At 64.4% G+C, this 57,671-nt stretch carries 40 protein-coding genes and 2 pseudogenes (1 of these 42 running past the window's edge); 15 read left to right on the forward strand and 27 right to left on the reverse strand.

The genetic code is table 11. The features are described from left to right. Positions 1-10: 10 nt before the first annotated feature. Positions 11-211, forward strand: a complete 201-nt coding sequence (locus GEV06_13175; GenBank protein ID MPZ18849.1) for a hypothetical protein — start codon at positions 11-13, stop codon at positions 209-211. A 6-nt stretch (positions 212-217) separates the two neighbouring features. Further along, positions 218-409, forward strand: coding sequence for a hypothetical protein (locus GEV06_13180; protein ID MPZ18850.1), 192 nt, complete (start codon positions 218-220; stop codon positions 407-409). Here GEV06_13180 and GEV06_13185 read toward each other — a convergent pair. From GEV06_13185 to GEV06_13220, 8 genes and pseudogenes are all read right to left on the reverse strand, one after another. Continuing rightward, on the reverse strand, positions 338-1,012 hold the full coding sequence (locus tag GEV06_13185) for a hypothetical protein (protein ID MPZ18851.1): 675 nt from the start codon (positions 1,010-1,012) through the stop codon (positions 338-340). The genes GEV06_13180 and GEV06_13185 overlap by 72 nt on opposite strands. Positions 1,013-1,142: 130 nt before the next feature. Then, positions 1,143-1,238 (reverse strand): annotated as a pseudogene (locus GEV06_13190) (glycoside hydrolase family 16 protein). Between the two features lie 384 nt (positions 1,239-1,622). Then, entirely contained in the window at positions 1,623-3,845 is a 2,223-nt protein-coding gene (locus tag GEV06_13195; GenBank protein ID MPZ18852.1) for a TonB-dependent receptor, read from the reverse strand. Positions 3,846-3,967: 122 nt separating this feature from the next. Beyond that, positions 3,968-4,633: a gluconate 2-dehydrogenase subunit 3 family protein gene (locus GEV06_13200; GenBank protein ID MPZ18853.1), complete on the reverse strand. Its 666-nt coding sequence runs from the start codon at positions 4,631-4,633 to the stop codon at positions 3,968-3,970. A 72-nt stretch (positions 4,634-4,705) separates the two neighbouring features. Then, positions 4,706-6,418, reverse strand: a complete 1,713-nt coding sequence (locus tag GEV06_13205) for a GMC family oxidoreductase (protein ID MPZ18854.1) — start codon at positions 6,416-6,418, stop codon at positions 4,706-4,708. 149 nt (positions 6,419-6,567) lie between these two features. Further along, a complete protein-coding gene (locus tag GEV06_13210; protein ID MPZ18855.1) occupies positions 6,568-7,647 on the reverse strand; it encodes an agmatine deiminase family protein in 1,080 nt (359 codons plus the stop codon). After that, positions 7,647-8,552 (reverse strand): acyltransferase, encoded by a 906-nt coding sequence (locus GEV06_13215; protein MPZ18856.1) that lies wholly within the window; start codon positions 8,550-8,552, stop codon positions 7,647-7,649. Before GEV06_13215 ends, GEV06_13210 begins: the two co-directional genes overlap by 1 nt. Before the next feature lie 228 nt (positions 8,553-8,780). Continuing rightward, positions 8,781-10,955, reverse strand: a complete 2,175-nt coding sequence (locus GEV06_13220; protein ID MPZ18857.1) for a PQQ-binding-like beta-propeller repeat protein — start codon at positions 10,953-10,955, stop codon at positions 8,781-8,783. Here GEV06_13220 and GEV06_13225 point away from each other — a divergent pair. After that, the gene (locus tag GEV06_13225; GenBank protein MPZ18858.1) at positions 10,894-12,138 is read left to right on the forward strand and encodes a M24 family metallopeptidase; all 1,245 of its coding nucleotides are present in this window, start codon (positions 10,894-10,896) and stop codon (positions 12,136-12,138) included. The genes GEV06_13220 and GEV06_13225 overlap by 62 nt on opposite strands. Before the next feature lie 139 nt (positions 12,139-12,277). Here the strand turns inward: GEV06_13225 and GEV06_13230 are convergent, their stop codons facing one another. From GEV06_13230 to GEV06_13270, 9 genes are all read right to left on the reverse strand, one after another. Then, positions 12,278-15,022, reverse strand: a complete 2,745-nt coding sequence (locus GEV06_13230) for a hypothetical protein (GenBank protein MPZ18859.1) — start codon at positions 15,020-15,022, stop codon at positions 12,278-12,280. Positions 15,023-15,033: 11 nt separating this feature from the next. Further along, positions 15,034-17,145 carry a hypothetical protein gene (locus GEV06_13235; GenBank protein MPZ18860.1) on the reverse strand — a complete coding sequence of 704 codons (2,112 nt, stop codon included), beginning with the start codon at positions 17,143-17,145 and terminating at the stop codon, positions 15,034-15,036. Continuing rightward, a complete protein-coding gene (locus GEV06_13240; protein MPZ18861.1) occupies positions 17,142-18,662 on the reverse strand; it encodes a radical SAM protein in 1,521 nt (506 codons plus the stop codon). Before GEV06_13240 ends, GEV06_13235 begins: the two co-directional genes overlap by 4 nt. A 106-nt stretch (positions 18,663-18,768) precedes the next feature. Next, positions 18,769-21,042, reverse strand: a complete 2,274-nt coding sequence (locus GEV06_13245) for a TonB-dependent receptor (GenBank protein MPZ18862.1) — start codon at positions 21,040-21,042, stop codon at positions 18,769-18,771. A 202-nt stretch (positions 21,043-21,244) separates the two neighbouring features. Beyond that, positions 21,245-23,821 (reverse strand): hypothetical protein, encoded by a 2,577-nt coding sequence (locus GEV06_13250; GenBank protein MPZ18863.1) that lies wholly within the window; start codon positions 23,819-23,821, stop codon positions 21,245-21,247. After that, entirely contained in the window at positions 23,818-24,906 is a 1,089-nt protein-coding gene (locus tag GEV06_13255; GenBank protein MPZ18864.1) for a hypothetical protein, read from the reverse strand. The genes GEV06_13250 and GEV06_13255 overlap by 4 nt, the downstream gene beginning before the upstream one ends. A gap of 22 nt (positions 24,907-24,928) precedes the next feature. Then, positions 24,929-25,522 (reverse strand): sigma-70 family RNA polymerase sigma factor, encoded by a 594-nt coding sequence (locus GEV06_13260; GenBank protein MPZ18865.1) that lies wholly within the window; start codon positions 25,520-25,522, stop codon positions 24,929-24,931. Positions 25,523-25,636: 114 nt separating this feature from the next. Then, on the reverse strand, positions 25,637-27,754 hold the full coding sequence (locus GEV06_13265) for a spermidine synthase (protein ID MPZ18866.1): 2,118 nt from the start codon (positions 27,752-27,754) through the stop codon (positions 25,637-25,639). Positions 27,755-27,842: 88 nt separating this feature from the next. Next, complete coding sequence (locus GEV06_13270; protein ID MPZ18867.1) at positions 27,843-28,820, reverse strand: deoxyhypusine synthase; 978 nt, start codon at positions 28,818-28,820, stop codon at positions 27,843-27,845. A 35-nt stretch (positions 28,821-28,855) separates the two neighbouring features. Between GEV06_13270 and GEV06_13275 the strand changes: the two genes are divergently transcribed. Next, the gene (locus tag GEV06_13275; protein ID MPZ18868.1) at positions 28,856-30,190 is read left to right on the forward strand and encodes an MFS transporter; all 1,335 of its coding nucleotides are present in this window, start codon (positions 28,856-28,858) and stop codon (positions 30,188-30,190) included. A gap of 364 nt (positions 30,191-30,554) precedes the next feature. Beyond that, entirely contained in the window at positions 30,555-32,678 is a 2,124-nt protein-coding gene (locus GEV06_13280) for a hypothetical protein (GenBank protein MPZ18869.1), read from the forward strand. A 566-nt stretch (positions 32,679-33,244) separates the two neighbouring features. Here GEV06_13280 and GEV06_13285 read toward each other — a convergent pair. From GEV06_13285 to GEV06_13305, 5 genes and pseudogenes are all read right to left on the reverse strand, one after another. Continuing rightward, positions 33,245-33,343 (reverse strand): annotated as a pseudogene (locus GEV06_13285) (DUF2497 domain-containing protein). A gap of 961 nt (positions 33,344-34,304) precedes the next feature. Further along, positions 34,305-34,922 carry a Uma2 family endonuclease gene (locus GEV06_13290; protein MPZ18870.1) on the reverse strand — a complete coding sequence of 206 codons (618 nt, stop codon included), beginning with the start codon at positions 34,920-34,922 and terminating at the stop codon, positions 34,305-34,307. A 9-nt stretch (positions 34,923-34,931) separates the two neighbouring features. Beyond that, positions 34,932-36,329 (reverse strand): hypothetical protein, encoded by a 1,398-nt coding sequence (locus GEV06_13295; protein ID MPZ18871.1) that lies wholly within the window; start codon positions 36,327-36,329, stop codon positions 34,932-34,934. 4 nt (positions 36,330-36,333) lie between these two features. Then, a complete protein-coding gene (locus GEV06_13300; protein ID MPZ18872.1) occupies positions 36,334-37,776 on the reverse strand; it encodes an MBOAT family protein in 1,443 nt (480 codons plus the stop codon). 88 nt (positions 37,777-37,864) lie between these two features. After that, entirely contained in the window at positions 37,865-39,343 is a 1,479-nt protein-coding gene (locus GEV06_13305; protein ID MPZ18873.1) for a hypothetical protein, read from the reverse strand. 177 nt (positions 39,344-39,520) lie between these two features. Between GEV06_13305 and GEV06_13310 the strand changes: the two genes are divergently transcribed. From GEV06_13310 to GEV06_13335, 6 genes are all read left to right on the forward strand, one after another. Beyond that, on the forward strand, positions 39,521-40,213 hold the full coding sequence (locus tag GEV06_13310; protein MPZ18874.1) for a response regulator: 693 nt from the start codon (positions 39,521-39,523) through the stop codon (positions 40,211-40,213). A gap of 118 nt (positions 40,214-40,331) precedes the next feature. After that, positions 40,332-41,699 (forward strand): PAS domain-containing protein, encoded by a 1,368-nt coding sequence (locus tag GEV06_13315; GenBank protein MPZ18875.1) that lies wholly within the window; start codon positions 40,332-40,334, stop codon positions 41,697-41,699. A gap of 167 nt (positions 41,700-41,866) precedes the next feature. Continuing rightward, entirely contained in the window at positions 41,867-44,659 is a 2,793-nt protein-coding gene (locus tag GEV06_13320; GenBank protein ID MPZ18876.1) for an outer membrane beta-barrel protein, read from the forward strand. Between the two features lie 213 nt (positions 44,660-44,872). Further along, the gene (locus GEV06_13325; protein ID MPZ18877.1) at positions 44,873-46,183 is read left to right on the forward strand and encodes a hypothetical protein; all 1,311 of its coding nucleotides are present in this window, start codon (positions 44,873-44,875) and stop codon (positions 46,181-46,183) included. Next, positions 46,180-46,710: a hypothetical protein gene (locus GEV06_13330; protein MPZ18878.1), complete on the forward strand. Its 531-nt coding sequence runs from the start codon at positions 46,180-46,182 to the stop codon at positions 46,708-46,710. Before GEV06_13325 ends, GEV06_13330 begins: the two co-directional genes overlap by 4 nt. A 176-nt stretch (positions 46,711-46,886) precedes the next feature. Further along, a complete protein-coding gene (locus GEV06_13335) occupies positions 46,887-47,576 on the forward strand; it encodes a Uma2 family endonuclease (protein ID MPZ18879.1) in 690 nt (229 codons plus the stop codon). Between the two features lie 8 nt (positions 47,577-47,584). Here the strand turns inward: GEV06_13335 and GEV06_13340 are convergent, their stop codons facing one another. After that, positions 47,585-49,225 carry a hypothetical protein gene (locus GEV06_13340; GenBank protein ID MPZ18880.1) on the reverse strand — a complete coding sequence of 547 codons (1,641 nt, stop codon included), beginning with the start codon at positions 49,223-49,225 and terminating at the stop codon, positions 47,585-47,587. Between the two features lie 55 nt (positions 49,226-49,280). Continuing rightward, positions 49,281-49,712: a metalloregulator ArsR/SmtB family transcription factor gene (locus tag GEV06_13345; GenBank protein ID MPZ18881.1), complete on the reverse strand. Its 432-nt coding sequence runs from the start codon at positions 49,710-49,712 to the stop codon at positions 49,281-49,283. Between the two features lie 157 nt (positions 49,713-49,869). Here GEV06_13345 and GEV06_13350 point away from each other — a divergent pair, with 157 nt between their 5' ends. The 4 genes from GEV06_13350 (at position 49,870) to ppk1 (ending at position 54,564) form a co-directional block, all read left to right on the forward strand. After that, complete coding sequence (locus GEV06_13350) at positions 49,870-50,271, forward strand: arsenate reductase ArsC (GenBank protein MPZ18882.1); 402 nt, start codon at positions 49,870-49,872, stop codon at positions 50,269-50,271. Between the two features lie 108 nt (positions 50,272-50,379). After that, positions 50,380-51,234, forward strand: coding sequence for an alpha/beta fold hydrolase (locus tag GEV06_13355; GenBank protein ID MPZ18883.1), 855 nt, complete (start codon positions 50,380-50,382; stop codon positions 51,232-51,234). A gap of 152 nt (positions 51,235-51,386) precedes the next feature. After that, entirely contained in the window at positions 51,387-52,115 is a 729-nt protein-coding gene (locus tag GEV06_13360; protein ID MPZ18884.1) for a response regulator, read from the forward strand. Positions 52,116-52,320: 205 nt separating this feature from the next. Continuing rightward, positions 52,321-54,564: a polyphosphate kinase 1 gene (gene ppk1 / locus GEV06_13365; GenBank protein ID MPZ18885.1), complete on the forward strand. Its 2,244-nt coding sequence runs from the start codon at positions 52,321-52,323 to the stop codon at positions 54,562-54,564. Between the two features lie 17 nt (positions 54,565-54,581). Here ppk1 and GEV06_13370 read toward each other — a convergent pair whose 3' ends face one another. From GEV06_13370 to GEV06_13380, 3 genes are all read right to left on the reverse strand, one after another. Beyond that, positions 54,582-54,809 carry a hypothetical protein gene (locus GEV06_13370; GenBank protein ID MPZ18886.1) on the reverse strand — a complete coding sequence of 76 codons (228 nt, stop codon included), beginning with the start codon at positions 54,807-54,809 and terminating at the stop codon, positions 54,582-54,584. A 175-nt stretch (positions 54,810-54,984) separates the two neighbouring features. After that, on the reverse strand, positions 54,985-56,232 hold the full coding sequence (locus GEV06_13375) for an MFS transporter (GenBank protein MPZ18887.1): 1,248 nt from the start codon (positions 56,230-56,232) through the stop codon (positions 54,985-54,987). 93 nt (positions 56,233-56,325) lie between these two features. After that, positions 56,326-57,671 carry the 3' portion of a TonB-dependent receptor gene (locus GEV06_13380; GenBank protein ID MPZ18888.1) on the reverse strand. 304 nt of this gene lie beyond the right edge of the window, so only the last 1,346 of its 1,650 coding nucleotides appear in the window; its start codon lies beyond the right edge, outside the window; its stop codon occupies positions 56,326-56,328.

Below are 57,671 nucleotides of genomic sequence, written 5' to 3' on the forward strand. Positions count from 1 at the left end.
GCACGAGCTGATGGACATAAACTCGAGCCCTCAGTCGGCAGGAACGTTGGAGCTGCAGGGTGTCCCGAACGGCACGTGGATAGCGGAATGGATGAACACGCTGGATGGGACCTCAATCAGGACGGAGCTGGTCGAGAGTGCGGATCACCAGCTCGTCTTGAGCACGCCGGCCGTTGAGAAGAGTGTCGCGGTTCGCTTGCAGCGGGTCTAGGGGGACTTGGTCCTTGGTCCTTGGTCCTTGGTCCTTGGTCCTTGGTCCTTGGTTCTTGGTTCTTGGTTGCCTATTGCCCCGAGGTTAAAGCGCACCAAGGACCAAGAACGAAGAACCAAGAACCCGTTATGGCTCGAGCCTGATCGTCCCAAACGACTCAGGCACGTGATTGCTCCGATTGAAGGTCGGCCGCCATGAAAGGACGAGCCTCCCATTCGATCCCTCCCCCTTTGGTGGCCCCTGGATGCGGTACAGGTTGATTCGCATCTCGTTTCCGGGCACTGGCGGTCGGCTATCGATGGACTTGATGGGGATTCGCATCTCGCCGTACCAGGTCTTCTTGTCTCGATCGAGGCGAGCCTTCACCTCGAACTCCGAATTCCACCGCCATCCACCTTCCGGCTTCGGCTCATCACGATCGATGTCGAGGTCCACCCACTCCCCTTGGGGAGACACCTGGAATTCCCTGTAGCGGCGGATATTCTCGAAATCGGCGCCAATGAAGACCTCCGCGACGTCCCACTCCCAAAGCTCGTTGGTCTCCGTGGTCGTCGATGGATTGGGACGCAGGTACAACTCTTCGTACGGGCACACGAAGAGGAGATAAAGATTCTGATCCGTCCACCGCGATCGAATCTCCGTGCGGTGACTGGGGATAGGACGCTCCCAGCGGTCATTCTCCATGATGGCCAGCGGAGCCTCTTGCCAGAACGGGGTGGCTGGGTCGGCGGTCACCTCCACGTCGGCCGCGGCGCGTCGGCTGATCAGCGGATCCCCAGCGCCACCGGTCACGACGGCCATCGACACGAACAGGATCGTTAGGAGCAACATCGTCTTCATCTGACACTCACCGTTCTGTCTTCATCCGCGCAACGTTCGCGAGCCTCATCGGGACTCACCGCTCGTAATCTTCTCGTACACGCGCACGTAAGTACTGGAGCTCGTTGTGCCTGACGTACCCTTCCTCGTATCCCCACTTGGTTGGATCGGGATGCCCCTCATAGTCGAACTCATCCGACCACACCAGATTCCAGCCCTGTTTTTCCGGCGCTTGGGCGAAGGCGCCGGTCACGGGGAGTGACAAGATGACTGCGAGGACTAGTGCCTGACGCATGAGCCCCTCCCGCCTTGCGTACGATGTCCACCTATTTTGTATACGTGGCGAATCTAGTTGTTTTGGTTATGTTTGTCAATTGAACCACGAGGTCTCGCGACAGGAGAGTCAGAAGCGGCAAGAGCTACTGGCCCTTCAGAAAGAAAACGCAAACACGGCGGTCCGGAAACGGCCGTCTCGGCGAGGGAACGGTCGGGCGCGTTCGCCGACTCGTCCGCCCGTTTCGACTTCGCCAAGGCTACGTCGAACCCGCCGACGCTTTAGCGAAGGCGGGAGCGCGGAGGCGTGAACGCGCCGTCAGAAGCTCGTGCGAAGCTCCGCGACAATCTGCCGCTTGATGATGTCGCCGAAGACGTGCTGCTGGATTTCGTTGTTCAGCAGGTTCGTCACCTTGACGGAGGTGATGTACTCGCCACGCCCGCCCCATTTCACGCCGAAGGCACCATTCACGAGGGTGAAGGCATCTGTCGGGCCATCAAATCGGCTGTCGAGCACGTCCCGCCAAAACGCGTCGTCAGTATAGCTGACCGTAAAATTGCCGAGGAAACGCGGGCCGTCGTAGCCAACACCCACGTTCATCCGGTGGCTGGGGGGCAGGTTGAGCTCCGAGATATCGAAGTCCTTGGGATCCGGCTCGTCCTGATAGGAGTAGTTGAGAAAGCCATTCCACGTCCGCGTGACCGCGCCCTCGATACCGAGCTCGACGCCACGGTAGCGCACCTCGCCAAGATTCAGATAGCTGAAGGCCGCCGGGAGGCCGTTCCCAGGCCCAAACTGGCCGGACGCGACAATCAGCTCGAGCACATCAGGCGGCAGCGGCCAGCCGGGCGGCGGGTTCGACGCGCGGTAGGAGTCGACTTGCGTGAAGAAGATGTCGTTCTTCACGTTGTTGACGTAAAACGCCGCCGAGAGCGTCGCACGATCCCAGAGGACACCGGTGTAGCCAACCTCGTACGCGTCCAGCGACTGCTCTTCCAGGTCGGTGTTTCCAGTCGCGGTCACGGGGAAGTTGAAGACTTGACCTCCAAGGCGCGGATCGAGGGAACCGAGGGGTAACTGGTCGAGTAGCGTGAGATCGATGAAGTTGTTGATGAGCGACGGCGCCCGATAGGCACGATTGTACGACACTCGAACGGTCTGTTCGGGCGTTGGTTTGTACATGAACGTCGTTCGGGGGGAGAAGACCGGGTCGTCGAGCACGTCGAACATGTCGAGGCGCGCACCGACGACCCACCAGAAGTGTCTCGAGAGGAGGATCTCGTCCTGCACATAGATGCCGCCTTCCGTGCGCGAGTCCTCCCCAGGCGCAATCGAGAGCTGGAACTGATTTCGCCGGAAGTTTCCACCGTAACTGAGGACGTGCCGGGCGGCGAGTGTCTGGACGTTGCCCACCTCGACGTCGTAGGTTTCGGTCTTGAAGTCGAACTCGATTGGACGGGCATCGGGCCCGACGCTCAAGAGGTTCGTTGCACCCCCGTCGAGCAGGTTCACGAACCCGCTGACCTTCAGGCCGCCGCGAGTGAAACCGACCTTGCCATAGCCGAGCGTCCCCCCGCGAACGACGTCGAACGGCCCTATGCCCGTATGGATAATGCCGTCCGATGACGCAACGCCACCTTGAAAGACCAGGCTTCGCTCATCGTCCGGGAAGTCGTAGTCGGCACGGACGTCCAGCTTCGGCTGCGTGGTTCCGCTGTTCGGAAAGCTCGGGTATGGTGTGTTCGTCTCGTTGGGCATCAGGCCGGTGGGGCGCGCGAACGCTTCTTGCGCGTACCCGCCGGCCGAGATCTTGTAGGCCCAGCGGTCGTTCACCGCCTGCGCGTGCGAGCCGTTCACATAGAAAAGACTGCCGGCATCTTGGTCGACAAGATCGGTGCTCCGACCGAACGTCCCCACGCCAATCGTGGCCCTCGTCCCCTGCATCTCCCGTGGTGACTTCGTGATGACATTCACCACACCGGTCATGGCGTTGGCGCCCCAGACCGCCGATGCCGGCCCGCGAATCACTTCGATCTGCTTGATGTCGGATGGCTCCACGGGCAGGCTGTCCCACATGATGAAGCCGAAGAAATCGAGGTAGATGCTCCGCCCATCGACCAGCGCAAGCTGTGAGGCCGAGAGTGTGCCGCTCGCGGCGCGACTCGTGAGATTGATGTCGCGCGCCGACGTTTGGGTGACGTTGAGGCCAGGCACCGTCCGGAACAGATCGCCGTAGTTGAGTGCCGGCGATTGCTCGATGGTCTGGCTCGTGATGACGCTGACCGTCGCAGGCGCATTGAGCAGCGACTGCTCGGTGCGAGAGGCAGTGACAACCACCTGCTCTTCGTTGATGGGCAGCTTCTCCGACGCCTCTTGCGAGGCCTCATCGGGCGCTTGCTGCGACGGCGGCTCAGCGGGCTTCTCTTGTGCAGACGGCGGGGCGTCGCGCGACGGGCCTTGGTTCGCGCCACCCACGGCGGCCCAACCGGACCCTGCCGACATCACGCCACACACCAAGACGAGGGATACGAGCCTGAGCACCGCCAGCTCCTTGTGATGGAGAGACTGACTCTCGCACAGTCGCCCTCATCTTACAGGATTTCGCTGCTAATCAGTGCTCCTGCAGAGTAGCTAAACGCTTGGGTGTGACGACCTGACCTTGGCTATGCGCCAGCATCGGTGGGGCGGTACCACTTCTCCAGCCCGTCGTAGCTCACACCGAGCTTTTGCAGGACCTCATCCGGGGCCCCGGTCCATTTCGGCGCCGGGACGTTGCCAAGGTAGCCGATGTCTTCGACGCCCACCTTGCTCGACCAGAATCCTGTGGCCGTGAGATCACGCACCAAGCTGAAGAAGCGTGCACCGTGTGAGAGCCCCTTTGCCTCCGCCTTCTCGGGCCACGCGATGTCGTCGAGGATGGCGGTCTGCTCCGCTGCAGCACAAGCCGCGAACGCCTTGCCAAATCTCGTGTCACATTCACGGTCGAGCCAGCGAAGACCGCCACGCAGTGCCGTCTGCCTGGTGGGTTGGTCGACCAACATGAAGTCGATGAACTCTGGGACGCCTGCGTCGGTGGCGCTGCCGGATCGCTCGTCGGCCGGAAGGATGAGATCGACCAAGATGCCGAGCGTCGCGTATTCCGCCTTGGTGAAGAACTTCGGCTCGTACGCGGTCTTCTCGTCGGCCGCCGCCTGACGCGCCTGCTCGGCGTGCTGGTGGGCTTGCGCCGCCTCGGCGCCGGTCCAACTGATCCCTGCCGCGGCCGGCACGGTCCCGAGCACCTGCAACGCTTTCCGTCGACTGATTTCGCTCATGGCTGTCTCGCTCATCCGTAGCGCAGGGCTTCAGCCCTGCCAGGCAGGCCTAAAGGCCTGCGCTACGGCAACCTCTTTCCCTCATCGTCAGATACTACGCTTCTTCCACTGCTCAGCGATGTACTCGCTCGTGCGCCAAGCGAAGGCGAGAATGGTCCACGTCAGGTTCTTGTCCGCCTGCGAGACAAACGGTGCGCCGTCGCAGACGAACAGGTTCGGCACCTCGTGCGCCTGACAGTATTTGTTCAGGACGGACGCCTTGGGCTCGTTGCCCATGCGAATCGTGCCAGATTCATGGATGATGCGCCCGCCTGGCTCGAGGCCGTAGTCCTGGTCGTGGTCGCGCCACGGTGTCGTCACGGTCCCACCCATGGTCTGGATGATTTCGCGGAACGTTTCTTGACCGTGCTTCGCCTGCTTCCGCTCATGGTCGCTCCACTTGAAGTGGAAGCGCAGGACCGGGATGCCCCACTGGTCCACGACTTCGGGATCGATCTCGCAGTAGCTGTCCTTGTTGGGGATCATCTCGCCCCGCAAGGCAAAGCCGACACCCGTGCCGTAGAGCCGCCGATACTCCTCCTTCAACGCCTTGCCGTAGCCACCGCCGGAGCCGCCTGGATGCTCCTCGATCCCGCCCATGAAGCCGTATCCCGGCATGCGACGGCCACCGCCAATCTCGATGTGATATCCGCGCGGAAAATCGAGCTTTCGATTGTCCACCCACCACGGTGTGTAGAGATGCATCCCGCCGACCCCATCCTCATTGACCGAGGGAAGGTCCACGAGCTTCGGGATGAAGCCGCTCACGCTCATACCAGTCGAGTCGATCAGATACTTTCCCACCACGCCACTATTGTTGGCGAGCCCCTTCGGGAAGCGCGGGGACGTCGAGTTGAGCAGGAGCCGCGCCGACTCGCAGGCACTCGCCGCCAGCACGACGATCTTGCCGCGGAGCGTCGTTTCCTGGCCGTTCGTCGTGTTGACGTACGACACGCCTGTCGCACGTCCCTCATCGTCGCTCAAGACCTCGCGCGCCATGGCGTGCGGAACAACGGTGAGCTTCCCGGTCTTCTCCGCGGGCGGGAGTAACACCGTGGGGCTGGAGAAATTGGAGTGCGTTCCACAACCACGACCGCATTGCCCGCAGTAATGGCAAGCAGCACGGCCATTGAGCGGTTGCGTGAGAATCGACATGCGCGCCGGCACACAGGGAATCTTCAGCTTGTCGCACGCGTCCTTGATGAGCAGCTCGTACCCGCGCGGCTTCGGCGGCGGCTGGAAGATGCCGTCCGGCTCGTTGTGAAGGCCCGTCTCGCTGGCGTGGTTGTTGCCAAAGATGCCGATGAAGCGATCGCAGTTGTCGTAGTACGGCTTGATGTCGTCGTACGTGATCGGCCAGTCGTCGCCCAGGCCGTCGATGCCCTTGCGGCGAAAGTCGTCCGGTCCCCACCTGAGGGAGATACGCCCCCAATGGTTCGTCCGGCCGCCGAGCATGCGTGCCCGGAACCAGTCCCAGCGCTCGCCTGGCGCCATCGTGTACGGCTCCCCATCCATCTCCCAACCGCCGATGCACCCATCGAACTCGCCAAATGGCTTTTCCTTGCCGCCGAAGCCACGGCGCGGTGAGTCGTACGACCACTTGAACATCGCGCCGTCCTTCGCGACGTCCCAAAGAGCTCCCGCTTCCAACAGCGCGACGTTGGCGCCAGCCTTCGTCAAGACATACGCCGCCATGCCGCCGCCAGCACCCGACCCGACGATGATGACGTCATACTCCTTGGAACTCTCGATAACCTGCATGCTTCAACCTCATTAAGACGAGTGCGAGGAGCAACCTCCGCCAATCTCGAGTTTCTGGAAGAGCTCTCAACCTCACAATCTTAACGTGGAACAGATTCCGCGCGAAATACGCCCGACCTTTAGGTCGGGCGCGCGCGTGAGCCGTCACATCAGGCTGTCACCCCTGCCGCTGGCTGCTGTTGCGTGACGCAATGAATCGCCCCAAGGCCCCAGACGAGAGGCTCACACGGAATCGACACCACGCGCCGATCAGCAAACAGCGCTTGCAGGGTGCCGGCTGCCCGCTTGTCATTCGTCGCGTGACCAAACACCGGCAACAAGACAACGCCGTTGGCAATGTAGAAATTCGCATAGCTGGCCGGCAGCCGGTCCCCAGACGCCCCTCCTATCACACCGGGCATGGGAAGCGTGACGATGCGATAGGGGTGCCCGGCCGGATCGCGCGCCAGCTCGAGCCGCCGGAGGTTGTCCGCCAGCAGTGCGTAGTTCGCATCCCCGGAATCCTCCTCGTTCACGCAGACGATCGTATCGGCCGACACGAACCGCGCCACGTCGTCGACGTGGCCGTCGGTATCGTCTCCGATCAGCCCCTCACCGAGCCACAGCACCTGCTCCACGCCCAGGAACTCACGAAGGTGATGTTCAATCGCTGCCCGATCGAGATGTGGATTCCGATTCTGGTTCAGTAGGCACTGCTCCGTCGTCATCACGACACGGGTGCCGTTGACGTCGATGGCTCCCCCCTCGAGGATCATGCCGGGCGTGAACCGCTCGGCACCCAGAATCGGGAACAGCGCGTCCGGCACACGCGCGTCTGCTCTGAGCGGCGGATACTTGTCGCCCCAGGCATTGAAGCTCCAATGATTGAACGCCAACTGTCCGTCGGGTCCCAGCAGGAAGTTCGGCCCGTAATCGCGGATCCAAGCGTCCACGGTTGGGATCCTGTGGATGCGCAGGTTATGCGCTTGTGGCCACCGACACGCCGCCTTTATCTGCGCTTCCGTCTCCTGGTCGTCTACGAGCAGGTCCACGTGCTCGTGCTGGGTGAGCACCTCGATCATGCGGAGGAAGAGCGCCTGCACCTGCGGGACGCGATTCGGCCAGGTTTCGGGATCCTTCGGCCATGCGAGCCAAGTCGACTCGTGCCGGTGCCACTCGGCAGGCATTCGGTAACCACGCGCCGCGGGCGTCACGACGCTTCTTTCCTGCCCCAACCGCGTCGGCTGCATCATCGCCTGCTCGTGCCTTCCTCGATGAGCCGTTCGCTCAGCGGCGCGTAGGCGTCGATGCGCCGGTCACGCAAGAACGGCCAGTGCTGCCGCGTCTCTTCGATAAGGGACAAATCACACTCGACGATCAGCGTGTCCTCACGCCGGCTCGACGCGCGCGCGAGCACGCGACCGAAGGGATCGGCCACAAACGACTGGCCCCAGAACGCCAAGTCTCCTTCCTTCCCGACACGATTCACCACGACCACGTACACGCCATTGGCAATCGCATGCGCGCGCTGGATAGTCTCCCACGCTTCGTGCTGTGCCCGGTTCACCTCCTCTGCCTCACCGGGTAACCATCCAATCGCTGTGGGATAGAAGAGGATCTGCGCGCCCGAGAGCGCCGTGAGGCGTGCCGCCTCTGGAAACCACTGGTCCCAACAGACCAGCACGCCGCAGCGCCCGTGCCGCGTCGTGTGAGCCCGAAACCCGAGATCGCCCGGCGTGAAGTAGAACTTCTCGTAATAGAGCGGGTCGTCCGGGATGTGCATCTTGCGATACATCCCAGCCATGGCTCCGTCTGCGTCGAAGACGACGGCCGTGTTGTGATAGACGCCAGCGGCGCGTCGCTCGAACAGCGAGGCCACGACGACCACCTTGTGCTGTCGAGCGACCTTACCGATCGCGCGGGTGGAGGGACCAGGAATCGGCTCGGCGAGCTTGAACCACTCGACGTCCTCGCGCTGGCAGAAGTACTGCGATCGAAACAGCTCCTGCAAGCACACGATGGTCGCGCCATCACGGGCAGCGCGCGAAATGCGATCGAGTGCCTTCTCGAGGTTCGACTTCGGGTCGGGAATCGCAGACATCTGTACGAGGCCAACGACGGGATTCTTCCTCGTCGTGCGTGACGTCTTCCGCATAATGAAAGGAGTGTACCAGACGTAAGGGGTGACGGGGTGACAGGGTGACAGGGTGACAGGGTGACAGGGTGATCGGTGGTTCCGAGCAATTTAACCGCACATCGAGCGACGAGGAAGCGTCGCCGTCACGTGACGTCAACCTCGTGCGGTCGAACAGCCTCCTCACCTTGTCACCCCCTCACCTTGTCACCCCCTCACCTTGTCACCCCCTCACCTTGTCACCCTGCCTCATGGCAACGCAAAGGCCACGTAAGCGTCCCCCGACTTCGTGCCCATCTTGCCGCCCCCCGCGGCGATCACGACGAATTGCCGGCCATTCACGGAGTAGGTGCCCGGCGTCGCGTATCCACCGGCTGGAAGCTTGGTCTGCCAGAGCAGCTCGCCGGTCCTCTTGTCGAACGCACGAAACATCTCGTCCTTGGTCGCCCCGATGAAGATCAGCCCGCCCGCCGTAACGACAGGACCGCCGTAGTTTTCCGTGCCGGTGGGTGCCATCCCCTGTTCCGTGAGCTCCGGCAGCTCGCCGAGCGGAATTTGCCAGACGATCGTACCAGCGTTGAGATCGATCGCGTTGAGCGTGCCCCATGGCGGCTCGACCGCCGGATACCCTTCGTGATCGAAGAAGCGATTGTAGCCGGTGGTCGTGTAGGGCGACCTCGCGCCCGGCCCAGGAGCCCTGGGCCGAGGCGAGCCCTGAGTACCTCCAGGCCGCGCTTCCCCAAACAGATACCGGACGATGGCGTTACGCTCATCGGCACGTAACGCGCCGAATCTCGGCATGACCCCCTTGCCTTCCGCGATCACGCGGGCCACCTCTGCTCGCTCGAGTCGCGCCGCAACGTCTTGGAGCGATGGAATCGTCTGCGCCGGCGCACCCGCGCGATCGACGCCGTGGCAGGAGGCGCACTGTGTCTGGTAGAGACGCTGCCCTTGCGGTACAGAGGATCCTCCTCCGGCACCGATCTCGACCATCTCGAGCACCCACGCCATCTCGTTGGAATTGACGTACAGCCAGCCGGACGCGGGATCGAGCGCCTGCCCGCCCCATTCCCCACCTCCATCGAAGCCTGGAAAGATGACCGTGCCTTCACGGCTCGGGGGAATGAACGGCTGCCCCGTCCGCAATGTCCTGAGCCGCTCCAACACGTGGGCACGTGCCGCAGGCGTTCGACTCGTGACCTCCGCCTCGGTGAGCTGCTGGCGTGCAAAGGGGGGCGGCGCAATAGGGAACGGCTGCGTTGGCCACGCGAGCTCGTCTTTCAGATCGGACGCCGGCACGGCACGCTCCTGCACAGGGAAGAGCGGTTCGCCCGTCTGCCGATCGAACAGGAACACGTAACCGTGCTTGGTCACTTGGGCCACCGCATCGATGCGGCGCCCACCATGTGTCACCGTGACCAGCACCGGTGCGGCCGGGAGGTCGCGATCCCAGAGGTCGTGATGCACGACCTGGTAGTGCCAGACGCGCCGGCCCGTGTCGGCGCGAAGCGCGAGCACGCAGTTGGCGAAGAGGTTGGCGCCTTTGCGATCACCACCCCAGAAGTCGAAGGCGGCCGAGCCGGTGGGCAGGAAGACGAGCCCGCGCTCCACGTCCACACTGATTCCCGACCAGACATTCGCGCCGCCGCTACGCGCCCACGCGTCCGGCGGCCACGTTTCGTAACCGTACTCGCCAGGCCAGGGAATGGTGCGGAAGGTCCAACGGATTGCGCCGGATCGCACGTCGTACGCGCGGATGTGACCGGGGGCTGCGGCACCGGGCCCTTCCGACACGCGTGTGCCGACAATGAGGAGATCTTCGTAGATGGCACCCGGTGTGTTCGACATCACGGTCAGGCCCGAAACGTCGCGGCCGAGCCCCTTCGCGAGGTCGATACGGCCCTGGGCGCCGAAGGTCCGGATGGGCGTGCCCGTTCGTGCATCGAGGGCGTAGAGGAACTGCCCCGCGCTCAAAAAGACTCGTCGAGCCGCCTTGCCATCGGACCAGTGGACCAGGCCGCGGTTCACGCCCAGCGCCTCCGCCTCGCGCCCTTGTGCACCGCTCAGGAAGGGGTCGAAGCGCCACAGCTCGCGGCCCGTGGCCGCGTCGAGCGCGAACGCTTTGAGCTGGGGAGATGTCGCATACAGCACACCATCGACGACAATGGGATTGGACTGGATCTGCGAGCGGTCGTCTGCGCGAGCATCACCCGTCCGGTAGGTCCACGCGAGGCGAAGGCGTTGGACGTTGCTACGGTTGATGTGTGCGAGCGGCGAGTACTGCTGATGACCCGGGTCGCCGCCATGCATCGGCCACGCGACGTCAGTCGGAGCGGGTCGCCAGACGAGACCCAGTGCCGCGATGACGACAATGCCCCACAGCGCGTGGAGCACCAGGGCGCGGACGGTTACGACGTCGCTCACGTTGTTATCCTTGCACCTGTGGAGGACTGTGCCAATGTTAACCGCCGAGGGATGCCGGAACCGCCGCGCGAAGCTGTGGACTCTCGTCAATCCACAACCTGACTGCGTGCTCCTGGGCGAGCCGCGACACCTCACGTACCTCGCCAGTTTCTACGCCTCGCCGTTCACATATCGAAGCCAGAATGCACCGGCGCTCGCGATCTTGACGCCCGAGCACGCCGTGCTCGTTGCCGACAGCACGCAGCGGCTCTATAGCCAAGCGGCCCATGTCGACGAGATCATCGCGCCGACATGGTATCGCGGCCGCGAGTCGGCGGTGGACAGGGGCGCGCTCTTGACCACAACCGTGGTCGAGCAGCTTTCACGCGTACGGGGCCGGCGCATCGCCGTCGACAGTGCCGTTCCGACGGGCGTCATGGATCACCTCCGCCGTGACGGCCGCGCCGTGGAGCCCCTCGACATCCGGCCCACGATTCGGCGTATGGAGCGCCAGAAGGATGCCGACGAGGTCGAGTTGATGCGGCGGTCGGTGGCCGCGGGCGAGGCTGGGTTCAGAGCGGCTGTCGAACAGATTCGACCGGGCATGACCGAGATTCAAGCCTATACCCTGATCCAGCGCGCCTCGGTGGAGTCTGCGGGTCATGCTGTCCTCGTCTATGGCGATTTCGTCTCCGGAGAGCGCACGCTGAGGCATGGCGGCCCGGCGGGTCAGCGGATCATTGAACCCGACGATCTCTTTCTCCTGGACTTCTCCGTGGTCGTTCATGGCTATCGGGCGGACTTCGCGAACACGTTCGTGGTGGCAGGCGGCAGACCGTCAGCGCGACAGCAGGAGCTCGCGGCGTATTGTTTGGAGGCGATGCACGTGGGGGAAAGCCTCCTCCAGGCGGGCTCACGGTGCCGAGACATCGACGCGGCCGTGCGGGAGGCCTTCGCCAAGCGGCAGGTCGATCAGCACTTCACACACCACACAGGGCACGGCCTGGGCCTGGGACATCCGGATCCGCCGTACCTCACACCAGAGAGCAGCGAGACCCTCGTTGCCGGTGACATCGTCACGCTCGAGCCCGGTTTGTACGTGGATGGCGTCGGCGGCATGCGATTCGAGCACAACTATCTCATCACGCAGGAAGGGTTCCAAACGCTGACACATCACACGCTCGGGTTAACGGCAATGCCGTAGCGTGGCTTTGCGTTCCGCCGGTCGGTGGCGCCTCTAACGGGCCGACGAGCACGATAGAAATCTACGCCAGCAACTGTCCCAAACTGGCGGCCTTCCCGCCTGGTCGGTGCCCCACTGACGGCAGCATGGGACGATACAGCTAGGCGATCTCCACCTCGAGAACGCTGCCCTCGGCGAGCTCGACCAGATCGCCCAACGACACGCGAGCGCGCCCATCACTGCTCGACGCCTTGTAGGCCGTGGCCTGGCCGTCGACCGCTACGTGCGTCGGTGTCCCTGCGGCGTCGATCTCGAAATTCTGGCACGGGAGTGTGCCGTGCAGCACTCGCAACACAATACCTGTGGCAGACGACCGCACGGAGCGCTCGAACGTGCCCCAGCCGGTTGCCGTCGCCCAGAAGCAGCGGAACGCGGCCTCCTCGGGGAATCGCCGCGTGATGGTCACGCGCCGGTTGCCTCCGTCGTAGAGGAAGCCACCCGCCGCCACCAGACAAGACCAGGCGGCCATGGCTCGCGCATAGTGATGGCCACACTCGGCCTCGTCCCAGGGATTCCGCTTCTCGCCGTCGTACCGGCTCCGAACGTTCGCGATGCACTCGACACCCTCGCGGGTCATCCCGACGTACAGCATGTGTGCAGCGACGGTATACTCGAGACCGGTCCAGACCTCCGCATAGTAGGGAAAGGGAATGCGCGGCCGGCGCGCCGTGCCGTAGTCGCACACGACGAGGGCAGCCTCGTCGTTGAGCGCATACGTTCGCGCCACGCTGTCGTGCGCGATGAGCGTTGGCCTGGAGTTGTAGCGGGAGACGGACTCGAGCGTCTTACGGATCCTCGCCGGATCGAGCAGCGCGCCAAGGCCCGCGACTTCCGCTAAGTACTGGCCCACGAGCTGGTCCGCGAGACACCCCTCCCCCAGCTGGTACGTTGGTCGCTCAGTGTCTTCGCTGCCCGACTCGCCACGTAGCGCCGGCGCGATCGTCTGCGTGGCGACACCTCGTACATGTTGCACGTAGTACTCACCGTTGAACAGGTTCTCGTCGATCCAGGCGCGACCGCCCTCGAACAGCCGCCTGTACTCGGTCGCCGCCTGCTCGTCACCGACCGCGCGTGCCATCTCCTCGCCGGCGCGCAGCCCTGCCAGGTAGTAGATGCCGCACTGCGGGTTCGGGCCGTAGAACTCGACGTCGTAAGTGTTGTGCTGCACGCCTTCCATCACACCGTCCCGGTCCGCATCCCAACCGCCGGGTACCCAGGCGAACTCCAAGGCCCGCTTGACACGCGGCCAGATCTCGCGGAGCCAGCCGAGGTCACCCGACAGGCGCCAGTCGAGGTACGCGTGAACGATCTGCCCCATCTGTCCGTCGGCGGCGGCAAATCCCCAGCGCTCCGCACCTTCCGGCAGCGAGTGCCGAAAGCGGATCGCACCTGCCTCGTCCATCGCAGGCCCGAACATCGCGCGGCGAAGCGAGCGCGCGAACGACGGAAAGACATGGGGTGTCGCCGTCTCATAGTTCCACACGTGTGCACAGCTGCCGTGGCAGCAACCAGCCTCGTCGTTGACGCCTTCGAAGCCGTGGAACTCACCGTCGGCCGTCCGGAAGCAGGTGTTCGCGACCAGCGTCGACAGGTTCGCCATGGCCGCGTCCTTGACGCCGGCTGGCACCGTGCTCTCCTGGACGGCGCCTGCAAAGGCCCGCGTCTTCGCCTCGAGCCGATCGAGGTTGGAAGCCGCGTACTGCGCCGCCACCCAAGCATCCGGGAACTTGGTCGTGTACCAGTTACCGATTAGCCTGTCCTTCTGGTCTTCCGGCGCGTGCCAGCCACATCGCGCGGGTGTTCTGTTTGGAAAATGCCACGCGAGGAGGAAGGTGTATTCGCCGCTCTCCCCTGGCGCAATGGTCCGTTGGAGGCAGAGCGCGCCAACCGTGCCGCGCTCGGCCGGCTCCTCGCCGAGCTGGCCATCTTCGACGAAGCCCTCCCAGTAGAGCAGCGGCGAGTCCCACCAGCGGCCCTCCGGCCAGCCGCGCCACGATGTCAGCGCGCCATCGCCGGCGGCACGAACCGCCAGCGCGACGCTGCCGTGCATCGGGTCGTCTGCTGCAAGGCCAGGGTTCGTCATCACCAATCCAGTGAGGTCGCCATCCTGACGATAGGCGTTCTCACGACCATCGTCGTCGTCGGGGCCTGAAGGGCTCTCGGAACGAACTGGGTTCTGTAGAGAGAACGCAATCGATACCCGTGCCGGCGCTGTACCGGCGTTGGTGACGCGATAACGTAAGACGGTTACTGGGAGCCCCGATTCATCAGGCTCGTGTGGGATGAACGGCGTGAATGCCTCGAGCGCCACGCTCACCGGCAGTTCTGGATCCTCGAAGTCGATGCGAGCAAGCGGAAACTCTCCGGTGAACGCTGCGCTGGCCAGCCGCGGGAGGCCTGGCACGTTGTCGGCCCCGAGCCCCGAAGAACCCTCGTACGGCGGTAGAATACGCGCCTCGAGCACACGCGCCACCGAGGGCCCGTCTCCGACCTTTGCCCAGATCGCCGGGAAGGCATAAGTCGGTCGCCGACCCTTGTCCGGCTTGTTGAAGATCTCCCAATCGCGCAGCTGACCTCGCCCGCCCAAGCTGATGCTTCCGGCGCCGACGCCGCCGAGGGGAAACGCGAGCATCTCGAGTTGTCGGCCACGAAACACCCGCGGATAGGTCAACGCCGCCGCGTCCCGCGCGGCCATCGTCGTCACCGATGGCGGCTCCTCGACCGTGGGCTGCGGTGTCGGCTCCTGTGTCTTCCCGGTGGCGATATCTGGGGTCGCTGCAGCACCAGCCGCCAACGTCATTTGCTGCAGAAACGTTCGACGTCCGCTCCTGGAGGTTCGCTTCATGTGATCCTCGTCTACCGTGCCACGTGATAGATGGCCACCGATCGGTTCCTGAACACCAGCCCGAAGCGATCGGGATTCGCATTCAGCAAGGGCTCGAAGTTCGGGTACTTGTGGCGCTCGGGCGGCCCGACGACCAAATAGTCGATCCTGAGCTGAGCCGCCCGTTCATGAACCTGCCCCGCGTCGCGCATATGGTACATCCCTCGCACTATTCGGCTGGCGTCCATGTATTTGGCGAGCGGCACCATGGAGATTGGAATGCCGGTGGACATACGGCGCTCGGCAAAGGCAGGCACGTACGCCCAGGTCGTCGTGTGGCGGACGTACGGCTCCACCTGCACGATGGCATCGGCGGGCGTGAAATGCCTGATCCAGTCGAGCGCCTCGACCTCGTCGCGGGTCAGGACGAGTGTCCAGCGGAACCCGCCGCCTATCTCCGTGACCTTCTCGCGATTGGTCAGGTCCTGCGTGTTGTAGAGGTCGATGGCCGTGAGTGGAGCGGCCGCCAACGCCAGCAGGAGCGCCCCGGCCGTTGTGGCAATTTTCGTCCGGGTACCCCCTCGCCACAATTCCTGGATGGCGAAGCCGACCAGGACCGCCAGCGCCATGAACAGGAAGTGGCCAGCGCGCCACCCGACGTACACGAACTGATGATCCCGCACGTCGACGAAGAAGTAGAACCAGAGAGAGATTGCGATCACGATGCCGACAACACCGAGCTCGGTGGCGCGCCGGCGCACCGCGAGCCATGCGCCCACTCCGCCCGCGATGAGCATGGGGCCAAAGCTCAAGAAGATCCCGACGACCGGACTGGTCACAGCAGTGTGGTTCAACCGAATGCGAACGAGCAGATCGCCCCGATCCGCGTAGCGGAGGGCGCTGGCCAGCGTCAACCCGAGCGCGAGCGGCACCGCACCAGCCAGCGCGCCTGTGGCAATAGCCCGCCACTGTCGCACCATGACCAGCCGGGCGAGGGCATACACGGCGACCATTGCCGTGATCATCACCGCCGAGAAAGTGCTGAGCAGAAGGCAGGCGGCCAACAAACTGCCCACCATCGCCATCAAGGCCGACCAGGGGAAGGTTCGAGGTTCAAGGGTCGAGGTTCGAGATTCGAGGTCCGAGGTTGGAGGTTCGAGGTTCGAGGTCCGAGATTTGGGGCAGGCTTGAACGACGCAGAGCAACGCCGAGAAGCCAATCGCGTAGCCCATCGCATGGTGGGGTTGATACAGCAACAATCTGTGCAGACCGTCGACCGGCATGCTCCCGTAGATCCAGCGAGTGACCGCATCGATGTTCAGCTGGCGCACCAGATCGAGGGACGCTCCCGCCGACCACAGCGACCACAGGCGCTCGGTGCCTTCGAAGCTCGTGAAGAGCACGCCGGCCGTGCAACCGAGCGCCGCCGCAGTCGGGCCGCGGACGAAGTGCCGCACGAAAAAGAAGAAGAAAGCGATGAAGACGAGATCGAGCGCCAGCGAGTTCACGAGCAGCACCTGCTCGTTGGTCAGATGCGGCCATTGCCGGTACTCCACCGACGGCAACAGGTGCGCCAGCCAGTAGTAGTGCAGCGTATCGTCCAAATAGAACTGGTTGTGCGGCGGCACGTCTCCCTTGCTCAGCTCGGCGACGACGGCCATACGCCAGACGAAGTCGGCGGTGAAGTAGGCGCGGTAGGCGCGACCGCCCTCGACGGTCTCACCAACCCGAGCAAACGGTCGACCCACTACCATGGGGACGAGGAGCAGGAGCAGCAGGAGCGCGGCAGCATCCTTCCGCGTGAAGCGCGGCAGCGCAAGGCAGCCGGACCACCTGCGCGCCGGCCAGACGACGAGCAATGCCAATACGGGCGGGAGCACCAACAAGACGCTGCCTCGCAGGCCGGCGATCCAGAGCCCCAGCAGGACGAGACAGCTCAACGCGTAACCCCACACCGCACCAACCAACAGCGAGGCCAACCACGTGCCCCGGCCGTACAAGCTGCGAGCGACGAGCACACCAGGTGCACAGAACCAGAACGCGATGAGTAAGAGGAGGATGCCCCACGTGAGCGGCAGGATCGCTGAAAGGGTGAGAACGAGCGACGCGATCAGCGCCAGAGCTGCAGCGAGGATTGCAATCATCCGGAGAGGGGCGCCGCACCGGACGCCGTTCCGTAATCGAACGCATGCATGCGTAGCAGGCGCACGCCGGACTTGACATAGTTGAGCAGGATCCGCGGTGAGTCGATGCCACGCAACGTCTCGACGACGTGGGAGGGCCGCAGGTAGAAGCTGAGGAGCGCCTTCTTTCTGAGCGCGATGAGCTCATCGGTCGAGAGCGACAACGTTCGGACAATTGGCCGGGCATAGTCGCCGCGCGGCAGGTCGGATTCGTCGAAGAGCTGCATCTCCTTGGCCATTCGATAGTACTCGGTTCCGGGCAGCGGATAGGCAATGTTGAAATCGAGGAAGGTGGGGTCCAGCTTCTTGGCAAACGCGATCGTCTCCTCCACAGTGTCGCGGGTCTCCCATGGGAGGCCTATCAGAAAGAGGCCGTAGGTCCTGAGACCGTGCTGCTTGCAGAGCGCGACGGCTCTCTCGGCGTCTGCGAGCTTGGCCCGCTTCTTCATCCGGTCCAACATCTCCTGGTTGCCGCTTTCGATCCCGAAGCCGACGATCCAGCAGCCGGCCCTCTTCATCCACTGCGCCCGCGTGTCGCTGATCGTGTCGACCCGACTATTACAGCCCCACCGAATATCGAGGCCGCGATCGAGAATCTTCTGGCAGAGCTCGACGACCCACTTCTCGTTCCACGTAAACGTATCCGCTCGAAAAAAGAAGTTGCGGATGCCGTGCTTGGTGACGCACTCCTCGAGCTCGTTGGCGATGTTCTCCGGCGAGCGCACCTTCAGGCGATAGCCCGAAGCGACCGTTACCGCGCAGTAGATGCATTTGTGCGGGCAGCCACGTCCGGTCTCGATCATCGTGATCGGCTCGCCGGTATCCGGTGCGACATACAGCTCGTTCTTGAGGAGGTGGCGCGCGGGAAGGGGCAGCGCATCGAGATCCTGTACATCGATGAACGGGCGGTCTGGCGTCCGCGCCATCGCACCATCCATGCGGTAGCTGATACCTAGAATCTGCGACCAGTCGCCGGCCATCGCAATCTCGGCCAGCGTGTGCTCCGACTCGCCACGGATGACAACGTCCAGCTCAGGATGCCCGGCCAGGACCTCCTCGTCTTTGGGCGTGAAGTGCGCGCCTTTGGCCACGGTGACAATGGATGGCTCGATCTCCTTCGCAAGCCGGCACGCGGCGAGGTCGCGGACGAGCGTGGGTGTCGTGACGCTCACCAGTAAGAGGTCCGGCATGAAGGTCTCCACGCCCACACGCACATCGTCCCACGTGGCTCGCTCTGCCGCGAAGTCGCCGATGCGGCACTCGATCCCAGTGCTCTCCAGCGCCGCAGCCATGTAGGCGAGATCGAGCGGGGAGCGATTCGGCTGCGCGGTCATGCCGTCCACCGGCGCTTGGCAGCGATCGTCGCGCATGTAGACGCCGCTCGGCGGGTACATCAGCAACACGCGCTTCACGCCGCGCTTCGCCGTCTCATGCGACGAAGAAATATTTGACGAGCGTAAAGGCTGCTGCGACACCATGCCTCCAATATTGTCTCGCGCAACATTGAAGGTCAAGGTTTTGACGGCGGAAGGGGTGGGCCGTATTGGCAGCGACGTGCCGGCCGCCTCGGCGAGGCGGCCCTACCTAAAACTCCCACAGGAGGCCGGCAGATGGAAAGAACGGAAACAGCTTCTCGATCTGCCCGTAGCTCTCGGGACCAAAGTTCGCATGATTCAGCACGTTCGTCACTTCGACGAACAGGGTCATCCGACTACGTCCGTACGTGAACGCGCGGCTCCAGCGTGCGTCGAGCCGATGGTAGGTGGGCAAGCGCGCACCGTTGCGCCGATCCGTCAACAGGTACGTGGGCGTCTCATCCTCGTCATCGTCGATGGGCCCGGCGGCATAGTAGCCACGCATCGGATAGTTGCTCCCGTAGAGATACTTGACCCCAACAGTCGATTGATGCGAGAGACGGAACGTTGCCTGGGCGTAATCCGCGGGGAAGATCTCGCCACGTTCGACATCCTCGCGTTCCGTGTTGGCATAGGTGTACGACACCCATCCGTTCAGCCGTCCGCTCGTCCGGCGCTGCAGGAGGAGCTCGACACCGTAGCTCCTGCCGCGCAAGGCGTTCTCATAGCGACTCGCGAACGAGCCCGGCAGCTCCACGCCATCGACAAGGCGTGGCTCACCATCGCGCCGCCAGAGCAGGTCCCGCTCCTCGCGGCGGTAGCACGTCACCACGCTGCGCAGATCCGTGGGAAGACGACGCTCGACGCTCAGATCGTACGTCCAGGACCGCTCCGGCTTCAGGTTGTCTCCGGCGTAGAGACCAATCACATGCGCGAACGTTGGCATCTCATGAGAGAGACCGACGCCACCACGGAGGATCGTCGCCGGCGTGGCGGCCCATTCGGCCTGCGCCCACGGTGAGACGGTCGTCTCCGACGCAAGGTTGGAGTGATCGATACGGCCCCCCGCGTTGACCGTGACGTTCTGCTCCCCCTGCCAACGCGCCTGTCCGTAGATGGCCTGCGTATTCGCCGTGCCATCGTAGGAGTCACGCAGCAGGTTCGTCGAGCCTTCGTCCAACTCCGCAAGATCATCGACCTGGTGCCGCGTCGTCTCGACGACGCCGCCCGCATCGAGCGTCCAGGCCGACGACAGCGACGCTGTGAGGTCCGTCCGGTATCCGACCATGCGAAACCGGTTCCGGTTGAGCGTGAACCCGTCGGCATTGCGACCGTCCAGCAGACTCGCCACCGCATAGCCGCGCTGCCGCATGACGACCCCGTCACCGAATGTGCTCTGTAGCGTGAGGTAGTTGATCGATGATCGGTTCTCGGCGTTCCACAAGTCGTTTGGATCGACGATCTCTTCCTCTATGTCAAGGTCGAAGTAGCCGCCGAGCGTCGCGCCCTCGAGCCGGTGCGTCGGCGTGAGCCCGATGGAGAGCTTCGCCAAGGCATCGGTGAACCAGAAGGAGACGGTCTCGTCCTCCTCGTCTTCGTCCTCGTCCTCGAAGGCGCTGGCCAGCCAACCGATGTAGCTCTGCCGCGCTGAGATCAGCCACGACCCTCGACCTCCGCTGCCAAGTGGGCCTTCGACGATCCCCGAAACGGCCGTCCCGCTGACGCTGCCTTGCACACGGAGCCGGTCGGCCGACCCGTTACGGCTTTGAAATTCCAATTGTGGTCCAATGCCGCTGTCGAGCCGCTGCGGAGAGGCGCCGCTCAAGAGCGTCACCCCTTCCAGGACGTCGCTGTTGACGAGCGACGCAGAGCCCCACTCAGGATTCTCGACTGCATGCAGCAAGGCAGCAGTTGCTGGAACGCCATCGAAGAAAATCCGCGCCCGCTGTGGCGCCTGCCCCCGCACGGAAAAGATCGCGCTCGCGTCGTTGCTGCTCGCCACGCCCGGCAGCGCCTGCACGGCGCGCATGGGATCGTCGAAGAGTGTGCCACGCAGGTTTTGCAGATCCGCTCCGCCCAGCGTCTGCTGCGAGATGGCGCCCGGCTCGCGCGCGCCGAACCGATCGCCGCCGGTCACCGTGACACGTTCTTCGTGCGTGCCGACCCCCTCGGCGAGGGGAACGGCGACATCGAGCGTCTGACCGGGCTGCACGACCGCCGTGCGCTCAACATACGCGTAGCCGACCAAGGACACCTGCAGCATGTACGTGCCTGGAGCCACATCCGCCAGGATCGCGCGCCCCTCGGCATCGGTCTGTGCGGACCGGTCGCCCGGCTGCAGACGCACCAGCACACCGGGCAATGGCACACCAGTTCGACTCTCCGTGATGAGCACACGGACGGTCGCGGGCGGGGAGGCTTCCTGCGCAGCCACGTGGACCGCCAGGCATGGACTCAGCAACGCGATCGCTAGGGCGAGCACTCGAACAAGGAACATCGACATCCTTCCATGAAGACGCACAGAATGTGCGCTCGGCAGACGAGCATCACGCTTCGCTGTTTCCTTGGAGAGTGGCTAGCGCAGAAATCCCTCGCGAGCGTCGAGGATAGTGTCCTTGGTCCTTGGTCCTTAGTTCTTAGTTCTCGGTTCTTGGCGCGCCCATTGCCCCGATGCCAAGGCGCACCAAGGACCAAGGACCAAGAACCTAAAATTCGATCTGCAGACCAGCCGAGGGGAGCACGGGGAACAAGCGCTCGGTGGCGTCCAGGACTTGGCCGGTTTGCGCGTCTACGACACCCGGGCGAGCGCCGTAGTTCTTCCGGCCGAGCACATTGAGGACTTCGAAGAAGAACGTGAGCCGACGATTCCAGAAGGTGAACGTGCGATTCACGCGGGCGTCGAGCCTGGCGTATGGGGGCAGGCGCGTCTCGTTACGGCGATCGCTTATCACGAGCTCCCCGTCATGCGAAGCGATGTATCCGGGCATGGGAAAGTTGCTACCAAAGCGAAACGTCGCACCGACGCTCGTCTTGTCCGTCAGACGATAGTGCGCATGGGCATTCACCGTGTGACGTTGATCGAAGTCTCCCCAGAACGTCTCGCCGCGCGCGGCGTCGGTGTAGCGCGTCCGTCCATACGCGTACGAGACCCATCCCGTCAGGTCGGAGGGGCCATCGCGCGCGAGCAGCAGCTCAACGCCGCGAGACCGGCCCCTCAACGCGTTCGCGTACTGCGGCTGTGGCGCGGGCGCGACGAGCGATCCGTCCACCAGCCGATAGTCCGCGTCCTCCAGCCGCAGGAAGTCGCGGTCCTGGCGGTCGTAGAGGGTCACCTGCGCGCGGAGGAACGGCTTCGGTCGCAGCTCGACGCCCACATCGAGGTGCCGCGACTGTTCGCTGCCGAGCTCGGCGCCGCCCGACGGCCCCAGCACCTGTTCGATCTCAGGCGTTTGTCGATACCATCCTGCCGCGGCACGCACGCTGAAGGTGTCTCGTATATCCCACGCCGCTCGAACCGACGGCAGGACAGCGGTCTCATCGATCAGGCTCGAGCGCGTCACCCGCACGCCCGGCGCAACAGACCAGCCCGCCCCACCCTGCCATGTCATCTGCGCGTAGCCCGACACCAACGATGCGCTACCATCGACGATGGTGTCTCGCTCCGGACTGGTCGTCGACGAGGACGGTACGAGCACGGTCGGCTGCGCCGTCTGCCGATCGTGCTGTTGCTGCGCCGACATGCCGACCTGAACGAGCGTCTCGGGGCGCGCTGCCCAGGAGACGTCCGCGCGATAGGCGACGTCTTGGAACCAATTTCGCGACAACTCCCGATCGGCGGCGCCCGTATTCCCGAATCCCTGCCCCGCCACCGAGACGCGCTGACTCACGACCAGTCTCGGCGAGAGCGTCGACTGCAACGCCAGGATGCCGAGTCCTGCGCCGTGCCAGTTCAGAAGTCTGTCCGCGCTCACGGAGTCGTGACGATTGTCGAGATACGTGCCGCCAACCACGAACGTGGTTTGAATCTGGTGTCCTCGCGCCACGTCGTAGACAAGCTTCGACTGGAAGTCCGCGAAACCGAACTCCTTGGCGGAGTTGTCGCGAGCGACCGGCGTCAGCCATCCAGGGTAATCCGCACGAAACGCCGTCAGCCAGGAACCGCGACGGCTCGGTCCGATCGGTCCTTCGGCGACGACTGACAGGCCACCGCCACCGCCAATGCCATCGTTACCACCCCCGTCCAGCATGGTCTGCACATGGAGTCCGTTCCGACTCCCTTCACGAATCGTGGTGTCGAGCCACGCACCGGTACGATTGCCGTAGTGCAGCGGATAGGCGCCCGCGGCGAGCGACATCCGATCGACGATCTCGCGGTTGAGCAGGGCGACCGAACCGAAGGTGTCGTCGCTTTGCTCGATCGTGTGCACGAGCCACGGCGCCATGACACCGTCGATGGACATGCCGATATGTCGGAGACCCGCGCCGCGTACCGAGAAATCCCCGCGAAAGTCATCATTGGCGGCGACACCCGGCATGGCGTGCGCCACCCGCACGGGATCGTCCGTGAGGACGCTACGCAGTTGCTCGAGCTCGGCGCCGCCTAATGTTGCCTCCGCAGGCGTCAATCGCGGCGGCACGCCGCGTGCGGCACGTGCGCTATCTGTGACGGTGATCTGCTCGGTGTACGAGCACACGCGTGGCACGAGTGGCACGACCAGATCGACCACACCGGCCACGGGCACAACGGCATCCGGGCGTGCCTCCATGAAGCCGTGCATGACGACGACGAGGTGTTGATCCCCAGCGGGGAGATCATCGATCCGGAACGCGCCGTACGCGTCGGTGTACGCACGACTGCCGGCACGCGCCGGCGCCTGGACAAGGACGCCATGAAGGGGCGCGCCGGTGTGCGCGTCAAGGACGCGGCCGCGCAGCGAGCCGTGCGACTTGGGCACCGGCGGCGCGCGCGCCGGCCTTCGTTTCGGCGCTGGCACGACGAACACCGTTCCACGTGGTCCGTCCTTCGCCCGTAAGCCGTGAGGACGCAGGATCTCGTCCAAGATCTTGCGCGGCGACGTCGCGCGTGGCTCATCGGACACGAGCATGTCCGAGCGCACCAATTCTGTGCTGAAGATGATCTTCAACCCTTCGCGGCCGAGCGTCTGAAGCGCGTCCTTCAGCGGCCGGCCGGCATACGGACCGGCACCAGTGTCGGCCGTCGCGATCCCGTGGCTCGCGGTTGCAAAGGTGACAAACACTGCGAGCAGGCGACCAAGCGTCACCGCTGCGGCTCCTCGCGAGGCCCGCGGCCGCGCGACGGCTGGCTCGACGAGATGACGATGCTGCCATCCTCGATGCGATGCGTGAGGCCGCACGTGGCGAGCACGACGTCCAGCGACTCCTCGGGAGTCAGGCCATCGATCGACCCGTGCACGATGATTGTCGCCGCCGTATCTGCCAGCTCCGCGTCGGCGTACTGCACGCGCCACCCGCCCTCACGCTCGACCCACTCGAGGAACGCCGACAGCGGCTTTCCTTCGATATTCGCAGGTGGCGCCGCGCGGCTGACCCACTCCCACAATGCACCTTGCAGGGGAATCGCCCGGCGCGTGACCTCCCCGCCACGACTGGCGACGAGCTCCGTGCCGCGCCGCACTTCGTGCGATCGCCTCTCCTGCTCCAGCCGGACGATGCCATCCCGTACGCGCACGCGCAGTGCCGAGCTCAGACGCCGCACCTCGAAGCGCGTCCCGATATCGCGGGCGATGCCATACGGCGTGCGAATCTTCACCGGTTGGCGTTGTGAGGATCTCTCGTCGCCTGCGTCGACGTAGACCGCGCCCGCTTCCAGTGCGACATCGTCGTCCTTCTCCAGATGCACAGTGGTCGCTTCGTCCAACCGCAGCGACACACCGCTGGACAGGCGGAGAGCGGCACGCGTCCCCCCGGGCGTCCGCAGGACCGTTCCTTGATGAATGGGATGGCGCGCCGTGCGACGCTCCGGCTCCAGGGTGACCTCGGCCTTCTCGTGACTTCCCGTGGACTCCGTCAGAGAGACGGGGCCGGTTGCGGCCTCGAGGGTGGCGACGACCGTGATCGAGCCAGGCGGGCGAGATGGATTTCGCAGATACACACGGTGCGCGACGATCGCCAGCACCGCCGCCGTCGCCACGGCCGCAGCGAACAACGCCTGTCGTTGGCGTCGGCGCACGCGCAGCGTCTCCTGCCACGCCTCGCGGACCACTCCGCGCACGCGCTGGGTACGATGGGCGGGCGCCGCCGGCCGCGGCCCCGCCAAGAGCAGCAGCTCGCGCAAGGGATCACGCTCGTCAGGCGTCGCGCTCGCATCGGGGACCTGGTGCTCCATGAGGGTCAACGCTCCTCTGTGCTCACTCCGACACTACTTGGGTCAACGTCCAGCCGGACAGCGCGGCGAAGCCCTCGCGAAAGGCTGCGCGGGCGCGCGTCAACAGCGACTCGGCGGCCTTTGGCGTCGATCGTAGCCGCTCGGCAATGTCCGCGACTGCGAGTCCTTCGATATATTTCCACTCCAGCACATCTCCGTACCTGGCCGGCAGGTAGTCGAGCGTCAGGCGCACGAGCCGCGCCAGCTCGTGGCGGTCCAGCGTCACATCCGGCCGATCGGCGGCCCTCGCGGCGAGCGCTTCCAGCGACGCGCGAATTTCGGGAACGTCATCGATCAGGCGCACCGCCGACGGCCTCCCCTGACGGCGGTAGTAGGCACCAATCTCGTGCCGGCACAACGTACAAAACCATGTGAAGAGCGCCGCTTCACCTCGCCATGTCGACAGCTTGCGCAGGCCAGTGACGAGCGCCACTTGGACGATGTCTTCGGCCGCGTCCTCGTCCCGAACTCGATTGACGACAAAGCGGTACAGTCGAGGGAAGTGCCCGTCGAAGAACTCGTCGAAGGCCGACTCGTCGCCCGCGAGCATGCGGCGCGCCAGCGCGCGGTCATCCATGTCAATCCGTGAGAGAGGGGAAGGGCAGGAAATCCTTCGGATGGGAGCTCATGCTCCGCGTCCCGTCAACCTATCACGGATGGGGTGCTCCGGTCCTCGCAAGCGTTCGGAACATCAGCCGGTGAGGCGATCCGACTCGAGATCAGTCACGGCCTCGCCGACAGCCGCCCCTCGTCCCGCACCGAGCAGCAACGCAGCCAGGTAGCAGACGGCCATGATGAGCAACAAGAAGCGATAACCGGTGACGAGCGAGAGGTATTCCATCACGCCGCCCAGCATGGCGCCCAGCAGGTTGGCACCGTAGGCGGCAGACACCGCGGGCGTGCGCTTGAGACTGGCGCCAAACAGGAGCCCGGCACAGTACAACGGGCTGAAGACCAGGACCGCGTAGAAGATGGACTCCACCGTGCGACTCGCGAAGCCAATGGATCCAATTGGCAACAGGTAACTCACACCGATTAGGGCCAGGAGACCGGCACCGACGAGCCACCGACGGCGCAGCTCGTACTTGGTCATCGTCAGGGTGGCCGCGACGGCCATGACGAGCACGGAGGCTATGGCGAGGGAGGCAACGACCCAGGTCGAGCCCCAGAGCAATGCGAACTGGATGATCGACTTCGTCTCGAGCAACATGAAGCCGACGCCGAGCAGGAAGAACACCCAGAACTGCGGGGAAAGGGGGGAGAGCGCGCGCCGAGCGCCGTGGCCTCCGGGATTGTCGGACCTGCGCGCCCATCGCAGCGCACCACCGACGCTGACGGCGGAGAGGCCCAACACCAGCGCCAATGCCCAGGCGTAATGCGCCGGGAGCGTCGGTGCCTGCATGTAGAGAAAGGGCCAGTCATCGCGGGCCGGAACGACGGAGCGATCGCGCGTGAGTGGGCGGCCGGGGCTCACCACGTCCGGCTGGTTGTAAGCTGCCACGCGGTCCGGCGGCGGTGGGAACACAGGGACGCGGGCCAGACCGGGTCCCGCCATCATCACGGCAAGATAGGCATGCTCCTGATGCACGTGGACGCGCGGCGCTTCGCCAAAGGCCTGTTCCGCGGTGTTGGCCAGTCGATCGACGAGCCACTTCTCACGGAAGTAGTTGTAGATCACGAGCACGCCATCCGGCTCGAGCAATTCGCGCACGGCCCGAAACGATTCTTCGGTGAACATGTAGCTCTCGAGCCGTACGCTCGTAAAGCTGGACTGCAGCGTCAGCGAGTCGATGAGCGCGAACACCACGAGGTCGTACTTCCGATCGGTCGTCCGCAGAAAATGCCGGGCATCGTCGGTCACGACGCGAACGCGCGGGTCTTGATATGGACGATCTGGATGGTACCAGCGGCCGAGCGCAGCAATCACCGGATCGATTTCCACGGCGTCCACATGCTTGGCGCCGTGCTTGAGCGCCGCGGCGACGTCGGTGCCGGAGCCGGCACCCAGGATGAGGACGTTCTCGAACGTGTCACCAAACACCGTGTACGGCCACTCGTAGAAGTACTCCTTGTGGGCGATCGGGGCCATCGACTGGTGAAAGATGTTGTTGACCTCCACGACCATTTCGCCGTTGTCGTCGTGTGTCGTGATCTTGTAGTACGGCGACCAGATGGTGCCCACCTGCAGCGCGACCACGAGGCCCCACGAGACGGCCAGGAGCACGGTACTGGCGATTGCCCAGGTGCGGGGCATCTCCCAGACGAACAGCAGCGCCACCACGAGGGCAACGCCGAACCACATGGCGGGAGGGAGCTGCCAGTAGGACATCGCAGCAAATGCGCCGACGCCCGCCAGGCTCGCCATGAGATTGACCAGATAGGCACGCAGGGGGGGATGTCGCTCCAGCTCGCGTCCCATGCGCTGCGCGATGCTGGCAAACAGGACAGCAACCACGATGAACAAGAGGGGAAGGAAGTACGTGCTCTCGACGGGAACCACGCGTTCGGCGGTGCCGCTCGTAAAGTAAATGTGGCTGGAGGTGATGGGGACGGCCACTTCGAGCCGTAGAAAGTACACCGCGCCAACGACGGCGGCCTGAATCACGGCGAAGGCCCGGAACAGGTCCCATCGTACTCGAGCCAGCAGACAGCCAACGCCAATACCGAGAAAGCTGGCAAGCAGGATGAAGTTCGCGAAGTACGAGAGCAGGCGCACGTACGCTGGCATCCAGCGGATGAGCGCGACCTCGAGGAACAGGACGAGGAACGAGATCAAGAAGAGGCGAAACAGAGATGGGTTGGAGGTCAATCTACGACACCTTCGAGGTAGGGCGCGTTCGCCGAACGCGCCGTCAGACCGCCTTGGGCGAGGTCACGGCCGCCTCGGCGAGGCGGCCCTACCATCCGAGGACCTTCGCGAAGACGAGCGGCGTCACGATCGTCGCGTCGGACTCGATGACGAACTTGGGGGTCTCCGCGCCGAGCTTGCCCCATGTGATCTTTTCGTTGGGCACGGCGCCCGAGTACGAGCCGAAGCTCGTCGTCGAATCGCTGATCTGACAGAAGTAGCCCCAAAGCCGCACGTCTGACAGCTTCAGGTCCTGGTGGAGCATCGGCACGACGCAAATGGGAAAGTCACCGGCAATTCCCCCTCCGATCTGGAAGAACCCAATCGAGCGCTGGCCGCTCGTCTCTCGATACCATCGTGCGAGCTCGATGAAATATTCCACACCGCTCTTGATCGTCGTGGCCTGCTTGACATGGCCACCGATGCACCGCGCGGCGTACATGTTGCCCAATGTCGAGTCCTCCCAGCCAGGGACGAAGAGCGGGAGCGCCTTTTCGGCCGCGGCGGCCATCCAGCTATTGCGCGGGTCAATCTGGTAGAGCTCCTTGAGGCGACAGCTGCGCAGCAGGTCATAGAGGAACTCGTGAGGGAACCGCCGCACGCCCGCGCGGTCCGCTTCGTCCCAGTCCGCCATGACGAACCGCTCGATGCGGCGCATCGCTTCCTCTTCGGGGATGCAGGTATCGGTCACGCGATTGAGGTGCCTGTCGTACAGCGCCTCCTCATCAGCAGGTGTGAGGTCACGATAGTTGGGAATACGTTCGTAATGATCGTGGGCCACGAGGTTGTAGAGATCCTCCTCGAGGTTGGCGCCCGTACAGCAGATCGCGTGCACCTTGTCCTGGCGAATCATTTCGGCGAGCGAGAGCCCCAGCTCGGCAGTGCTCATGGCACCGGCCAGCGTGACAAGCATGACGCCGCCGTCTTCGAGGTGTCTCGCGTAGCCGTCGGCGGCCTCCTTGAGCGTTGCGGCGTTGAAGTGCCGATAGTGATGGTCCACGAACTGAGAAATGGGTCCAGCGCTCAAAGGCGGCTCCTTTCCGAACAGAAAAGTGTAGCAGAATGCAACAGAAGGTCCACGTGACGACACCATCTCCCCACGATGCCTCATCGGCCGCTCCGAGCGACGCCGAGGCGCTCGGCGCGAGCGAAGTCGACGCCGGCGTGCCGGGCGGCGTCGAGGCACGCGGTTTTGCCCGCCTCGCCGCGGCGCTTGCGTCGCGGAACTTTCGGCTGTTGTGGCTCGGTGCGGCCACGTCCACCTCGGGAACCTGGATGCAGCGAGTCGCGCAGAACTGGTTGGTCCTCACACTGACCGGCTCCGCATTCTATCTGGGCCTGGACTCGTTTCTCGGCGAGGTGCCCATTCTGCTCTTCACGCTGATTGGCGGCGTCATTGCCGACCGGCACGACCGGCGCACCCTGCTCATGACGTCGCAGTGGATTCAGCTGGCCTGTGCGTTCATCCTCGCAGGCCTGGTGTTCACGGAGCGCGTCGAGGTCTGGCACGTCCTGACGTTGTCGTTCATCACCGGCCTCGCGCAGGCGTTCGGCGGACCCGCCTACCAGTCGCTGATTCCCGCCCTGGTGCCGCGCGATCACCTGCCCAACGCGATTGCGCTGAACTCGATCCAGTTCAATCTCGCCCGCGTGTTTGGCCCGCTCATGGCCGGCGCTACGCTTGCAGCGCTGGGCATGGCCGCCTGCTTCATGCTCAACGGGATATCCTTTCTGTTCGTGCTGGCCGCGCTGGCGCTGTTACGTCTGCCACCGCATGAGGTCAAGCGCCAGCAACCGCACATTCTCGACGATCTCCGCCGCGGCATCGCGTATGTCCGCCGGCGCCAGGCGCTGGTCTCCCTGATCGCCGTGGCGTTCCTGTCCACCTTCTTGGGCTTTCCCATGCAAACCTTGCTGCCAGTGTTCGCGCAGGAGGTGTTCCATCAGGGCGTGGGGGAGTACAGCCGAATGATGACATGCGCCGGGGCGGGCGCTGTGGCCGGCGCGCTCGTCGTGGCCTGGCTAGGCCGCTTTGCCCACATGGGACGCACACTGCTCATCTTGCTCGGGGTGTACGGTGTGCTGGTCGTGGCCTTCGCGCTGTCGCGCGAGCTGTGGGTCACCTACGTGCTGCTGTTCGCGAGCGGCTCGGCCGTGATCATCACCAGCTCGTTGCTGACCTCGCTCGCCCAACTGGTCGCGCCAGACCACCTGCGCGGCCGGGTGATGAGCATCTTCATGGTGGCCTTTCGCGGCGGCATGCCGCTCGGCAACCTCCTCAGCGGCACCGTGGCAAGTCTTACCTCTGCCCCACTCATCCTCGCGATCAATGGGCTCGTCATCGTCGTCGTCTCGGCGTATTTCCTGACTCGTCGACAGGGCGTCGCGGAACTGTAAGGGACCAAGGGATCAAGGGGTCAAGGGATCAAGGGGTTGATCGAGCCGGCGTGGCACTACCCACGGGACCTGGGCAGCGCGAACCAAGAATTCCATGCTTGCCGCGGATCACGGACGCACCCCTTGATCCCTTGATCCCTTGGTCCCTTAGTCCCTTGATCCCTTGGTCCCTTAGTCCCTTGGTCCCTTAGTCCCTTGGTCCCTTGGTCCCTTGGTCCCTTGACCCCTTGACCCCTTGCCCCTGTTTTCCTTGACCTCACCGAGAAGCGCCGCTACACTCTCGGCGATCCTTCGGTGCTCCCAGCTACCGAACGAGTCGGTGCCTTGGCATCGGCGCTCCGTCATCACTGACAAGAGGTTCTCCATGAAGAAGGCCTGCCTGCAAGGCGTTCGTGTGGCTGCAACTGCAAGCCTGATCGCCGTGGCGCTCGGACTGGCCGCGACGGCTCAGGCTCAGACACCCAACACGCGCTGGGTGTTCCCCGAAGGCGTCTACGATCAAGGTGGCTTCTGGCGAGAAGAGATCATCGTCACGAATCCCGGTGACAAGCCGGTGCACGCGGCGTTGACGCTCTTGACACCGACGAGCCGCTGTAACGTGGGCTCAATCGATCCGCTGGCTCCGCTGACCGATATCCCGCCGACGAGTCAGTACCGGTACGACATCAGCTTTGCATTTGTCGCCAGGTTCTGCCCGCATCTTCCGGCGTCGGGCGCCGTAGCGGTGGTTCTCGAAACGACCGGGCCGGTGGTCGCGGAACGGACAATGTTCTGGGGCGGCCGGCACATGCGGGGGCAGACGGGTGAGGTTGGGTTTTCGGGGCCGGGCGCATCGCGGTGGTATTTTGCCGAGGGAGCCGCCGTCGGGCCGTTCCGCACTTTCTTCGCCCTCGCCAACGTCGATCCCCTCCTGGACGCCGAGGTGGAGCTGAAGTACCTGCTCGAGAACGGCTCCACGCGGACGAGCCAGGTGAGGGTCCCGGCCAGCACTCGCCAAACCGTCGAGGCGCCGCCGGGCATCGGCGGCTTCGGTGCCGAGGTTCGCTCGACCAACGGCGTGCCGATCTACGCCGAGCGCGCGATGTTCTGGTCGGACTATCAGGGCGGGCACACCTCGAAGGGCATCGCTGAGCCGAGCACGGAATGGCACCTCGCCGAGGGCGCGAACTTCGACGGCATCTTCACCACGTATCTGTTGTTCGCCAACCCGAATCCAACGCCGATCACCGTTGACGTGCGTTACCTCACCGACGACGGCGGCACGACGTCAGCGCAGTATTCGGTGCCCGCCAACGGCCGGCGCACCGTGCTGGTGGGCGCCCCTGGTCACGGCGGTCCGACCAACACGTCGTTCTCGGCGATCGCCACCGCGCCACTGGGTTTCGTGGCAGAGCGTGCGGTCTATGTGGCGGGCATGACCGAGGGCACGGCCTCTGCTGGTATTGCCGGTCCGGCCGTGCAGTGGGCGTTCGCGGATGGGGCATCCGGCGGATTCGCGGAGTATCAGCGGTTCGAGGATAACGACCGTCGTAGTTTCGATACGTATTACTTCGTCTCGAACCCTCACAACAGCGCCGCGACGGTCACCGTTCGATTCTATCGTCCGGATGGAACCGGTGTGGTCGAGTCTTACTCGGTGAAGCCGAGCTCGCGCATCGCGGTGTTGGTCACCAATCCGGCCTTGAGCAATCAGCGCTACGGTGCGGTGTTCACTGCGTCGCAGCCAGTGGTCGTGGAGCGTGCGATGTACTACAGCCGTGGCGCGCACGCAGTCGCCGGTGTCCCCTGGAGCGATCCGGTGACCGATCCGCCTGCGCCACCTGCGCCGTCGGTGACGGGCATCGTCAATCCCGCCGATGGGCAACCGCTGAACCGCTCGACCGGCGGCCCCGTTCTGCTGGTGGGAAGCAACTTCGCCCGAGGCGCCAGCGTGTCGTTTGGCGGACAGACAAGCACCGTCCTCGAGGTGCTCAACAGCAGCGCCATGCTCGTCGAACCTCCGCGGGATGTGCAAGCGAGCGACGGCGCCGTCGACGTGGTGGTCAGTTGGCCATCGGGCCAATCGGTGACGTTGCCAGCGAGCTTCGACGTGGCACATCGCGCGCCGGATCCACCGCCGGGTCAGTTCCTGCCGGTTCCGGACTACGCGCCGGGCGTCGTCGTGCAGGTCGCGACAGAGCGGCCGGACCTCCTCGCAACATCGTGTCAGCATCACTACGGAGCGGCCGGCTGGGGCTTTCTAGACGCGGTGGTCGACCGGCTGCGCCAGTTCGACACGCGCTGGGGCTACAACTGCAAGCGTGGCTACTGCAGCGACCCGTCGCAGGATGTGGTCAGCTATCATCGGGGAGCCGGTCCGACCGTTGAGGGCGTCGGCGACGTCTGGGTCATCGACGTCGTGTTCTCGCACTGCGGATCTCCGTCTCCGAACTGGCTCGTTCATGCGCATCCCGGGCCCGCGGGCTGGACGAGTCGAGGACGGTTCTAATCAGGATTCAGGGATCGGGAAACAGGAATCGGCCCTTCGACTCACCTATTCAACGCTGATTTCACCGGGGCGGACGTCCTCCCTCGGTGATGGACCAACCTGGATCCATCATCGAGGGAGGGATCTGCCGAGCTCAGCCCCCGAGGGGTCCGGATGACTCAGAATCGGCCACGGCTCGTCCACCCGGCCGCACCGCCGTAGTGGTGGACCAACCAACCCGGCGACGGCGACCCGCCGCAGTGCCCGTTGATGACATCGATCACCCAGACATCTCTATTGCCCTCTACGGTTGGCCCTGAGCCACCGTGATAGGCAACGACATCTTGTGACGGATCCCCGCAGTTGCCACGTTTGCAGTTGTAGCCCCAGCGCGTGTCGAACTGGCGCAGGCGGTCGACGACCGCATCGAGGAACAGCCAGCCAGCCGCGCCGCGCTCATGCTGGCAGGACCCGGCGAGGAGGTCCGGTCGCTCCTGAGCCACCTGCACGACGACACCAGGAGCGTAGCCTGGCACCTCCAACCGCCCTCCAGGCGGCGGATCGGGCGCTCGCCCTCCACCGCCGCCTGGCGGCGGCTCCGGGGTGGGCGGAGGACCTGTCGTCGGCGGAGGATCTGTCGTCGGTGGTGGCTCCGGGCTCGGCGGCGGTGGCTCTGGACTCGGTGGCGGTGGCTCCGGAGCTGGCGCTGCTGCCGGTGTACGGAACGACTCGACAGGAGAGTATCCACTCTTTGCCTTGCTGCTGATGGCTTGAACGCGCCAGAAGAGCTGGCGCTCCGGTCCAACATCGCCCATGGGCGCCAAGGTTTGCGTCCCCTCGGCTCGCGGCACCGTGAGCACCGCCTCCATCGATGCAAAATCGGCGTCCTTCGCCACCTCGAAGCGATATGACACCTGGCCGGCGGGTCCCTTCACCGCGCCATTGTTGGCGACGAGAACGGGCGTGGTGTTCAGCGTGACCTCGCCACCCACCGGCACAGCCGGAGCTGGCGCCTCGATGGCGACCGGCTCCGCCAGCTCGAACGACGCCGCGGCGGAGAAGCCGCCCGTGTTCGCCCCATCGAGGCCTCGCACACGCCAGTAGTAGGTCTGGTTGACCGGCAGCTCCTCCGGCACGCGATATTGCGTCTGACCCTCCTCCCCCACCGGCAGCTCGTCGACGTCGACGATCAGCTCCGAGAACTCTGCATCCGCCGCAAGCTGCAGGTGCTGCTGCAGCGGCCGTTCACCGTTGGTGGTCGCGTTCTGGAACGCCAGCGTAATTGGCTCGCCGGCATCGACACTCTCACCGTTGGCGGGCTCGAGCGGGGCTGGTGCGGTAATGGACACGCCGGCGATGGGACCGGCGACGTCAGGGCTGAGGGGATTTCGGCTCTTGTCGGCCTCGGTACATCCGGCGGCTGTCAGGACGCCGACCACAAGAGGGACCAGTAGGCTGTGTCTGCACATCGATACCTCGCCTTACAGATGAGCAGACGCACCACATGCCCCGTTTGCGGGCGTCTCCAGATGAACTATCGGCCAGCGAGGGCCACAACTTCAGTGGGCCCAGGCCATGCGAATGGCGTGTAGTGTAGCTCAACTCGCGCCGTGAGGGAAACGTGAGGGTACCAAGAAAGAGGACGACTCAGCTAGAGCCGCCGCCCCGCAGAGCGTCACGGAAGGCCTTCATTGCCTCCGATGCCGTGGGGCGGTCAAGGAAGGAACAGAGTAATGCGATGTCGAGATCTGGGAACAACGCGCTGCTATTCGTTTGCTCGTAATGGTCTTGGCGCAAGAGATGGATCTCGATTCGACCCTCCTTCCAGAACCAGACCTCACCGATGCCGAGGCGGCGGTAGATTTCCAGCTTGTCGATGCCTCCACTAGTCCACACGACCTCGATCGCCAGGTCTGGCACTTCCTTACTCTGGTCGGTGCCAACGATGTAGCACTCGTCTGGCTCGACGCCGCTCTGCTTGGGAACGCTCTTGAGCGTCCAGCTCCCGTACGGTGAAAAGGCGATGTCGCGCTCCAGCGCATACACCGCGACGAGAAGGCCGATGTGTGACTTGATGCGCTCGTGGTCCTTCGATGGGCTCATGATCTCGAGCGCCCCTTCCAGATAAGAGATGCGCGGGCCTGAGGCATCGCCGCGCAGGGCGAGCTGGACCTCGTAGTGCGACCAGGGCACGCCGTAGCTGACGAGCCGCTGATCCGCGGTCGGCACGTGCTCTCCGGCGGGGATTGATGCTTGCGTGGCCACGAATCTAGATTACCACGCGTTCGCCCGAGCCCGCGCCTCCGGGCGATCGCCCTCGGCTCGGCGATCCAAAGGAATCACCCTCCAGTCACCAATGGCGAGCTCGCGTGTCGCGAACTGGTAAATCACCACATGCTTGCCGGCGAGACGATCGGAGCGCGCGCCGAGCCCCCGGCGCAGCAGGGCGCGCGTCGCAAACGCCCCGTCGTCGTTCTGCACGATCCGGTCGACGGGCCGCTGCAGCTCGTAACTGAGCTGCTCCGCAAAGCCTGCGGAGTCACCCCAGCGCATCGACGCCAACGAGTAGATGTTGGTGAAGCTATCGCCGAGCAGCAGCACATCGGCCGAGCGCGAGGGCTGCCACTTTCTGCCGTCCGGCGCGAGCACCCGACGCAGGAACACCGACTCGGGCGGATACAGCAGTTGGCCCGGCGGCAGATCGAGCATCAGCGCGATGTCGCCGACGTTCTGTACGGCGCGGCGCACCGTGCGGTAGCCAGCCGGCGGCACCGCGGGCAGTGACACGTGCCGCTTCACGAAGTCGGTCAGGAGCGTTGCCGCGAGCTGGAGCGTCTCTGGACGCCAATGCGTGTCGGTGGAAAGGTAGGGTGCGCGCCCACCAGTGACGCGTGCATCGACAAACGCCTGCGACGGATCGAAGACCAACACCCCGGCCTCGGTGAGCTCCTCGATGAACGCGGTGTACGACGGATTCTGGAGCGGCGTTGACCAGTCGGCGTAAGCGCCAGCCAGCTTCTCGGGCTGGATGGTTGCCTTGACGGGCGTCGGCATCACGACCAACGCGATGCCACGTGCTTCCAGGTCACGCGCGAGCTGCAGGATCGCGACGCGTGGATCCGGCTGAGGAGGCGCGGTCCAGGCGTCCGCAGCGGCCACGCGCCGTTCGAGCTCCGCGGGTCTCAGAAACCCTCGTCCGGTGACGTACTCGACATCCGGCCGGTAGAACAGCCAGCCCTCGCGGCCGCGGTACACTCGTTCGTTGCCGACGCCCAGCCACCGGCTCAAGACGATCTGTGCCAGTGGGCGCAGCACTCGACCGAGCCGCGACTCGTCTTCGAGCGCGTTCTCGAACGACTCCAGTTGCGCGAGCACGGTGCGGTTCGCGGTCACGGTGCGTCCCCAGGCGCTCGCCGCCTCCGTCTGCGCCAAGGCGAGCGAGATCTCACGCGGCAGCCCTCCCAGACGCGACCAGGCAGGCTCGCTCACATCCGTATCGGAGGCCTTCACGATGCCCTGCCATTCGAAGAGCGGCACCGCGATGACAAACGCGACGAACAGGACAACGAGCGTGTGCACGACGGCTGGACGGACGGTGGTGTGACCGACCTCGATCCTTGCGATCTCCTCCCGCGACAACTCCGGCATCTGCGATGCGACCTGATCGACCATGGACCTAGAAGATGAAATAAATAAACGGATTGTATGCCTGCGTCGTGAGCACCACCGTGGAGAGCACTAACAGCGCGACAACTGCAGCGGCCTTCGGCCAGCTCAGCGTCCGCGTCCAGTCCCAGGTCTGTGGGCAGCACCAGGTGATCACCGCCGCGAGTCCGACGGTAAGCACGTAATATGGCTGATACACGATGCCCGCCAGCAACCCAGCGCCCTCTTGAGGCGTGCCTTGTCCAACCATGTTCGCGACGTAGCGTATCGCCGCCGGTAGATCGGACGCACGAAAGAAGACCCATGTGAACAACAGGAGGACGAATGTCAGTCCCACGCGAAGCGGCGCCGGAAAGCGCGCGTAGATCGCCGCCTTTCCAAACATGCGCTCGAACGCCAGCAGCACGCCATGGAGGCCTCCCCAGATGAGGAAGTTCCACGCAGCGCCGTGCCACAAGCCGCCAAGCAACATGACGATGAGCAGGTTGACGTACGTGCGGGCCGGACCTTGACGATTACCGCCCAGCGGGACGTACAAGTAGTCGCGCAACCAGGTCGACAGCGAGATGTGCCACCGGCGCCAGAACTCGGTGATGGATTTCGATCGATACGGCGAATCGAAGTTCTTCGGAAACACGAAGCCCAACATCAGGCCGAGGCCAATGGCCATATCGGAGTAACCGCTGAAATCGAAGTAGATTTGGAACGCGTACGCGGTCACGCCGTACCATGCCTCGAGCGGATCGAGCGAGCCGGCCTCGAACGCCAAATCGGCCACCTTACCGCACGGATTGGCGAGGAGCACCTTCTTTGCCAGGCCCATCGAGAAGAACGCGATGCCTCGGGCAAACTTCGTCGCGGTGTGGCTGCGCGTACGGAGTTGATCGGCGACTTCCGAGAAACGGATGATTGGTCCCGCCACGAGCTGAGGGAACATCGAAACGAAGCAGGCCAAGTCGATGAAGTTCCGGATCGCCGATACCCGGCCGCGATACACGTCGATCGTGTAGCTCATCGACTGAAACGTGTAGAAGCTGATGCCGAGCGGCAGCGTCACGCGCAGGGCGGTGTCCAATCGAAGCGACGGTAAACCCATCCACTCGACGAGCACGTCGTAGCTCCCGGCGCCGAAGTTGAAGTACTTGAAGAACCCCAGGAGGCCGAGGTTGGTGCAGAGGGAGACGACGAGCGCCGCTCGCGCTTTCGAGGTACGAGGGGCGAGGGGCGAGGGCCGAAGGGGCGAGGAGCGCTCACGCTGAATCACCAGCCCGCAGAGGTAATCAACCGTCGTAGAGCCGAGGAGGAGGACGACAAAGAGCGGATTCGCCCAACCGTAGAAGACGTAGCTGAGAACGGTGAGAACGAGGTGCCTCAGGCGCCGCGGTGCCGCATAGTAGAGTGCCAGGCAAAGGGGGAGAAAGTAGAAAAGAAAGAGGTACGAGCTGAAGACCATGCGGGAAGTCCGGTAGGGCGGCCCTTTAGGGCCGCCGTGGATAGGCCCGCCCTACCGCCTCAATGAACAGCATTCCCCTCTATCCCTCCTAATTTTCCCCAGTGTCGTAGTACAGGGTGAGATCCGTGCTCTCGCTGTCGTCGATCAGTCGCTCGCCTTCGAGCTCCGGATGAGCGTCGTACGGTTCCAAGGTCAATCGATGCACGCTGCCCGGCTCCTTCCGTGCCGTCGGGAGGACCTGCACGTCGCGGATCGCCCACTGCGCCACCTGGATCTGCCGAGCGTCATAGTCTCCCTCGAGCACCTTGATAATCTCGTAGCCGTTGACAACGAGCGCGTTGCGGTACGGCGCGATTGCTTGGGGTGTGGGAATGGTTCCTGGACTCACCAGTCGTGCCTCGACGACGACGCGCCCGGCTCCAGGGCCCCGCTCCTCGGCGCCCGACGGGTCGCCTGCCGCGCCTGCGGGACCGAGAGCTCCGCTCGAGGGCACCGCGTGCGGGCTGTCGCTGCGATCCATCCATACATCTGGGTAGGAATCGCCGCCATCGTTGTGCGTCAGGCGGACCCACGCCTCGACCTTGGAGAAGTCGGCACTGAAGCGGCCAACGTACACCTCGGACTGCTTTCCTCCGCTGCGCACTTGGTTTGGGCCGCCGCGATTGTACGGCCCCGTCATCGTCAGGAACCGCGGATGGTTCGTCCAGCGCGGATGATACACCTCCGGGTTGCGGAAGCCCGGCGCGCTGTTGATGTTGACGGTCCACCGCTTGTCGGTCCCCACATCGACCATCGTGAGGTTGCGATGCGCGCCGTCGAAGTACCAGAGGAGGCCACTGCCCACGTTCGCGAAATCGGGCCAGCATCCTTCACCGAGCTTCTGAAACGGGCCATTTGGCAGCTCCGCCAAGCCGATGTTCGGCCACGGGAACTCGCCGCCAGCCATGCGCCCGTCGGTCGATAGATTGAAGGAGGTGGCCTTCGACGCCTTGTCGTTCCAAACGACCTCTCGCCTGGCCGGATCGTCGATCGGAAATCGCGTCACGGTAGCAAAGTCGTACGGCCTGGCTTCCGTATGGCCCGATCCCACGTACACCCATTCAGTGCCATCTCTTGGGTCCGGCCACACGGTGAGCGCAAATCCGCTCGCGAGCTCCTCGAAGCTCGAGCCCTCCCAGTCGCCTAGCGACACTTGCGGTCCGCCCGGAGCATTCGGCCGGCTCGATACCACGAAGCGGTCGCCGCGCGGTGTCAGGAGCGGTTTCACATAGCTACCACGCTCGCGACGAATCACCCGCTCGCCTCGATCATCCTCCGTATCGAAGCCCATCAGGACGAGGTCGTCGCCTGCAGCGAACGGATCCTCACCGTCGTGCTGGACCCAAACGAGGCGAGTATGCGTACCGGTCAGCTCATGCACGGCCGCGGCAGGCCCCTCGCGCGTCTGGGTGGGGTTGGAGCATGCGGCCACGATCAGAACGAGCGGAACAAGCAGGATGAGCCGAGGCCTATCTGGTCCCTTCATGCGCACCCAACGGATCATTTCACAGGCAAAGATGGCTGTCATCTTTTCTCCAGTGACGAGTGACGAGTGGCGAGTGACGAGGTATTCTGTGCCGGGGCCGACGCGCCGGCGGTTGATGGTCACCCGGTGGGCAAGGGCGCCGCCGTTTCATAGTCGTTCAGCCCAAGCCGAGGGTGCACCCTCACTCGTCACTCGTCACTCGTCACTCGTCACTTCCTAATGTCCCGTGTCCTGGTTGTAGAAGACGACGCCGATATCGCGGATCTCGTCCGGTTGTACCTCCAGCGAGCGGGCCATGAGGTGCAGTGCCTGCATTCCGGCTCTGAAGCGCTCCACCTGATGCTCCAGTCAACGCCAGATGTGGTCGTGCTCGATCGCATGTTGCCCGGTGTCGACGGCCTCGAGATCCTTCGTCTCGTGCGTACGACGCCTGAGCTCAAGGGCATCCCCATCCTGATGTTGACCGCGCGCGCAGCAGAAGCGGAGCGCATACAAGGGCTCGAGGTCGGCGCAGACGACTACGTGACGAAGCCATTCAGTGCAAAGGAGCTCGTCGCGCGCGTCGCGGCCCTTCTACGACGTACCTCGGCCGCCGCCAGCGGCGGCCCGCAGCAGCGCTACGGGCCGATCTTGCTCGACCTCGATCGACACCTGGTGACCAACGAAGGGCAGGAGGTGAGGCTCACGGCCAAGGAATTCCTGCTGCTGCAGTACTTTCTCGAGCACCGCGGGCGTCTGCTGTCGCGCGAGGTCCTGCTCACCAACGTCTGGGGATATACCTACACTGGCGGGACTCGGACCGTAGATGTGCACATCCGGCGCCTGCGCGAGAAGCTGCCGCTGCTCGGCGAGGCCATCGAGACCGTCAAGCAGTTTGGGTACAGGCTGAGGAATCTGGAAGAACGTCCATAATGTCGCCCCATAGGGCTCGTCTTGGGGCTCGTCTCGGGGCTCGTCTCGGGCCCGGCCCGAGTCGCCCCGGCGTGGGCGCCCGAACGCAACCGCCGCACGCAAGGCACGGAAGCTCGTCATGCGTCGTTCTACAGTCATTCTTCTCGTCACCATGGCCGCCGTCGGGGTGTTGCTGGCCCTGTTCAGCGAAGCCTCCGAGAGCGGCGGCTCAGACGGCAATCTGCCGCGTGTCGTGCTCATGGCCTGTCTCGTCGCGCTCGCGGCCGCCGCGACGTTGACCTGGCTCGACCGTCGCGCGCTGCGCCGCCGCGTCTCCGCGTTGGCCGAAGCCATCAAGCAGCTCCCCACGCCGGCGGGTGCCACACGCCTCGTCCAGCAGGCCGACGATGAGCTACAGGAGATCGCGCACGCGGTGAATGCGACCGCGGATGCCGTCGGGCGGCGGCTGAGCGAGGCGGCTCATGAGCGCGCGCGGATGGAAGCGATCCTGGCCAGCATGCTCGAGGGCGTGTTGGTCGTGGATCGTGACGGCGAGGTCGTCCTCGCCAATGACGCGGCACGTGGCCTCTTGCCTCTCGACGGGACACCTATCGGCCGCCGCTACGTCGAGCTCATCCGCCAGCCTGACATCATTCAGCAGATTGCCAGTGCCCTCGCGGGCGCGACGCCACCGGCGGTGGAGGTCGTCTTTGCCCGGGAGGCGCAGCGGATCTTCCTGGCACGCGCCGCGCCCGTGCTCCCTTCGGCCGGGACCGGCGCGGTCCTGGTCTTGCATGACATCACGGACCTGCGACGCGCCGATCGCATGCGGCGGGATTTCGTCGCAAACGTGTCACATGAGTTGCGGACGCCGCTCACCGCCATTCGCGGCTACGTGGAAGCGCTCCTCGACGAGGGTCCGCACGCACCGCAGGTGCAACGTTTCTTGGAGATCATTGGCCGTCATGGCGCCCGGATGGAGCGGCTGGTGCAGGATCTCTTGCGCTTGGCCCGGCTGGACGCGGGTCAGGAAGCCTTGGACCTGGTGAACTGTTCGACAGACGCGCTCTTTGCCGCCGTCATCGACGACCTTCGGCCCTCCATCGAGAACCGTCAGCAACAGGTGGAGCTCAGCGTCGACCGTGAAGCCACAACGCTGGTGGTCGATCCGGCGAAGCTGCACGACGTGCTCCACAACCTGGTCGAGAACGCGTCGAACTACTCGCCCGAACGCGCGCGGATTACGCTCTCGGCCGAGGCAAACGGGGACCGCTTCCTGTTGCGCGTGGCCGATACCGGACCAGGCATCTCAGAGGCCCACCTCCCGCGCATCTTCGAGCGCTTCTACCGGGTGGACAAGGCTCGCTCACGTGAAGCGGGGGGGACCGGCCTTGGCCTGTCCATCGTGCGTCACCTCGTCGAGCTGCACGGAGGAACGGTCTCCGCCGCGAATCGGGCCAGCGGCGGCGCGCTCTTCACTGTCAGCCTACCCCGACGCACCGACTGACCCCCTGACTCCTTCGATTTCCTGATTCCTGATTCCTTTCTTAACACCGATGTAACGGACGTCTTACGTCCTCGTCATACCCCCGCTATACCCTTCACCCGAAGGTCGGGTTTGCTCAGCAATCCCGTCGTTAGGATGCACCTCCCGGTCCGACTCTCGAGGAGCTTATGAAATCCCCACATTTGATGGGCGTAGCGCTGTGGCTCTTCGTCACAGCGTGCGCTGTTCCCGGTTTTGCGCAAGATACGGCCAGCGCCGGCAGTCCCGCCGGGGCCACGATCCGCGTGGCGGGGCGGGTGCTCGACTCGCAGAATGCAGTACCGCTCCCTGGCGTCACGGTGGAGCTGGTGGGCACCGACGTGGTGGCGTACACCGACGTCGATGGCCGGTACGTCTTGGACGTACCGGCGGGCACACATGAAATCAAGGTCGTGCTGGACGGCTACGAGGAACAGACGGTCCGCGTGCAGGCGGAGTCTGGACAACCGGTCGATGTCAACGTCGCCCTCACGATGGCGGCCTTCGCGGAACAGGTGACCGTGACGGCGGACGTCGTCGAGAGCTCGATGTCCTCCGCAGCGACCCAGTTGGTGGAGCGCCGCCGGGCCTCGGTGATCTCCGACAATCTGGGCGCCGCTGAGATGAGGCAGAACGCCGACTCGAACGCAGCGGCCGGAATGCAGCGGGTCACCGGTCTCTCGGTCGTGGACGACCAATACGTCTTCGTTCGAGGGCTCGGGGAGCGCTACAGCACGACGACCCTGAATGGCGCCACGCTTCCCACGACCGAGCCGGATCGGCGGGTCGTCCCGCTCGATCTGTTCCCGGCGGGACTCCTGGAGAGCGTCCGCGTGTCGAAGTCGTTCTCGCCCGACCAGCCGGGCGATTTCGCCGGCGGCGTCGTGGAAATCCAGCCACTGAGTCTTCCGTCGCGTGCGGTGCTCGACGCCTCGTTCACCATCGGCGTCAACTCGCAGACAGCGGGTGAAACGGGCCTCGGCTATTCCGGTGGGAGCCGTGACTTTCTCGGCTACGGCAACGGAGCGCGGGAGCTGCCGACGAGCTTTCCTGATCGCCGAGTGGTTCGTCGCGGCGGCATCTTCACGCCGGACGTCGGCTTTTTGCGTGAGGACCTCGAGCCGCTCGGCGAAGCGTTCGAGAACACCTGGGACGCACAGCCGCGGGACAGCAAGCCGGAGCAAAGCTACAACCTCGTCTACGGTAACCGCTTCGGCCGCCTCGGCGTGGTGGCGAGCGTGACCCAGGGATACGAGGAGCAGTTCGGTGACGAGCTGTGGCGCACCTTCCGCGTTGGCGGCGAGGAGGACGATTTGGAGGTGTTCAGCGACTACGCGTTCCAGACGAGCACCCTCCAAGCGCGTACCGGCGTCGTCGGCAACGTCGCCTGGCAGTTCTCGCCGAGCCACCGGCTGGGCGTCAACAACTTCTACACGCACACCGGCAGCGACGAAACGCGGACCTACGAAGGCTTCAACTCCGATATCGCCACCACGGTGCGCGACACACGCCTCTTCTGGAAAGAAGAAGCCCTGCTCACCAACCAGCTGATCGGTGATCACCACCTGAGCGGGTTCGGCAACAGCCGCGTCGACTGGCGCGTGGCCTACGCCAGGGCAGACCGCGACGAGCCGGACCTCCGCCAAACGCTGTACGAGTTCCAGAACGGCCAGTTCGTGCTCGCCGACGAATCGCAGAGCGGCTTCCGCATGTTCAACACGCTCGACGACCAAAGCGTGGACCTGGCGCTCAACTGGAGCGTCTATACGACGACCTGGGCCAGCCAACCCATGATGTTCAAATTTGGCCCGTCGTTCATCCGTCGCGAGCGGGACTTCAGGTCGCGGCGCTTCCGCTTCGTTCCGCTCGTCACGTTCGGCGCGGATCGCTCGCTCTCACCGGAGGAGCTCTTCACGCCGGCCAACATCGGACCGGAGGACTCGTTCGAGATCCGGGAGGAGACGCGCCCCACCGACACCTACGAAGCCAACCAAGACATCCTCGGCGGTTACGCGATGATCGACCTGCCGCTGTCGAACCGGCTCCGACTCGTCGGCGGCGTGCGTCTGGAACGCTTCGAGCAAACGGTCGACACGTTCGATCCCTTCAGCCTCGCGACCGAGCTCGAGATTGTTCGCTCGGAGCTCGAGACGACCGACGTCCTACCGGCCCTCAACCTGATCTACGCCCTGACACCGTCGGCGAACCTGCGGGTGAGCGCCAGCCAAACCGTGAACCGGCCGGAGTTCCGCGAGCTGGCGCCGTTCGAGTTCACGGACGTCGTTGGTGGGCGATCCGTTGTCGGTAACCCGGATCTACAGCGGGCGCTCATCCGCAACGTCGACGTGCGGTGGGAGTGGTTCCCGCGGGCGGAGGAGGTGCTCGCCGCAAGCTTCTTCGTCAAGCAGTTCGAGGATCCGATCGAGCGCATTGTTGAGCCTACAGCGCAGCTCCGCACCTCGTACACGAATGCCGAATCGGCGCGCAACTTCGGCGTCGAGCTCGAGGCGCGCAAGGCGCTCACCCCCTGGCTGGTGGCCGGAGCCAACTACACGTTCGTCGACTCGGAGATCGAGCTCGCACCGGCCGCGCAGCAGGTGCAAACCTCGCTCACCCGCCCCTTGGCCGGCACGTCGAAGCACCTGTTCAACGCGCTCGGGGAACTGCGTTTCGCCCAGCGCTCGTCGCTGCGCGTGCTCTACAACTTCTTCGGCGACCGCATCGTCGATGTGGGCTCGGAGGGGCTGCCCGACATCATTCAGGAGGATCGCGGCGGCCTCGACGTCGTGTTCTCACACCAACTGGCTGGGCGGCTCAACCTTCGCGTGGCAGGCGTCAATCTCATCGACGACCCCTTCGAATTCACGCAGGGGGGCAAGCTCCAGCGCAGCTACGAGGTGGGACGCACGTTCAGCGTCTCCTTGGGAGTCAGTGCGTTCTGAGCGCGGCGACTCACCACGAAGGGCATGAAGATCAACCACGAAGAACACAAAGAATGGTTGCACCACGAAGAACACGAAGTTCACGAAGAAAACTCCAGAAAGAATTCTTCGTGCTCTTCGTGACCTTCGTGGTGCAACCATTCTTTGTGTTCTTCGTGGTTGAGTTCTTCGTGGTTTCCTCTTCCGGTTCTTCGCAGTTGGCTAGGAGGTTTTATGCGTCGGTTCAGATCGATTCTCGTCCACGCGAGCTTGATCGGTGCCCTGATGGTGACTCTCGCGCCAGGCACCGCTACCCAGGTAGAAGTCCCCGGCATCGACAAGCCGGTCGTCGTCGTGAGCGGCCGCATCACGAGCGACACGACCTGGGAAGACCAGTTCTACTACGTGTTGCGCGGTGCGGTGTTCGTTCAAGACGGCGCGAGGCTCACGATCGAGCCGGGCACCACGATCGTCGGCGAAACGGCCACGCAAGGCACGCTCGTCATTGCGCGCGGCAGCCGGATCATCGCCAACGGGCGCCGTGACGCACCGATTGTGTTCACGAGCGATCAACCCGTTGGCGAGCGTGGCCGCGGCGACTGGGGCGGCCTTATCATCAATGGTCGGGCACCGCTCAACGTTTCTGGGGGCGAAGGCGTCGGCGAAGGTGACACGGGCGTCTACGGCGGTGACGACCCGAACGACAACAGCGGCATCCTCCGCTACGTGCGCGTCGAGTTCGCCGGCATCGAGTTCAGCCCCGACAACGAGCTGAACGGTATCGCGTTCCAGGGCGTCGGCCGAGGCACGGTTGTTGACTACGTCCAGGTCAAGGCGAACAAGGACGATGGTGTCGAGTTCTTCGGAGGAACCGCCGATGCGAAGCACCTCGTGCTCACGAGCATTGCCGACGATAGCCTCGACTGGACGGACGGCTGGGTGGGTCGTTTGCAGTTCGTCGTGGCTCACCAGCGGGGAGACGACGCGAATAACGGGATCGAGGCAGACAACAGCGGCGACAACAACAATCTCCAGCCGCGGTCCGACCCGACCATCTACAACGCGACGTTCATCGGCGACCCAGATAACAATGAGGGGAGCGAAAGCGACAACGGGTGGGTCCTGCGAGAAGGCACTGCGGCCACCATCCGAAATTTCATCGTGATGGGTTTCAAGGAATGGGGGATCAACATCGATCACACCGCTACCGTCGAGCAGATCCGCAACGGCAATCTGACGCTGGCAAACGGCATCCTGTTCCAGAACGGCCTGCTGCCTGGCTTCGCACACTTCGACGATGACGCGGCGCCGTTCTTCGCCGGCAGCCCGACGATCCGGATCGCCGACCCAGGGCTCATCGATCCCTACAACCACGAGAACCCGAACTATCGCCCGCGCGGTGCCGCGACGCTGGCGGGAGGTCAGCTCGCACCCGCGACGCCGCCCAACGACGGGTTCTTCGAGGTCACCACGTATATCGGCGCGCTGAGCCCAGACCCCGCCCAGGACTGGACGCGCGGCTGGACCAACTTCGAACAGCAGTGAACGTTTTTCGCATGAATGCCCTGCGCGTCGCGCAGGGCATTCTCACCCTCCTCATCTGCACGGCTTGTACGGGTCGTGACGACAGCGGATCGCGCGTCGCGCTGTCCTCCACCTTCCCCACGCCGGAGCGCCTCGCGCAGGCGGTACTCGATGGCTTCCGCGAGCGAGACCGATCGCGGCTCGCGAGCATGATGCTGTCAGAGGCGGAGTTCCGCGAGGCAATCTGGCCGGAGCTCCCGGCGAGCCGCTCAGGACGCAACTTGCCAAGCGACTACGCGTGGGGGCAGCTCAAACAACGGAGCGACGGGGCGCTCGCATCGCTCTTCGCCCGGCATGCCGGCCAGCGATACGACCTCGTGCGCATCGAGTTCACCGGCGAGACGACCGAGTACGGCGCATTCACGGTGAGGCGGCACTCGCTCATGACCGTGCGCGATGCCAGCGGAGCCGAGCAGCAGCTGCGCCTCTTTGGATCAGCCGTGACGCAGGGTGGACAATGGAAGCTCTTCAGCTACGTCGTCGACTAGACATCTCCTAGTTGCTTCGGCTGATACAGGCCGCCAGATAGGCCACGGCGGTCCCGCTCACGCGTGCGTGTCTGTCCGAGTGGCCCACTACAAGTCCCCCTGCTCGTCGCGATGGAATGCGCCGATGAGATGGATGGTAGTATCATGATGGTTATCTTGCATTTTGCAGGGTGTGCATGACGATGCCGCAGACTGCCTCTTACGTTGACGCAATTGGGCATGTACCGCCGGGCGGTACCCTGATTGTGACGAACGTCCCGTGGTCAGAGTACGAGCAACTGCTGTCCACCCTCGGCGAGGGGTACACGGCGAGGATTACCTATGATCGTGGAAGGTTGGAGATCATGGCGCCCTCGTCCAGTCATGAGATGTACAAGGAGTTGCTTGTCGGCATCGGACGCCTCGTCGCCCAGGAGATGGGGGTCGATCTCGAAAGCCGCGGCTCCACTACCTTCAAGGTCGAGCGTTTCGCCCAGGGCGCCGAGCCTGACACCTGCTTCTATGTGCAACACGCCACCAGCATCATTGGCAAGACGATGATCGACCTCGAGACAGATCCTCCGCCGGACGTGATCGTCGAGGTGGACGTCTCGCACGCCTCAATAAACAAGTTGGACTTCTACGCGAGCCTCGGCGTTCCGGAGGTGTGGCGATACGACGAGCGGCGGATGTGCATCTACCACCTCACAGCACAGGGGTACGTTGAAGCACTCGCTAGCCGCACGTTTCCCCCGTTGACCGGTAACGCCCTCACTGAATTCCTGGAACGGAGCAAGTCGGCTGGCCAGAGTGCCGCACTGAGATCAGTTCGCGACTGGCTGCGCCAAGCTATGGCGCAGGGCTCGACGCAGACCGACGATCGGTGACTCTGCAGCTAATGCTCCCTCCACACCGCCGCGCGCGGGTCGGCATCGTCCTTGTTCGAGGGCGCCCCATCACGGGCGAAGAAGCCCAATAGCAGAAACGGGTAGTACCAGTTCACGTAGACGCCTGTGCCGTGGATCTTCCACATCTGCGCGCCGATTGCGAGCGCACCGGTGAGCAGCGCGAGCTGGACGGGTGTGCGGCCGCGCGCGAGAAAGAAGGCGCCGCAGACAAAGACCACGAAGATCAGGAACATCGGGCTCGTATTGAACTGTCCGGGAACGAGCGGCTCGCGGAGCAGCTCGCGCACGCCGCCGCGTAGGCCCCAGAACCCGAAAGGACTCGAGCCGTAGGCCGCTGGATCCTGCTGGTGTCCCTGCGTGTCGTGCAGGATCGTGCCGATCACGCCTCGTCCGTCTGCCGGGTGCGACCGCAGCAGCACCGGCACGCCGATCACGAGGCTCGCGAGGGCGAGGCCTCCAACGAATCTGACCGTGGCGGCACGATTCTTCCAGTAATACCCAAGCCACGCGGGGATGAAGAACACCGGGTAGAACAGTGTGGCCACGCCGGTGGCAAGGAGCGCTCCCGCGACGATCGGCCGGCTCAGCGCCGCAAACGCCAGCAACACCACCGATGGCGCGGCGATGTGCGAGATGAAGGTGATGCCGCCGATCATCTCACGCTCACCACCGACGCCCAGCACATACGCGCTGCCGCAGTACAAGGCCGCGAGTCCCCAGGCCACCTGGCTCCCGGCGAGGCTTCGCGCGGCGAGGATCAAAGCCGTGACGCCAATCAGATGGAACGACACGGTGGTGAGCTTCGTCGCCAGCACGGGGGGCAGGTAGTAGGGCTGGGCGGCGAGGTCGGGCCGATCAGGCGCGTGCGGATTGACCGGCCGCGGATCCAGCATGATCTGGAACGGGAGGTGCGCCAAGTAGAAGACGGGACTGTAGGTCGAGCCCGGCGTGCCGCTCAGCAGCGGATCGCCGTACGGAAACATGCCTCGCTCCCGTAGACGCTGAGCGCCGAGGTTCGTATAGAACCCTGCGTCGTCGGGTGGCCGTAGCAGACCGATCAGCAGGTTGGACGCGAGCAGCAGGCCGGTGAGGACGACGAGCGCGCGAGCCGGCAGGTTCGGCTGCCAGGGCGCGACGTGTGGCCGGCGCATCCGCCAGAGCGCGCGAGCGAGCAGGAAGAGCCCCACGGCAACGATGCCGGTAAACACCCAATCCATCACGCGAAAGTACGTCGGGTCGCGCAAGAGGTCGAAGAAGCGCATCACGTCGAACAGGAGGAATCCAGTAACCAGCAGCGCCAGCAGCTCGACGTTCCGTGCGCTGAATGGGCGTGCGAAATCGAAAGCAACCGTGAGCGCCACGATGAGCGCAATCCAGAGGACGCCGGCCTCGGTCGGCAGCAGCCGCCGCAGGAAGTCGCCGCCGCTGGGGCCTTTCAGATCCGACCAAACGTTCTCCAGGGTGCGGCTGCCGGAGTGCACGGGCGAGAGCGGGTCGAACCGCGGCGTTTCGAGTTGACGAGGCGTGAGACGCTCCCGGTCCGGTGGCCCCGCAGCCTGTGCGAAGACCGCGTTGGTGAGCAATAAGAGGGTAACGCCTGTCAGAACGAGCACACCAGCACGGCGCATGATCCGCCGACAAGGCCAAGCATCACCTGACTGACTACTACTCACAAACTCACTCCTACGTCAGTCCCATTTCGGGTCGTCGCAGGCGTGCGGCCAGGCGCGCGACACGTGCGCGGCCGGTGCGGGCCTCGAGCCGAACAGCATCGCGTGCGACCTCGCCTACTGAGGTGAGCGACGCCAGGACCGCGTCCAGCACCTGGCGCAGTGAGGGCGGAAGATCCTCGGCCACTCGATAGTGCACCCAGAGCCCCTCGCGGCGGGTGGACACGAGCCGCGTGCGCCTCAGGTACGCCAAGTGGCGCGAGGCTTTCGGCTGAGGGATCTTCAGCGACTCGTGAATGTGGCAGACACATACCTCACCGTCTTTCAGCAACGCGAGGATGCGCAGTCGCGTTGGCTCTGCAACCGCCGTCAGCAGCTCCGCTACGCGCTCCAGTGGTACACCCGCTTCACCGCTTGGGCTGGCGCCTGTTTCAGGGGGCTCCATGGATTCCTCCTCGATTGCGATGTGGCAAGCTCGCAGTATATATTCGTCGGAGACGATGTGTCACGGGACTCGGCGGTCACCCTTCGACTCGCTTCGCTCGCCGCAGGCGGGCCGTTAGGCGAGTCGAATGGAACTCAAAACTCACAGCTCACGACTCATGGCTCTCGTGATCTTCGCCTGTGTCCATAGTGCTGGGAGGTCGCAGATGGCCGCGGCCTTCTTCAACGCGCAGGCTGATCCGTCTCTCGCGCGGGCGGCGGCCGCCGGCACGGAGCCTGCCGCGCGGGTCCATCCGGTCGTCGTGGAGGCGATGCGCGAGGCTGGCATTGATCTCGACGATGCCCGGCCACAGTTGCTCACGGAGGAGATCGTACGCGGGGCGCGGCTGCTCATCACGATGGGGTGTGGCGAACGCTGCCCGGTCGTGCCGGGTCTCGAGGTGGAGGACTGGGATCTACCGGATCCGAAAGGCAAGCCGCTCGACGAGGTGCGGGCCATTCGCGATCAAGTCCGCGCGCGGGTCGACGCACTGCTGGCGGCACGCGGGTGGCGGGTCTAGGGGGTGGCAGACTGGCTCAGTCCACGTCCGGAGGCAGGCGTCTGAGCGCGCGCGCAGTAGGTAGGCGCCGGCGGCATTATCAACACTGTACTACACGCATGCCAGATAATGCACTCGATGCGTGCCCTTTGGCTGTACGCGGCGATTGTGGTCGCGGCGCTCGCAACGCTGAAGCTGCTGGTTCTGCTGGTACAGCCGCGCATGGCTTTCTTCCCCTTCCGCGGCGAAGACGTGACGCCAGCGCAGCACCAATGGGAGCACGAGGCGGTCACCATCGTGACGCGGGACGGTGAGCGGCTGCGCGCCTGGTGGCTTCCGCATCCGGAGCCGCGCGCGCAGGTTGTCTACTTTCACGGCAACGGCGGCAATCTCTCCATCTGGTGCAACATCCTGGTTGACCTGGCGCGACGCGGGTTCAGTGTCCTCGCGGCCGACTACCGCGGTTACGGTCTCAGCACGGGAGAGCCCTCCGAGCAAGGTCTTTACACCGACGTCGAGGCGACGATCCGCTATTTCACGGAACACCGGCGGGATGGCGATCTGCCCGTCATCTACTGGGGACGCTCGCTGGGTGCCACGATGGCGGCGCGTGCCGCACGCGCGACGCCGCCAGACGGCTTGGTGCTTGAATCCGGCTTCGCCGACGTCCATGCCCTGTTCAATCGAAACCCGATCATGTGGTCGCTGGCGTGGTTCTCGAGTTATCGCTTTCCCACAGCACGATGGCTCCAAGGCGTCACCTGCCCCATTCTCGCGCTCCACGGTACCGCAGACTCGGTCGTGCCGTTCCGGGTCGGACGCGACCTGTTCGAACGCCTCGGATCGCCGCGCAAGCGCTTCGTCGCGATTGACGGGGGCGATCACAACGACGCCGTGCCTCGCCACGCCGACCACTACTGGCGCGCCGTCGAACAGCTCGTCACCGAGTCCACGACTGCCACCCCTAGATCCCTAGATCCCTAGATCCCTAGATCCCTGCCTGATCCCTGACCTTGTGACAGCCAATTAACCGAGATTTAACCGGGCTGTCACGGGCAGGTAACGAGCCCTCGATACCCTTTCACTTGTCGTCTTCTCCACCCCTGCCTGGGAGCGTCGCCGTGATCCATGCCACGATGCCTCGAACTAGCCAGCCGGAACCGGATCGCCTGACCGATAGCCGGACGCGGATTCTCGTCGTCGAGGACGAGCAAGATCTCGCTGATTTGATCAGGCATGCGCTCGAGCGCGAGAAGCACATGAGCGTCGACACGGTCACGAGCGGTGACGCAGCGCTGCAGCTGGTCGCACAGCGCGTCCCCGACCTGATTCTGCTGGATCTCAACCTCCCTGGCGTCGATGGGTTCGAGGTGTGCCGATTGTTGCGCGCGCGCCCAACGACCTCGCACGTGCCCATCATCATGCTCACCGCACGCGCCGGCGAACCGGATCGTATCGCCGGCCTGGATCTCGGCGCCGACGATTACATCGTCAAGCCCTTCAGTCTGCGCGAGCTGGCGGCGCGCGTGCGTGCCGTGCTGCGGCGCCGGCAGCCGAACGCAGCTCCGCCGCTCAGCCTGTATCGTGGCAAGCATCTCGTGGCCGACTTCGAGGCTGTCGCGGTCCAAGTCGAGGGTCAATCCATCCGCCTCACGCGCCGCGAGTTCGAGCTGCTCCGGTGTCTCGTTGAAAACAGGAACCGCGTGCTGTCACGCGATCGGCTCCTCGAGATTGTCTGGGGGTACGACCAGTTCATCGAGACACGCTCAGTCGACGTCCACATCGGCCGCCTGCGCGCGAAGCTCGGTCCCGCCGGGAACCAGATCGAGACGGTGGTCGGCCTCGGGTACCGATTCGTCGAGTAACGGGGATCAAGGGATCAAGGGATCAAGGGATCTAGGGATCTAGGGCCAGCGGATTTGCGATCGTTTGAGGGCCCACGTCGTGTATCGGCAGGCAGCACGCCGGTAGCCCCCGAACGTTCGCCAATCGACTGATCCCTTGATCCCTTGATCCCTTGATCCCTTGATCCCTGTGATATCGTGAGGAGGTAGAATCGTCGAATCAGGTATGCCTCCGATCGATCCCGTTGCTGGGCCAACATCTCAGCGCCCGGAGCAAGCTGCGGCACCCGGACAGGCTCTGGCCCTCGTGCAGCCGCGCATCGCAACGCGTGCGCGCAGCCGGCGCCGCGGCGAGGCGCCCGCACATCTGCCGGCTCCGGACTGGAGTCACGTCGATCCACACAATCTCAGCGACCCAGCTCTGTACATCAACCGAGAGTTGAGCTGGCTCGAGTTCAACGAGCGTGTGCTCGATCAGGCGCGCGACGCGGCACAGCCGTTGCTCGAACGCGTGAAGTTCCTGGCCATTGCGGCGAACAACCTGGACGAGTTCTTCATGGTGCGCGTCGCCACGCTCTTGAAGAAATACCGAGCAGGCATCGAAGACGTGTCACCGGACGGTCTGCACACGGAGCATCAGCTCCAGGCGGTACGGCTGCGGGCAGGTCAGATGTTCGCCGAGATGACGGCCTGCTGGCGCGAGACCTTGCGCCCGTTGCTGGCTGGTGTCGGCGTTCACTTCTTGGAGCCGAAGGACTACACGCCGGAGATCGAGGCCTTCTTGGCTGCATCGTTCAAGCGTGAGATCTTCCCGGTGCTGACGCCGCTGGCCTTCGATCCGGGCCACCCGTTCCCGTATATCTCGAATCTCAGCAAGAACCTGGCCGTGGTGGTCAAGCACAACGGACGCACGAAGTTCGCCCGTGTGAAAGTGCCGGACGTGCTGCCGCAGTTCGTGCAGATTCCAGATGGCCTTGCGCCCAGACCAGGCACGACGTTCGCGTTCCTCGAGGATGTCATCCGCGCGAACGTGCAGGAGCTGTTTCCTGGCACGGAAGTGCAGGAAGCGCACCTCTTTCGCATCATTCGGGACACCGACATGGTGATCCAGGAAGATGAAGCGGACGACCTGCTGGAGTCCGTCGATCGGAGCCTGAAGCAGTTGCGTTACGGCGCGCTCTCGCTCCTTCAAGTCGACAACGACATGCCGCGGCGCGTGCTCCGCATCCTCATCGAGAACTTCGAGGTCGATGAGGAGGCGGTGTTACGGACAATCGACAGGCTGGGGTTCCGCGATTGGATGGAGCTCACCCGGCTGCACCTGCCGCAGTTCAAGGATCCACCGTTCTCACCACGCGTGCTCTGGCCGAATCCGGATAGCGACCTCTTCGACGAGCTCCACTACGAGGACCAGCTCCTGCACCATCCGTTCGACTCGTTCGCCTCGGTCGAGTCATTCCTCAAGGTGGCGGTGACGGATCCGCAAGTGGTCGCCATCAAGATGACGCTCTATCGCATCGGCGCGAACTCGCCGCTCGTCGACATGCTGATCGAGGCGGCAGAGCAAGGCAAGCAAGTTGCGGTGTTGGTGGAGCTCAAGGCACGCTTCGACGAGGCGAACAACATTGCCTGGGCGACTCGCCTGGAGGCCGCCGGTGTGCACGTCGTCTACGGACTCCTGAACTTGAAGACGCACTGTAAGTTGTGCCTGGTCATCCGCAAGGAGCCGGAGGGCATCACCCGCTACGCTCACATCGGCACGGGGAACTACAATCGCGACACGTCGCAAATCTATACCGACCTTGGCATGTTCACCGCCGACGAGACCATCGTCGACGACATCAGCGAAGTCTTCAACTACCTGACCGGCTACTCGAATCGAAAGAGCTTTCGGGAGCTGCTGGTGGCGCCCGTGTCGCTACGCGGGCAGCTGAAGGCGCTCATCGACCGCGAGTGCGAGCATGCCCAGGCCGGTCGCCCTGCGCGGCTCATCTTCAAGAACAACGCCGTCACCGACCCCGCCATGATTCGCGTGCTCTACCACGCATCACAGTGCGGCGTGCCGATTGATCTCATCGCACGCGGCGTTTGCTGCCTCAGGCCCGGCGTGACCGGCATCAGTGAGACCATTCGTGTGCGGTCGATCGTGGGCCGCTTCCTCGAGCACTCGCGCATCTACTATTTCGAAAACGGCGGGCAGCCGGAGATTTACATCGGCAGCGCGGATCTGATGGAGCGGAACCTGGATCGGCGTGTCGAGGTGCTCTGCCCGGTGAAAGACTCCGAGGTCCGGCGCCACCTGCGCGAGACGGTGCTCGAGGCGTATCTGGCGGATACCGATCGCGCCAAGGTGCTGCTGCCAGACGGCCGCTACCTGCGTGCCACCCCCGAAGCGGATACGACACCGCTCAACGCCCAGCAAGCGCTGCTCGACCACAGCATAGGGGAAAGAGGAACGAGCATCACGTAGTGCCACGTAGCTGGCGCTTACGCGCGCCGCCAGCCGTGGTCAGTCCGTGTGTCCAGCTCGAAGAGCCATCGGGCGCGCTCCACTCTGTGCCAATCGGAGCACACCCTCTCCCGAACGACATGATCATCCTGCTCTTCGAGGACGCGCCAGCCGCCGCCCGCCGTGTCCACGACCAGTCGCCTCACGCTGCCGGCGATGTGTTGCATGCGAAGCTCGACACGGTGACCGCGGGGTGTGGGGTTCATTGCAGGGCCTCCCGAGAGGGCACAAAGAGCGCCTATCATCCCGCGAGACGCCACCAAGCGGGTGTAAATTCTCTGTAACGCACTCGGTAAAGCGTTCGTTCGCGATACCGTCAATTGATGAGCTGAAATGAGCGTGGATGGCTGGCAACGTGCCCTTGCCACCGGTGCGCTTTTGTCACGTGGACGCCGCTGGCGCCAGACCGACACGGGGCAGCGAGACGCGCAGCGCCGCCGCGCTCAGCGCGAGCACACAGAGCGCCAGGGTCCAGAGCGCCGGCGTGTACGATCCGGTCAGCGCCGCGCACTGCGCAAAAATGACGGGCCCGATCGCGGAGGCCAGCACGGTGAGCATCTGCGCAGCACCCTGAATGCGCCCCAGATGTGCGTGCCCGAACGCTCGCCGCCAGACCGCGAAGAAGATCACGGTGATCATGCCTCCAGACAGGCCCATCAGCGCAGCAAAGATCCAGAGCTGTGGTCGTGTGCTCAGCACCGGCAGCACCGCGAGCGCGGCCCCGTAGATGAACATGGACAGACCGAGCAATCGCTGCATCGACCAGCGGAGCGTGAGCCATCCGCACCCGAGCTGACCGACGAGGGCAATGATCGACGTGCCGGCGAGGAACGTGACGTAGGTCTGCTGATCGAAGCCACGCTCGGCGAGCACGGCCTCGTTGAACAGTCCAAGGCCTGACGAGACCAATCCGAACAGCGACGTTCCACCGCCGAAGACCCAGAACGCCGGCGTGCGCAACGCCGCGGCAAGTGAGAGCCCGTCACCGACACTCCCGGCAGAGTCTGGCGCCGGCACCGGCGGCCCGACTGGCTCGCGGAGAAATACGAGCACGATGGGTGCAACGATCACTGCCAGGGCAAACGCGACTTGGGCCCAGGCGGTACGCCATCCACTCACCCGAACCACGCCTCCGACCGCAATGAAGGCGGCGGCAAAGAGCACGCTCAACAGCACGGCGTACACGCCCATCGCCACGCCGACCTGGCGGTCGAAGGACTTGCCGACGGTCGTGATGCTGGCGACCGAGAGGGCGCTTTGTCCCAGTGCGCGCGTGGCGAGCACGAGCACGAACAAGAGGACCACGCCGCCACTGATTCGGCTCATGCTCCACACGACGACGGCCAACAGCGCGGTCAACACGAACGTCGTGGCGCGCAGGCCAAAGCGGTCGAGCAGCCGGCCAATCGGCAAACAGACCGCCGCTCCGATGAGCGTCGCCCAGAGATTGATATTCGCGTACAGCACGCGGTCGAGCTGTAGGTCGCGCAGCATGGGCTCCGTGATCAAGCCCAGCCCCTGCGTCCGGCCTGGAAGCGTGGCCAGCATGATGACAGCCGCCACGACCACGTTGGTCCACCCGATCCAGCTGCGCTGATCGGCGTCGCTCGCAGCGCCGCCTTCAGCCATCTCGGTTGCCGATGTCGTCACAGTACTCCACTGCCCCCGGGTGCATCCACGTAAGTGGCCGGGGATTTCAAGGGGCAGAGCCCCCTTGGCTGGTCAAAAGCGAACGCCGGCGCTGAGGCCGAGCGCGCGTGGAGCGCCCATCTCGCCGACAAACCCCGATGGAGCGAAGCTCTCGTACTGGAACGCGACCGGGATGTAGCGCGTATCGAATGCGTTCCGCACCCAGGCTTCGGCCAACAGATACTTGCCTCTCACGCCGGCGTGGAAGTTGGCGAGCGAATAGGACTCCTGGCTCTGAGCGTTGGTATCGTCGTAGTGGAAGGATCCGTAGAGCACAACCTCGGCCCGCCCGTAGAAGGTCACCCCGGGGCTCAACCGACCCGAATACTGGAGACCCGCGCTGGCCGTGTAGTCCGGCGTGTTCGGCAGCTCATTGCCCCCGACGTCTACGCCTGCCGATCGACTGCCGGCCGCGAACCGCGCGTGCGTGTATCCAATCGAGGTGAAGAGGTCGACACCCGGCGCCGGCCTCGCGCTGAGCTCCAGCTCCACGCCACGGCTCGCGGCGCCGCCGACGTTCGCGATATAGAACTGCGCGGGCACCAGCGGATCCGGCACGTTCAGCTGTAGGTTGTTCCAGTCGATGAAGAACGCAGCGGCGTTGGCGGTTAGCCGGCCATTCGCCCAGGTCGTCTTCACGCCGGCCTCGACGTGCCACGCCTGCTCTTCGTCGTAGGCTTCAGACCCGGCGGGCGACGCCGGGTTGAAGCCACCCGCCTTGAATCCACGCCCGACGGTCCCATAGAGCATCTGATCGGGCCGTAGCCGGTACGTAACCGAGACCTGGGGCGAGACGTTCGAGAAGCCCTTGTCGGCGGCAACCGATGCGGGCAAAACGATGGGCGGCTCGGAGAACGTCTCGAGCGCCGCACGCTTCTTCTCGTAATCAAACCGAGCACCGGCGGTCACGTCGAGCCGGCGGTTCACCGTCAACGTGCCTTGGCCGAAGACGCCGAGACCGCGATCCTCGAGCTGGGCGCGCGGCGAAATCTGGCGCACCGCGAGACCGACCGAAGGCGACAGAAGAAACGGCGCGAAGGCGTTCACGGCATCCTGGTCGTAGTCCTGCGTGAAGAGAAAGATGCCGGCCTGCCACTTCAACAGGGCGCGATCCGACAACGCCACGGGCCTCTGCTCCGCCGACGCGAACCGCACTTCCTGCGTGAGCTGAAGGTCTCGCTCCCTGTTGTCGCGCGTGACGAGCGGACGAGACGAGTAGTCGAGATCGGTCGCGTCCTCGGTCGTCCACCGCACCACACCAGTCGTCGTCGAGACGACAATCCGGCTGCCAGTGCGGCGTGCTTGTACGGTCGTGGCGAAGATGTCGCGATCGGTCCGGCCCTCGAAATCCCGCGAGGCGTGGAACGGCTGCTGTCGCG

The organism is Luteitalea sp. (assembly GCA_009377605.1).
Classification (GTDB): domain Bacteria; phylum Acidobacteriota; class Vicinamibacteria; order Vicinamibacterales; family Vicinamibacteraceae; genus WHTT01.

Excerpts from the sequence above, each read along its gene's own strand:
- GEV06_13175 (MPZ18849.1), top strand. The coding sequence starts at position 11 with ATGGACATAAACTCGAGCCCTCAGTCGGCAGGAACGTTGGAGCTGCAG.
- GEV06_13185 (MPZ18851.1), bottom strand. The coding sequence starts at position 1,012 with ATGGCCGTCGTGACCGGTGGCGCTGGGGATCCGCTGATCAGCCGACGC.
- GEV06_13200 (MPZ18853.1), bottom strand. The coding sequence starts at position 4,633 with ATGAGCGAGACAGCCATGAGCGAAATCAGTCGACGGAAAGCGTTGCAG.
- GEV06_13205 (MPZ18854.1), bottom strand. The coding sequence starts at position 6,418 with ATGCAGGTTATCGAGAGTTCCAAGGAGTATGACGTCATCATCGTCGGG.
- GEV06_13210 (MPZ18855.1), bottom strand. The coding sequence starts at position 7,647 with ATGCAGCCGACGCGGTTGGGGCAGGAAAGAAGCGTCGTGACGCCCGCG.
- GEV06_13215 (MPZ18856.1), bottom strand. The coding sequence starts at position 8,552 with ATGCGGAAGACGTCACGCACGACGAGGAAGAATCCCGTCGTTGGCCTC.
- GEV06_13225 (MPZ18858.1), top strand. The coding sequence starts at position 10,894 with ATGACGACAATGCCCCACAGCGCGTGGAGCACCAGGGCGCGGACGGTT.
- GEV06_13230 (MPZ18859.1), bottom strand. The coding sequence starts at position 15,022 with ATGAAGCGAACCTCCAGGAGCGGACGTCGAACGTTTCTGCAGCAAATG.
- GEV06_13235 (MPZ18860.1), bottom strand. The coding sequence starts at position 17,145 with ATGATTGCAATCCTCGCTGCAGCTCTGGCGCTGATCGCGTCGCTCGTT.
- GEV06_13240 (MPZ18861.1), bottom strand. The coding sequence starts at position 18,662 with ATGGTGTCGCAGCAGCCTTTACGCTCGTCAAATATTTCTTCGTCGCAT.
- GEV06_13245 (MPZ18862.1), bottom strand. The coding sequence starts at position 21,042 with ATGTCGATGTTCCTTGTTCGAGTGCTCGCCCTAGCGATCGCGTTGCTG.
- GEV06_13255 (MPZ18864.1), bottom strand. The coding sequence starts at position 24,906 with ATGGAGCACCAGGTCCCCGATGCGAGCGCGACGCCTGACGAGCGTGAT.
- GEV06_13260 (MPZ18865.1), bottom strand. The coding sequence starts at position 25,522 with ATGGATGACCGCGCGCTGGCGCGCCGCATGCTCGCGGGCGACGAGTCG.
- GEV06_13275 (MPZ18868.1), top strand. The coding sequence starts at position 28,856 with ATGCAACAGAAGGTCCACGTGACGACACCATCTCCCCACGATGCCTCA.
- GEV06_13280 (MPZ18869.1), top strand. The coding sequence starts at position 30,555 with ATGAAGAAGGCCTGCCTGCAAGGCGTTCGTGTGGCTGCAACTGCAAGC.
- GEV06_13295 (MPZ18871.1), bottom strand. The coding sequence starts at position 36,329 with ATGGTCGATCAGGTCGCATCGCAGATGCCGGAGTTGTCGCGGGAGGAG.
- GEV06_13300 (MPZ18872.1), bottom strand. The coding sequence starts at position 37,776 with ATGGTCTTCAGCTCGTACCTCTTTCTTTTCTACTTTCTCCCCCTTTGC.
- GEV06_13305 (MPZ18873.1), bottom strand. The coding sequence starts at position 39,343 with ATGACAGCCATCTTTGCCTGTGAAATGATCCGTTGGGTGCGCATGAAG.
- GEV06_13310 (MPZ18874.1), top strand. The coding sequence starts at position 39,521 with ATGTCCCGTGTCCTGGTTGTAGAAGACGACGCCGATATCGCGGATCTC.
- GEV06_13315 (MPZ18875.1), top strand. The coding sequence starts at position 40,332 with ATGCGTCGTTCTACAGTCATTCTTCTCGTCACCATGGCCGCCGTCGGG.
- GEV06_13320 (MPZ18876.1), top strand. The coding sequence starts at position 41,867 with ATGAAATCCCCACATTTGATGGGCGTAGCGCTGTGGCTCTTCGTCACA.
- GEV06_13325 (MPZ18877.1), top strand. The coding sequence starts at position 44,873 with ATGCGTCGGTTCAGATCGATTCTCGTCCACGCGAGCTTGATCGGTGCC.
- GEV06_13335 (MPZ18879.1), top strand. The coding sequence starts at position 46,887 with ATGACGATGCCGCAGACTGCCTCTTACGTTGACGCAATTGGGCATGTA.
- GEV06_13340 (MPZ18880.1), bottom strand. The coding sequence starts at position 49,225 with ATGCGCCGTGCTGGTGTGCTCGTTCTGACAGGCGTTACCCTCTTATTG.
- GEV06_13345 (MPZ18881.1), bottom strand. The coding sequence starts at position 49,712 with ATGGAGCCCCCTGAAACAGGCGCCAGCCCAAGCGGTGAAGCGGGTGTA.
- GEV06_13350 (MPZ18882.1), top strand. The coding sequence starts at position 49,870 with ATGGCTCTCGTGATCTTCGCCTGTGTCCATAGTGCTGGGAGGTCGCAG.
- GEV06_13355 (MPZ18883.1), top strand. The coding sequence starts at position 50,380 with ATGCACTCGATGCGTGCCCTTTGGCTGTACGCGGCGATTGTGGTCGCG.
- GEV06_13360 (MPZ18884.1), top strand. The coding sequence starts at position 51,387 with ATGCCTCGAACTAGCCAGCCGGAACCGGATCGCCTGACCGATAGCCGG.
- ppk1 (MPZ18885.1), top strand. The coding sequence starts at position 52,321 with ATGCCTCCGATCGATCCCGTTGCTGGGCCAACATCTCAGCGCCCGGAG.
- GEV06_13370 (MPZ18886.1), bottom strand. The coding sequence starts at position 54,809 with ATGAACCCCACACCCCGCGGTCACCGTGTCGAGCTTCGCATGCAACAC.
- GEV06_13375 (MPZ18887.1), bottom strand. The coding sequence starts at position 56,232 with ATGGCTGAAGGCGGCGCTGCGAGCGACGCCGATCAGCGCAGCTGGATC.